This window comes from Pseudoalteromonas sp. S3431 (assembly GCF_000690035.1).
Lineage (GTDB): Bacteria > Pseudomonadota > Gammaproteobacteria > Enterobacterales > Alteromonadaceae > Pseudoalteromonas > Pseudoalteromonas fuliginea.
The window spans coordinates 1-47567 of record NZ_JJNY01000049.1; the positions used below are offsets into that span (position 1 = coordinate 1).

The 47567-nt window shown below is 39.5% G+C and carries 50 protein-coding genes; 5 read left to right on the forward strand and 45 right to left on the reverse strand.

All coding sequences use genetic code 11. The features are described 5' to 3' along the window. Positions 1-23: 23 nt before the first annotated feature. From DO88_RS06795 to ccmA, 10 genes are read right to left on the reverse strand one after another with little or no spacing between them, the layout of a single operon-like run. Complete coding sequence (locus tag DO88_RS06795) at positions 24-755, reverse strand: MlaA family lipoprotein (RefSeq protein WP_007377921.1); 732 nt, start codon at positions 753-755, stop codon at positions 24-26. A gap of 9 nt (positions 756-764) precedes the next feature. Next, positions 765-2018 (reverse strand): c-type cytochrome biogenesis protein CcmI, encoded by a 1254-nt coding sequence (gene ccmI / locus DO88_RS06790; RefSeq protein WP_033039926.1) that lies wholly within the window; start codon positions 2016-2018, stop codon positions 765-767. Then, positions 2019-2480 (reverse strand): cytochrome c-type biogenesis protein, encoded by a 462-nt coding sequence (locus tag DO88_RS06785; protein ID WP_007377923.1) that lies wholly within the window; start codon positions 2478-2480, stop codon positions 2019-2021. After that, positions 2480-3049, reverse strand: coding sequence for a redoxin family protein (locus DO88_RS06780; RefSeq protein WP_007377924.1), 570 nt, complete (start codon positions 3047-3049; stop codon positions 2480-2482). Before DO88_RS06780 ends, DO88_RS06785 begins: the two co-directional genes overlap by 1 nt. Further along, positions 3046-5016: a heme lyase CcmF/NrfE family subunit gene (locus tag DO88_RS06775; protein WP_033039929.1), complete on the reverse strand. Its 1971-nt coding sequence runs from the start codon at positions 5014-5016 to the stop codon at positions 3046-3048. The genes DO88_RS06780 and DO88_RS06775 overlap by 4 nt, the downstream gene beginning before the upstream one ends. A gap of 2 nt (positions 5017-5018) precedes the next feature. Continuing rightward, positions 5019-5498, reverse strand: coding sequence for a cytochrome c maturation protein CcmE (ccmE, locus tag DO88_RS06770; RefSeq protein WP_007585848.1), 480 nt, complete (start codon positions 5496-5498; stop codon positions 5019-5021). Continuing rightward, positions 5495-5698 (reverse strand): heme exporter protein CcmD, encoded by a 204-nt coding sequence (ccmD, locus tag DO88_RS06765; protein ID WP_007377927.1) that lies wholly within the window; start codon positions 5696-5698, stop codon positions 5495-5497. The genes ccmE and ccmD overlap by 4 nt, the downstream gene beginning before the upstream one ends. Positions 5699-5700: 2 nt before the next feature. Further along, positions 5701-6438, reverse strand: coding sequence for a heme ABC transporter permease (locus DO88_RS06760; RefSeq protein WP_033039932.1), 738 nt, complete (start codon positions 6436-6438; stop codon positions 5701-5703). Beyond that, positions 6438-7124, reverse strand: a complete 687-nt coding sequence (gene ccmB, locus DO88_RS06755; RefSeq protein WP_007377929.1) for a heme exporter protein CcmB — start codon at positions 7122-7124, stop codon at positions 6438-6440. Before ccmB ends, DO88_RS06760 begins: the two co-directional genes overlap by 1 nt. After that, positions 7124-7741, reverse strand: a complete 618-nt coding sequence (ccmA, locus tag DO88_RS06750; RefSeq protein ID WP_108912434.1) for a cytochrome c biogenesis heme-transporting ATPase CcmA — start codon at positions 7739-7741, stop codon at positions 7124-7126. The genes ccmB and ccmA overlap by 1 nt, the downstream gene beginning before the upstream one ends. Positions 7742-7854: 113 nt before the next feature. Here ccmA and fliK point away from each other — a divergent pair, with 113 nt between their 5' ends. Beyond that, a complete protein-coding gene (fliK, locus tag DO88_RS06745; RefSeq protein WP_033039935.1) occupies positions 7855-10215 on the forward strand; it encodes a flagellar hook-length control protein FliK in 2361 nt (786 codons plus the stop codon). Between the two features lie 2 nt (positions 10216-10217). Continuing rightward, positions 10218-10526 (forward strand): EscU/YscU/HrcU family type III secretion system export apparatus switch protein, encoded by a 309-nt coding sequence (locus DO88_RS06740; protein WP_007377933.1) that lies wholly within the window; start codon positions 10218-10220, stop codon positions 10524-10526. 31 nt (positions 10527-10557) lie between these two features. On the opposite strand, the gene DO88_RS06735 is transcribed toward DO88_RS06740, so the two are convergent. The 31 genes from DO88_RS06735 to DO88_RS06585 form a co-directional block, all read right to left on the reverse strand. Continuing rightward, a complete protein-coding gene (locus DO88_RS06735; protein ID WP_007377934.1) occupies positions 10558-10959 on the reverse strand; it encodes a DUF2802 domain-containing protein in 402 nt (133 codons plus the stop codon). A gap of 17 nt (positions 10960-10976) precedes the next feature. Further along, positions 10977-11471, reverse strand: a complete 495-nt coding sequence (locus DO88_RS06730; protein WP_007377935.1) for a chemotaxis protein CheW — start codon at positions 11469-11471, stop codon at positions 10977-10979. 24 nt (positions 11472-11495) lie between these two features. Beyond that, entirely contained in the window at positions 11496-12278 is a 783-nt protein-coding gene (locus tag DO88_RS06725; protein WP_007377936.1) for a chemotaxis protein CheW, read from the reverse strand. A gap of 3 nt (positions 12279-12281) precedes the next feature. Next, positions 12282-13052: a ParA family protein gene (locus DO88_RS06720; RefSeq protein ID WP_007377937.1), complete on the reverse strand. Its 771-nt coding sequence runs from the start codon at positions 13050-13052 to the stop codon at positions 12282-12284. 18 nt (positions 13053-13070) lie between these two features. Beyond that, complete coding sequence (locus DO88_RS06715) at positions 13071-14021, reverse strand: flagellar motor protein MotB (protein WP_033031464.1); 951 nt, start codon at positions 14019-14021, stop codon at positions 13071-13073. Positions 14022-14026: 5 nt separating this feature from the next. Continuing rightward, the gene (locus tag DO88_RS06710; RefSeq protein WP_033031466.1) at positions 14027-14791 is read right to left on the reverse strand and encodes a flagellar motor protein; all 765 of its coding nucleotides are present in this window, start codon (positions 14789-14791) and stop codon (positions 14027-14029) included. Then, positions 14784-15914, reverse strand: coding sequence for a protein-glutamate methylesterase/protein-glutamine glutaminase (locus DO88_RS06705; RefSeq protein ID WP_033039937.1), 1131 nt, complete (start codon positions 15912-15914; stop codon positions 14784-14786). The genes DO88_RS06710 and DO88_RS06705 overlap by 8 nt, the downstream gene beginning before the upstream one ends. A gap of 61 nt (positions 15915-15975) precedes the next feature. Then, positions 15976-18165: a chemotaxis protein CheA gene (locus DO88_RS06700; protein ID WP_033031470.1), complete on the reverse strand. Its 2190-nt coding sequence runs from the start codon at positions 18163-18165 to the stop codon at positions 15976-15978. A gap of 15 nt (positions 18166-18180) precedes the next feature. Then, on the reverse strand, positions 18181-18948 hold the full coding sequence (locus tag DO88_RS06695; RefSeq protein WP_033039941.1) for a protein phosphatase CheZ: 768 nt from the start codon (positions 18946-18948) through the stop codon (positions 18181-18183). Between the two features lie 17 nt (positions 18949-18965). Beyond that, positions 18966-19349, reverse strand: coding sequence for a chemotaxis response regulator CheY (gene cheY, locus DO88_RS06690; protein ID WP_007377943.1), 384 nt, complete (start codon positions 19347-19349; stop codon positions 18966-18968). A gap of 40 nt (positions 19350-19389) precedes the next feature. Continuing rightward, positions 19390-20100: an RNA polymerase sigma factor FliA gene (locus DO88_RS06685; protein ID WP_033015920.1), complete on the reverse strand. Its 711-nt coding sequence runs from the start codon at positions 20098-20100 to the stop codon at positions 19390-19392. A 26-nt stretch (positions 20101-20126) separates the two neighbouring features. After that, positions 20127-20987 carry a MinD/ParA family ATP-binding protein gene (locus DO88_RS06680; protein WP_033039944.1) on the reverse strand — a complete coding sequence of 287 codons (861 nt, stop codon included), beginning with the start codon at positions 20985-20987 and terminating at the stop codon, positions 20127-20129. Continuing rightward, positions 20980-22464: a flagellar biosynthesis protein FlhF gene (flhF, locus tag DO88_RS06675; protein WP_033039947.1), complete on the reverse strand. Its 1485-nt coding sequence runs from the start codon at positions 22462-22464 to the stop codon at positions 20980-20982. The genes DO88_RS06680 and flhF overlap by 8 nt, the downstream gene beginning before the upstream one ends. Before the next feature lie 20 nt (positions 22465-22484). Next, on the reverse strand, positions 22485-24596 hold the full coding sequence (flhA, locus tag DO88_RS06670; protein WP_007377947.1) for a flagellar biosynthesis protein FlhA: 2112 nt from the start codon (positions 24594-24596) through the stop codon (positions 22485-22487). Between the two features lie 73 nt (positions 24597-24669). After that, a complete protein-coding gene (flhB, locus tag DO88_RS06665) occupies positions 24670-25800 on the reverse strand; it encodes a flagellar biosynthesis protein FlhB (protein ID WP_007377948.1) in 1131 nt (376 codons plus the stop codon). Positions 25801-25809: 9 nt separating this feature from the next. Continuing rightward, entirely contained in the window at positions 25810-26589 is a 780-nt protein-coding gene (gene fliR / locus DO88_RS06660; RefSeq protein WP_033023775.1) for a flagellar biosynthetic protein FliR, read from the reverse strand. A 2-nt stretch (positions 26590-26591) separates the two neighbouring features. Then, positions 26592-26861: a flagellar biosynthetic protein FliQ gene (locus DO88_RS06655; protein WP_007377950.1), complete on the reverse strand. Its 270-nt coding sequence runs from the start codon at positions 26859-26861 to the stop codon at positions 26592-26594. A gap of 40 nt (positions 26862-26901) precedes the next feature. Beyond that, positions 26902-27642, reverse strand: a complete 741-nt coding sequence (fliP, locus tag DO88_RS06650) for a flagellar type III secretion system pore protein FliP (RefSeq protein WP_007377951.1) — start codon at positions 27640-27642, stop codon at positions 26902-26904. A 4-nt stretch (positions 27643-27646) separates the two neighbouring features. Beyond that, on the reverse strand, positions 27647-28030 hold the full coding sequence (gene fliO / locus DO88_RS06645; protein WP_007377952.1) for a flagellar biosynthetic protein FliO: 384 nt from the start codon (positions 28028-28030) through the stop codon (positions 27647-27649). Next, positions 28027-28425, reverse strand: coding sequence for a flagellar motor switch protein FliN (fliN, locus tag DO88_RS06640; RefSeq protein WP_007377953.1), 399 nt, complete (start codon positions 28423-28425; stop codon positions 28027-28029). The genes fliO and fliN overlap by 4 nt, the downstream gene beginning before the upstream one ends. 20 nt (positions 28426-28445) lie before the next feature. Beyond that, entirely contained in the window at positions 28446-29534 is a 1089-nt protein-coding gene (gene fliM, locus DO88_RS06635; protein WP_007377954.1) for a flagellar motor switch protein FliM, read from the reverse strand. 9 nt (positions 29535-29543) lie between these two features. Next, the gene (fliL, locus tag DO88_RS06630; RefSeq protein WP_007377955.1) at positions 29544-30074 is read right to left on the reverse strand and encodes a flagellar basal body-associated protein FliL; all 531 of its coding nucleotides are present in this window, start codon (positions 30072-30074) and stop codon (positions 29544-29546) included. A 57-nt stretch (positions 30075-30131) separates the two neighbouring features. Further along, positions 30132-32051 (reverse strand): flagellar hook-length control protein FliK, encoded by a 1920-nt coding sequence (locus tag DO88_RS06625; protein WP_050482454.1) that lies wholly within the window; start codon positions 32049-32051, stop codon positions 30132-30134. A 93-nt stretch (positions 32052-32144) separates the two neighbouring features. After that, positions 32145-32591, reverse strand: coding sequence for a flagellar export protein FliJ (fliJ, locus tag DO88_RS06620; protein WP_007377957.1), 447 nt, complete (start codon positions 32589-32591; stop codon positions 32145-32147). Beyond that, on the reverse strand, positions 32591-33925 hold the full coding sequence (gene fliI / locus DO88_RS06615; protein WP_007377958.1) for a flagellar protein export ATPase FliI: 1335 nt from the start codon (positions 33923-33925) through the stop codon (positions 32591-32593). Before fliI ends, fliJ begins: the two co-directional genes overlap by 1 nt. 18 nt (positions 33926-33943) lie before the next feature. After that, the gene (gene fliH / locus DO88_RS06610) at positions 33944-34750 is read right to left on the reverse strand and encodes a flagellar assembly protein FliH (RefSeq protein WP_007377959.1); all 807 of its coding nucleotides are present in this window, start codon (positions 34748-34750) and stop codon (positions 33944-33946) included. A gap of 3 nt (positions 34751-34753) precedes the next feature. Next, positions 34754-35794, reverse strand: a complete 1041-nt coding sequence (gene fliG, locus DO88_RS06605; RefSeq protein ID WP_007377960.1) for a flagellar motor switch protein FliG — start codon at positions 35792-35794, stop codon at positions 34754-34756. Beyond that, positions 35787-37502, reverse strand: coding sequence for a flagellar basal-body MS-ring/collar protein FliF (gene fliF / locus DO88_RS06600; protein ID WP_033039951.1), 1716 nt, complete (start codon positions 37500-37502; stop codon positions 35787-35789). The genes fliG and fliF overlap by 8 nt, the downstream gene beginning before the upstream one ends. Before the next feature lie 20 nt (positions 37503-37522). Beyond that, positions 37523-37855 (reverse strand): flagellar hook-basal body complex protein FliE, encoded by a 333-nt coding sequence (gene fliE / locus DO88_RS06595; RefSeq protein ID WP_007377962.1) that lies wholly within the window; start codon positions 37853-37855, stop codon positions 37523-37525. Between the two features lie 155 nt (positions 37856-38010). Then, positions 38011-39450 carry a sigma-54-dependent transcriptional regulator gene (locus DO88_RS06590; RefSeq protein WP_007377963.1) on the reverse strand — a complete coding sequence of 480 codons (1440 nt, stop codon included), beginning with the start codon at positions 39448-39450 and terminating at the stop codon, positions 38011-38013. Beyond that, entirely contained in the window at positions 39447-40559 is a 1113-nt protein-coding gene (locus DO88_RS06585) for a sensor histidine kinase (RefSeq protein ID WP_007377964.1), read from the reverse strand. Before DO88_RS06585 ends, DO88_RS06590 begins: the two co-directional genes overlap by 4 nt. Positions 40560-40689: 130 nt before the next feature. Between DO88_RS06585 and DO88_RS06580 the strand changes: the two genes are divergently transcribed. Then, complete coding sequence (locus DO88_RS06580) at positions 40690-41286, forward strand: DNA-3-methyladenine glycosylase I (RefSeq protein ID WP_007377965.1); 597 nt, start codon at positions 40690-40692, stop codon at positions 41284-41286. A gap of 242 nt (positions 41287-41528) precedes the next feature. Here the strand turns inward: DO88_RS06580 and DO88_RS06575 are convergent, their stop codons facing one another. After that, positions 41529-42965, reverse strand: coding sequence for a sigma-54 dependent transcriptional regulator (locus DO88_RS06575; protein WP_007377967.1), 1437 nt, complete (start codon positions 42963-42965; stop codon positions 41529-41531). A gap of 354 nt (positions 42966-43319) precedes the next feature. Here DO88_RS06575 and fliS point away from each other — a divergent pair, with 354 nt between their 5' ends. Next, on the forward strand, positions 43320-43721 hold the full coding sequence (fliS, locus tag DO88_RS06570; protein ID WP_007377968.1) for a flagellar export chaperone FliS: 402 nt from the start codon (positions 43320-43322) through the stop codon (positions 43719-43721). A gap of 8 nt (positions 43722-43729) precedes the next feature. Further along, positions 43730-44044: a hypothetical protein gene (locus tag DO88_RS06565; RefSeq protein ID WP_033031494.1), complete on the forward strand. Its 315-nt coding sequence runs from the start codon at positions 43730-43732 to the stop codon at positions 44042-44044. A gap of 390 nt (positions 44045-44434) precedes the next feature. Here DO88_RS06565 and fliD read toward each other — a convergent pair whose 3' ends face one another. The 3 genes from fliD to DO88_RS06550 form a co-directional block, all read right to left on the reverse strand. Then, positions 44435-45877, reverse strand: a complete 1443-nt coding sequence (gene fliD, locus DO88_RS06560) for a flagellar filament capping protein FliD (RefSeq protein WP_007379097.1) — start codon at positions 45875-45877, stop codon at positions 44435-44437. Between the two features lie 48 nt (positions 45878-45925). Further along, positions 45926-46348: a flagellar protein FlaG gene (locus tag DO88_RS06555; protein WP_007379096.1), complete on the reverse strand. Its 423-nt coding sequence runs from the start codon at positions 46346-46348 to the stop codon at positions 45926-45928. Positions 46349-46492: 144 nt separating this feature from the next. Beyond that, a partial coding sequence (locus tag DO88_RS06550) for a flagellin (RefSeq protein ID WP_033031496.1) occupies positions 46493-47567 on the reverse strand: 1075 nt, incomplete at its 5' end.

Here is a 47567-nt window from a genome sequence, read left to right on the forward strand (position 1 = left end):
CGTTTTTGTTTGCTGGTGTTGGGTTATAAGCTTTCTAAAAAGTCTTCATCAAAATCAGCGGGCTCTTCTTTGATTGGCGGATTACCATCGTATAGTTCATAAATTTGACGCTGGAAATAAATATCTTTCACAAACAAGTATGGATCAAGTGAATCATTTAATAGCCCCTCTTGAGGGATTAATGAGGCGCGCGCTTCCACTGCCTTTAAAACAAACACTAGAATAGTTTGTGGAGTCGTTAATGCTACCTCAGGTAGTACAAAGTTATCGACGACATCACCCGTTAAGTTACGCACTGTTTTTGGCCCCATAGCAGGCAGCATTAAATAAGCGCCATCGCCCACCCCCCACACACCCAAGGTCTGTCCAAAGTCTTCATCTACAACTTCAAGGCCTAATGAGCTGGCAACATCAAACAAACCAAATATGCCAACAGTAGAATTAACTAAAAAACGCGCAAGGCTAACACTTGCATTACCCGGCTTACCTTGCAGGCCGGCATTTATCATATCTACAGGAGCCGTTATATTGTCGGTAAAATGGACAACGCTCTGGCGTACAGGTACAGGTGTAACTGTCATGTAACCAACTGCTGCGGGGCGCAACAAGTATGCATCGAGTACATCCATATTAAAGTCATATAATGGACGATTAATACTTTGCAGAGGATCTCTCTCATCTACTTTACTTTGTGGTACTTGAGCACAACCGGCCAGTACCAATAAACATAAAAAAGTAAAACTATGCTTTAACATCTAACGTCCTTAAGGTATTAATGTATCAATTTGAAGTTGGTAGTCACTTACACTTTCACGCTTTAACGACTGTGAATGACCTTCTAGCTCACCAGAACTTGGCATAACCGAGTCATCTATAGAAATACGCGCCGAAATAATAATATTTTCGGCACTCGATAAGTTAAGCCCTGCAACCATTGCACTACTATCACTCAACTCGACTGTAATTGGAAATGAATATTTAGCGAGTTTAACAGCAGCTAATGGCATAGGTGAGCCAGTTGCAGCTTTTGCAAATATAAATAAAATACCGTTTTTTGGTTGTTTATCAATAAGCTCTTTTGCAATGTCGACAGTAACTGCAATAGCACCCGTTGTAGTAGTAACTGGCATAACTGAGCCTTCCGTTTGCATTTGCTGCTCAATATCAGCAATACGCTCAGAGATCATGCTATAACGAGAATCATTTTTTCCCATACTTGCCAATAAAACTTCAAATGCAGTTTTAGCTTGCGGCCAATCTTTACGCTCATACGCTATAAGCGCGAGTAACGAAATAGCATCTAAATTGGTAGGCTCAACTTTTAGTACTTTTGAGAGCATACCTGCCGCACGGGTCATATTAGCTTCGCTGCCTTCTAGTAATAAAACTTGGCTATAACTAATAAGTACCTGCATATTATCAGGATTCATACGTAGTGCTTTATCAAATGACTGCTGCGCCATGTCAAATTCATTAAGCGACATAGCAACTCGTCCAAGTAGCATCCAAGCGACTTCATCATCGCCCGAACGGCTAAGCTTAGTACGAAGCGCCAATGCAAAAGCCTGCAACTCATTTTGACTAAGCGGCTCACCTTTTTGCATTACAGCACGCTCACCGTAATCCGCTAAATTATCCATTGCATCATGCCAAGCCGAAATTTGCTGCTGACTACCTGTAAAGCTATAAAAAATCCCCGTTAGCGCAAGAACAAATGCACCGCCTGTTAAAGCAAAAATACGATTATTACCTTTGCTATTAAGTGACTTTTCTGGCGATAATTCGTTCAATAAACGGCGTTTTAATTCAACAATTGATTCTGCGTGATTGACGCTATCAATGCGTTGATTATCTAAATCGGTTTGTAAATCAACTAAACGCTGCTCATAAATACTAATTAGCTCCGCATTGGCATTATGAGTAATTATTTTAACGTGCTCTTTTTTTAAAAAAGGCAACATCACAAACGCAAGAGCAACCAGTGTGAGTAAAGCAAAACACGCCCACATTAAAATCATTTAACTTTGCTCCTGACGTTTATTTTGTTCAATTAGCTTAGCTAGCAGCATTTCGTCGTCACTGCTCCAGGTTTGTTTTACTGATGCTTTTCGCTGGCGAATAACAATAAAACCAAAGCCGACTATGACAATTAATACAGGTAATACCCAAAGTACTAAAGTCGCGGGTGTAACTGGTGGGTCGTAATGAACAAAATAGCCAAAGCGGTCAATCATGTAATCAATCACTTCGTCTTTGCTCTTACCTTCTTTAACCAATACGAGTACTTTATCGCGTAAGTCTTTAGCAACAACAGCGTCGGAGTCCGCAATATTTTGATTTTGACACTTAGGACAACGCAGCTCTTTAGTTAGCTCTTCAAACAATATTGCTTGTTTGTTGTTATCAAATTGATAGCGGTCTTGCTCAGCAAACGCACTGATGCTTACAAAAATGCTAAGCGTAAGTAGTAACCATTTCATTATTTAAGCTCCTGCATAATCGGCGCAAATTTAGCTCGCCATACTCGCGGGTTTATATCGCCCGTGTGATGCAACAAAATAGTGCCGTTTTTATCGACTAAAAATGTTTCAGGCGCACCCGACACGCCTAAATCCAACGACAAAGTACGATGTAAATCCAAGATATTAAATTGATATGGGTCACCCGCACGTTGCAGCATATCGCTCACTTCTGTGCGAAGTGATTGCATATCAAAAGGGCCATCAAAATCAGCATCGTAACCTTGTACGTAATAAAGCCCAATAATTTTAACACCTTGCTCACGTAACTTAGTTAAATAGCCAAGCTCAACTAAACATGTAGGACACCAAGTGCCCCATACATTTAGTAAGTAAACCTCGCCTTTTAAAGACTCGTTAGTCCATGGCTTATTGTCTTGCATTAAATCAGGTAGATTAAATGCTGGCATTTCTTGGCCTAATCGCCCCGTTTGAATTTCACGAGGGTTAGCAAAAAGACCTTGGTATAAAAATACACACACAAAAACAAACACTAAAAGCGGCGCAATAGCTAAAATTTTACGGTTCATAAAACACTCTCCGATGCAGCCCTACGCGCTGTTTTAGCTGATGTGCGGTAGCGTTTATCAAATAAAATCATAAATCCAGCGAGGGAAATAAGCACACCACCAATCCACATCCAACGAACAAACGGTTTGTGATAAATGCGAAGTGACCATGCGCCTTGGCTTAACTGCTCACCTAACGCTAAGTATAAATCACGTGTAAAGCCTGCATCTATTGCCGCCTCGGTCATAAACTGCATACCAATATCATACTTACGTTTTTCGGCGTGTAAGCGTGTTACTAGTTCATTATTTTTAAGCACAGATACAACACCAGCATGACCACTGTAGTTTGGTCCGCGAATAGCTTTAACACCATCAAAGCGGTATTCATATTGATTAAGCTGGACTGTATCGCCTTGTTTCATAGATACATCACGCTCAACTGAATATGCCGACGTAAGCGTTACACCCGCAATAACAAATGCAATACCAATATGCCCAAGCACCATAGCCCAGTAACTTACACCTAAGCGTTTTAAACCTTCTTTTAAGGTGCCATGCACTGCGGCTTTAGTGTAAATATCGATCCCGGTTGATATTGCAATCCAAACCGCAAGCGTAGTAGCTAATAGCGTAAGTGGTTTTACTAAGTCGTAACTTGAAAACAACCAAGCGCAGGTAATTACAACACTGGCTAATACGCCAATTAATATTTTGTTTTGTAAGAAAGCCCATTTATTTTGCTTCCAGCGTAAAAATGGTCCTATACCCATCAAAATAGCAAACGGCACTAAAATTATTGCAAACATTTTATTAAAAAACGGTTCGCCAATAGAAATACTGCCTAGGTCCATCTCTTTATGTACCATAGGTAATAGCGTACCAAGCAATACGATCAATGTAGCAACCACTAAAAATATATTATTGAGCCATAACGCCACTTCGCGCGATACCAGCTTGTATCGTCCTTCACTATGAACTTGTGACACACGCAGTGCATATAACGCCAAGCCACCACCTACAACGATGCCTAAGAAGGCAAGTATAAATAAGCCACGATCAGGGTCTGTTGCAAAAGCGTGTACCGATACAATAATACCCGAGCGTACAATAAAGGTTCCCAAAAGGCTTAATGAAAACGCTGCGATAGCTAGTAAAACAGTCCATGATTTAAATACACCGCGTTTTTCAGTTACGCTTAATGAGTGTAGTAATGCGGTTGCCACAAGCCATGGCATTAACGATGCGTTTTCTACTGGGTCCCAAAACCACCAGCCTCCCCAGCCAAGCTCTGAATATGCCCACCAGCTACCAATTGTGATTCCTAGAGTTAAAAAGCCCCATGCAGTCATTGTCCATGGACGTGACCACTTAGCCCATGTGTTATCAAGCTTACCGGTTAATAACGCAGCAATAGCAAAAGAAAAAGCAACCGATAGCCCTACATAACCCATGTACAGTAATGGCGGGTGAATAATCATACCCGGATCTTGAAGTAACGGATTTAAATCACGCCCCTCTACCGGAAAATAAGGAAGTAGGCGCTCAAACGGGCTTGAAAGTAGCAAGGTGTACATCATAAAACCGACACCTAAAAAGCCAAGCACACCCAATACGCGAGCACGTAACACCCAAGGGAGTGATTTAGAGCGTGCAGCAACTACTGCAGTCCAACCCGCTTGCATTACAAGCCACAGTAAAATAGCGCCTTCATGGCCGCCCCATGTAGAGGTGATTTTGTAATACCAAGGCAGCGTGCTACTTGAATGATATGCTACATACGATACGGTAAAATCATCCGTTACACTGGCGTAAATAAGTGCTGCAAAAGAGATTAAAACAAAAGCGAATTGCCCAATTGCTAAAGAGGGAGCTGCACGCATTAATCGAAGATTACCGGTATGCGCGCCCCAAAGAGGAAAAATACACAGTAAAACGCTCAATACCATGGCAAGCGTTAAAGAAAAATAACCAATTTCTGGGATCATAGCTAATTACCACTATCTAAGTTGTATTTTGGTTTTTCGTGCTTAATACCTTTAACTGCCTCTGCAACTTCTGCTGGCATATATTCTTCGTCATGCTTTGCTAGCACTTCAAATGCTTCAATAACGTTAGGTTCGATTAATACGCCCTGCGCTACAATGCCTTGCCCTTCACGAAACAAGTCTGGCAATATACCTTGATAACGCACGGTCACTAATGGACCTGTATCTATTAGCTTAAAGCTTACTTGTAAGCTCTGTTCATTACGCTCAACGGTGCCTGGTACAACCATGCCGCCAATACGTAACTTTTGGCCAATGAAAGGCTTTTCTTTATTAGGCCCTTTGCCATCAATAAGTTCGCTTGGCGTATAAAAAAGATTAATGTTTTCTTGAAGTGCATAAAGCACTAAACCAATTGATCCACCAATACCAAACAGCACGGCAATAATTACCAATAGGCGCTTTTTACGTCTTGGATTCATGAAACTTGTTCCTGTTTAGCTTTTTTAATTCGCGCTTCGCGTATTATTTGCTGTTCTACTGAAGCCATAATGCGTTTGGTATCTCTTAAAGAGCTCACTAAAATACCGAGTAAAATAAGTGCGCATGTACCAAAAGAAAGCCATATATAAAACCCATAGCCCCCCATTGCAATAAAATCAGAAAAAGAGTCAAACTGCATAATTACCCCTTATTTAACAACGAGCGTACCCACGGTCGGTGCTTTTCGCGTTGTAAAATTTCATTTTTAAGACGAATTAAAGTCACTGTTCCTACAAAAGCAGCAAAGGCTAAAATATTAACCATAAGTGGCCAAAACATACTTGGGTCTATTGCTTTTGTGTCTAATTTTGTAATGCTTGCGCCTTGGTGTAGCGTATTCCACCACTCAACTGAGTAATGAATAATAGGTAAGTTGATTACGCCCACAATCGCAAAAATAGAAGCCGCACGCCCTGCTGACTTCTTATCTTCAAATGCATGGTAAAGCGAAAGCACGCCAAGATATAAAAATAATAAAATAAGTTCAGACGTTAAACGCGCATCCCATACCCACCAAGCACCCCACATAGGCTTACCCCATGCAGCGCCAGTAATAAGCGCTATAGCTGTAATACAAGCACCAACAGGCGCTATAGCAATAACGGCAAGTTCGGCATTTCGTAGTTGCCATACAAGTGCAACAACAGCCGCAATAGCCATTGATGAGTAAGCGCCCATAGATAAAATGGCGGAAGGAACATGAATAAAAATGATACGGTAGCTGTCTTTTTGCTGGTAATCGGCAGGTGCAAAACCAAGCCCCCATACCCAACCAACAATCATACTAACTACAGTAACTACGGCAAAATAAGGCAGTAACGTATTGCATAATTGATATGCACGCTCCGCTTTAGCATAGGGATGTAACCACTTCCACATTAACTTACACTCACTTTTAAAGCTGACGATATGGCAATTGGTGCGCTAATAATAGCAATAAGTAACATTGCACCAAGGATAGCAAGCTGTCCACTATAATCCAGTGACATGGTACTGGTATCGATAGCCGACGTTGCAAAAATTAAAACTGGAATATACAAAGGCAGTACGAGTAAACTCATCAAAATCCCCCCTTTTTGTAATCCCACAGTAAGCCCAGCGCCAATTGCGCCGATAAAGCTCAATAGCGGTGTGCCTAATAATAATGTTAAAACGGTCGCTGTTAGCGCCGAACTTTCTAGATTCAATAACAATGCAAACAACGGTGTCATTAATACAAGCGGTAAACCTGTTACCACCCAGTGAGCAGCCACTTTAGCAAGCACCGTTAGCGATAACGGATAAGATGATGCAATTAATTGCTCCAATGAGCCATCGTTAAAATCATCTCTAAACAACTTATCCAAGCCCAACATAGTAGAAAGTAACGCGGCGACCCAAATAATTCCCGGTGCCATTCTCGCAAGTAGACCGGGCTCAGGCCCTATTGCTAACGGAAACAATGAGATTACAATTAAGAAAAATAAAATAGGATTTACAATTTCGGCGCGCTGGCGAAACGCAAGTTTTACATCTTTGGTAAATACCGCACTAAATAGCAACCAATAAGAGTGTTGACGAGTCATTAGTGGCGATACTCCAGTGTAACCGTTTGTAAGTTACTAAAGTGGGTCGTTAAGTCTTGGTGGGTTGTTAATAAGATAGCACCACCGCTTTGTAAGTGCTCAGTAAATCGTTGTTGTAAAAAGGCGACACCACTTTTATCAAGCGCAGTAAATGGCTCATCAAGCACCCATAGTTTAGCATCACTTAACCATAGTCTTACTAAAGCAACACGTCGCTGCTGCCCTGCAGATAACATCCTAACAGGCACATCTTCAAGTCCAACAAGGCCTAGTTTCGCTAAAATAGGGTATAGTTCAGGCTCGCTATAGCCATTAATTTGCAACCAATGGCTAACATTTTCCACTGCACTAAGCTGAGTGTTTACGCCCGTTTTATGACCTATAAACAATAGCTCTCTGGCATACTCTTCATAGTACTTAGATATCGGCAATTCTTGGTATAATATAGCCCCTTCATCAGGCGCAGAAAAGCCTGCGACAATACGCAATAACGATGTTTTTCCAGCCCCGTTAGGGCCTGCTAATTGCATGATTTGACCGTTATTAAGGCTAAAATTAAGATCCGCAAACAAACAACGATCTTGCTTGATGCAGGTGACGGACTTAATGTGTAACAAGATGACGATTCTCTCTGCCAAAAATTAGGCGTTAGTCTACCATAATGATAGGGTAATACGAATATTGCTTTAAAATCGATTCACTTAAAATAGAGAAAACTTGATTTAAAATAATGAATACGCCAACGCAAATCACATTATCTAATTCATTGGTTATCAATCAATCGAGCAATGCTCAAACGAATGAATTATCGCAATTACCTGATGAGGTGCTTGCCGCTAAAAATATACAATTTTCGAAAGATTCGATTACGCTTGATGTATTTATTGATAAGCATTGGCAAACATTAAGGCTTGGCACTACAAGCGCACCTCAAAACTTACAAAAAATAGCCAGTGCTAACATACAGCTCAGCCCTGATGGCAAAAAGCTCAACATTATACCAAACAGTACAACCCTCACCTTAAGTCAACCAACTCAGTTACAGCGTTTATTAAATTATGTAAGCACAGGCACTGAGGTAGAAAGTAAGCCAATGGATGTCCAGGTTGTTTTATCGCCTACTCCCAAATTAGTCATTGATAAACTCAACGCCAGTATTGCAATAAATAAAGACGTAGCGCAGCTACTTATAACCGAGCAACCTTTAAAAGTAATTGTAAGCACTAACAATAAAGGCGCACAGCTAAATATTATTAACAGCTTTGCTGATACAGTTCATTCGCAACCACTGAGTCAAACAAGACTGACTAAATTACTCGCAGCGCTGCTACCTAATGCACAACTGCAAGCAACACCAAAACTGGCCATTTTAACTCATCCACAAAAGTCGGGGTCGTTTACAACGCCTATAAATAATAAACAAGTTAGTGAACTACCCAGCACGACTATTAAGGTAAACTTAGTAAACCAGGCTGATAAATTGTTTATTAAAACCGATACTAGCAACATAAAAGTGATGCTTAATAACTCCTTCTCGAAACCATTTAACGAGTTGCTTTTAGCTCAAAAAAATAATGCACCTGAAGTAGCCGTTTCTGCGAGTAATATTAAAGTAAATCCATTACTTACTACTGATAGCCCAATAAAATCGTGGCTACAAAATAGCTTGAGTGACTTAAGAACACGAATTAATGATGCGGTAAAATATTTTGAAAGTAAGCCTTTTACGACACAAAATAAGTCAGAGTTTACAGCTGCCAATTCATCCGCCGCCTTACAAAAAAACACCAAAGTTGTACCACTAGACAGAGTCAACATTACCCAAAGTGCAAGTGTTCAGATATCAAAAAATACAAGTAACATTTTGACCGAGAACTTTTCTAGACTCCCGCCGCTTGTGCAACTAACTCAGCTTATGAAAGGAAGTGTTAGTGTTTGGCAATCACCTTCAAACATAACAACCAACACGCCAACAACAAATAACATTACTCAAAATACAGTAGCTTGCTCTACACCAAGTGATTTAAAAGCAAATCAATTAAACATCCTAAATGCGAGTACTAACAGTAAAACTGACACGTTAATTAAGACTACAAATGAAACAGTTACTAAAAATATTATCTCATTAGCAGAGCCGTTATCTAATACAGGCTCTCGTAGTCAAATGCTTCAACCAATTGAAGCAAAGCTATTAACTATATTATTAAAGCTTCCTGACACCACCGCCCCTACAGATAAAATGGCTAGCAATAAACAACTTTTAAGTAATCAGATCACTGATATTACAAATAAAGTAACAAAAGAAACACCCGATTTAACTCGGTTAATCAACCAAGCATTTAATCGTATGGTCTCAAGCAATAACACACACCCTGCGACCATACAGCGTGAAATACTTGCTACTTTACAACCGTCTCATCTAACGGGGGACATTTTGCAAAGTAGTTTCACTAAAGGGCTTGAACAAGTAGCTGTGAGTATTTTAGCCGCCCCTATAATTAGCCAGTCAGTAACACCTATCAGTTTTAATAATCAAACTGGCTTAGATGCACTTTTGCAAGTACTTATACCTACTTTTAAAACAGGTAACACTGGAGCAAAAATGCTTGAGCAACTCCAACAGGCTCAAGTTCAAGCTTTGGCTAGCGAAATTGTACAAGTTAAAAATACACTTACCCAAGTAAGTGTCTCAACACCAAATCAACAGCCAGACACAAACCCGCTTGCACAATTTTTATTACCCATGAGATTACCTCCAGAAGCAGCACAAACAGAAATAACACTGGGGCAATATAAAAAGCCAAACGCAGATAAATTAGGAGATAAAAATGTATGGTTTGTAAGGCTAAACTTTGATTATGCCCAACTTGGGCAGCTACAAATTACTGCTGAGTTAATGGATAAAGCACTTGATTGCCAGCTATTAGCCTCAAGCCAAGAAGTAAGCGCAATTGCTCACCCTCACCTAGATAATTTAAGATCAAAACTAGCTAAACATGGTTTGCAAGTTGGTGAACTTAATTTAAAACGAGGAGATGCTAACAATCAGGCATTTTATAAATCTCATGCAATTATTAATATTAAGGTTTAGCTATGAGTGATACACCTATTAATAAATCAGCCATTGGACTTTTATACGAAGCTGGCAACACCCCCACTGTAAGTGTGAAGGGGTTTGGTGAGTTAGCTGATGAAATAATAGCAGCGGCTAAACTAAAAGGAATTATGATCCACGAAGATGCTGCCCTTGCTAAAACGTTGTCGCATTTAGAGTTAGGAGAAGAGATCCCAAAAGAACTTTATTATGTAATTGCAGAACTCATTGCATTTTCGTATGTATTAAGGGGTCAATTCCCGCCAGGTTGGCAAGACTTTCAAGGTAAGTTGAATATTAAAGCATGAGATTATTTATACGCTGATAACTAAAAAGGCGCTAAGCGCCTTTTTGTTTATGCAATGAAAAGAGTAATTCAGCCTCAGCGCGAGGTAATTCACACTCGCGTATTACCTCCTCTAAATCAGCCCCTAACTCAACCATTTTAACAGCACGCGAATAAATTTTGGCATCTGGATCATCATACTTTTGAGCCGCTTGTTGTTGAACTAATTCTTGATGCTGCTGTTCAACATCAAGTACACGCTTACCTATACTCAACAAGCCTGTTCGTAATTCAGAAACCTCACTTCGCAAAATATGAGTTTGTTCGGAGGTATCTTTAAGCTGCTGCATGACAAAATTCAGCTCACTCGTTTGTTTATTTTTCAATGCAAAAACTAACGCTAACGATATTAGACCTATCGCCAGCGCAGCTATTGCAATACTAAGTAACAGCATATTTTTATTGGTAAAGCTTATAAATCGCTTAACTCATCCCATTCATCATCACTGAGTAACTTGTTTAAATCGACTAAAATAAGTAACTCATTATCACGATTACAAACACCTTGGATAAATTTAGCACTCTCTTCAGTACCGACATTAGGTGCACTGTCAATTTCTGAACTGCGTAAATATACAACTTCAGAAACACTATCGGCTAAAATACCAATAACTTGCTCTTCAGCTTCTATTATTAAAATACGAGAGTTATCGGTTGCATCAGCGGCGTCTAAACCAAAACGAGCACGCGTATCAATAACTGTTACTACGTTACCCCGTAAATTAATAATACCAATTACATAAGAAGGAGCACCTGGTACTGGAGCTATTTCAGTGTAACGTAATATCTCTTGGACTTGCATTACGTTTACGCCATAAGTTTCTTCTTCTAACTTAAAGGTAACCCACTGTAATATTTCGTCATTGTCTGCATTTTTATTTGCTGACAGTAATTTATCTTGATTCATGCTGTTACTCCGTAATGGTCATTATTACTGACGACTATCTAAGCCTTTCTCTAATAGCGCATTTAAATTATCTACATCAATTAAAGCACACATTTTCTTTTTAATAACTCCAGCAAGCCATGGGCGCTTACTTTGATCTGTACGCCATTTTACATCTTCTTTACTCAATGTAATGTTATTTATTAACTTTTCAGCTAATAACCCCCATTGGCTGTCACCTAACGTTATTAAATATTGATAGTTAAGTGACGCTTCTAGTTTTTCGTCATACTTCTCAGGCATCACCCAATGCGCTGTATCAACAACATTAAGTTTTTCATCTCTATTAAGCATAACGCCTTTGAACCATTTTGGCTTACCAAATAAGTGATTTACTTCACCTAACTGATGAATCCCACCTAACGCTTTTAATGGTACAGCCAAAGTCAAACCCGCAACTTCAAAAAATAATGCTTGAAACTCACCGTCAAAATAATCTTCTTGGCTTTTTGTTACTGCTCTTTGTTCCGGCTCTACTGATAAATGTGAGCTTGTCTCTACAACTAAATCAGCTTTAACTGGCTCTGGCTCATTAGTAATATCTAATGGTTTTAGCTCTTCTGTTTGCAGATCTTGAGCAAATATTTTTTCCGCTGCTTTTAATTGTTCATTAGGCTTTAAATGTACTTGCCCTTTTTGCTGTTCACTCGGTATTTGTTCAAGCAGTTTTGCCACAGGTTCAAGGTTATCTGTAGGCTCGTCATCACGTAATAACGCACCTAAATATTGAGTCATTACTTTTTCATTAGCAAATAATTGCTTACTCATTCATTAACCTTGCTCTATTAAATAGTCTAATAATGCTTTATATGCAAAAACACCACGGGAACGAGGACAAAACTCTATTGGCACTTTTTGTGCCAAACTCGCATCTCTAAATTTTGTATCAACAGGAATAACACCTGGCCACACTTTATCTTTATAGGTTTCTTGTAAAGTTTTATATGCTTCCAACGATGCTTTAGTGCGTTTATCATACATAGTAGGAATTATAGTATATTGATAACTTTTCGCTTGAGAGCTTTGCATTAATTCCATAGTCCGCATCATCCTATCAAGCCCTTTCAGGGCCAAAAATTCGGTTTGTACGGGAACTAAAATACGCTCACTCGCAGCTAATGCATTAACCATTAAAACCCCCAAAACCGGCGGGCAATCAAGTATTGCATAGTCATAATATTCACTAATTTTAGCAAGCGTTTTCTTTAGTATTAAACCCATGCCTGTTTTATTACCCATACTTCTATCAAGTGTAGCTATTGCCATAGTAGCGGGTAAAATATCAAGATTCTCAAGAGTTGACGGGCAAAGTGCTTGCAATATTTCTTCACTTTGCATACTTGTTCCGCGAGCAAAAATATCGTACACGCTGACTTCTAAATCTTCAGAGTCGATACCAAAATAATAAGTTAGTGATGCATGGGGATCTGTATCAATAAGCAATACACGTTTGCCCTGTAACGCTAAAATACCGGCTAGGCTAACTGCCGTTGTTGTTTTACCGACCCCGCCTTTTTGATTCGCAACAGTCCAAATCTTCACATTACATCCTAATTGCTATTAATTTCGCGTCGTTATTCGGATCCCACCATGAGGTAAACGAATTATTTTTATTGTATTATCGTCTGATGGTAGTTCCACTTCAGGCTCTGTCTGTACTGCTATATTTTTTTGCTCTAACGATGGACTATCTTTAGGTGGTAAACCATACTTAGAAAGAGCGATTACAACCTTACGGTTTTCAGCTCGACCTTTCTCTGTGTTATTATCAGCAAAAGGAGAATACTGGCCATAACCTTCTATTGCCATTCGTGCAGAATTAATACCCAACGCTTCAAGCTCGACTAAAATTGAGGTGGATCTTGCAACTGAAAGCTCCCAGTTTGAACGAAATATTTCGTTACTAATAACCTCATTATCTGTATAACCGCGCACTCTAATGTAGTTATCGACTGGATCAATAATATCTTTGACAATTTTTACGACTTGCTTAGCACGCGAATGAGCAACTGAACTACCACTAGAAAATAACATTCCTGAACTCAACTCTATAATGAGCCAATCTTGATTCAATTCAAGACTCGCTTCTCCATCACGAATTTCATCAATGAGTGCTGATTGAAGTTTAGTTAACAAGCTATCTAATGGTTTTCCTAAATATTTTTGTTTAATGTTACTTGTGTCACTTTGACCATCTAATAACTCAGGGCCTTGTTCCTTTTTTTGAATACTTTCGCCATACAACACCTCTTGTTCCGGCGTTACTCTGTCGGTTAAGATCCCACTCCCATTAACACCGTCACCAACTTGTGAATGTTGGCGCGCAGATTTATCAAAAACATGCTCGAGCGAATCCGATAATATTTGAAATTTTTCTTCCTTATCTATAGCAATAGCGTACATAACCACAAAAAAAGCAAACATTATCGTCATATAATCTGCATAAGAAACAAGCCAACGCTCAGTATGCTGACTTTTAGAGGAAGTGTGACGTAAACGTCGACGTAGCATAATCGTTATTTATCCACTAAATTAGGGCGTTCTACACGATAAGCTTCTAACTTTAGTTCAATATTAACAGGGCTTTCGCCTAAACTGATTGCAATAACACCTTCAGCTAACAGTTCGTGATACAACATTTTTTGTTCAACACGTTGTTTTAGTTTATTTGCCATCGGTAAAAATAGTAAATTAGCTAAACCGACACCATAAATAGTGGCTATAAATGCTGTCGCGACACCAGCACCCAGCTTTTGCGGATCGGTAATAAATGACATAGCCTGAATAAGACCAAGCACTGCGCCCAAAATCCCTATTGTTGGGCTATACCCGCCCATAGCTTCATAAACGCGTCCTGCCTCTAATAAACGGTCGCGTTCTAATAATAAATCAATTTCAAGTGTATCGCGCAGCTTTTGCTCAGAGCAACCATCAACAAGTAAGCTAAGACCTTTAGCTGCATATGGATCGGGATGAATTAAGGCCTCATTTTCAAGTGCTAAGTAGCCTTCTTGTCGTGCTTTGTGAGACCATTGTTTAACTTGTTCGATCGCTTCGTCTACATCATGCTTTGGCGAAATAAAAACCCAGTGGCTTATTTTTAGCATTTTTTTAAAAGTACTAGATGATGTTTGCAACATCACAGCGCCAAGCGTACCACCAACTACGATTATAAGTGCTGGTCCATTGAATAACGCAGAGACAACACCGCCTTCTAAAGAATAACCTATCGCTATAGCGCCTAACGCAATAAATAAACCTAATATAGAAAGCTTATCCACAACCAATCTCTTTTTTAATCCTTAGAGCTATATCATCTAGAGCAAGACTTTCACTTGCTAAGCCAGCACTTGCAACCGCCTGTGGCATACCGTAAACAACACAACTTTTTTCGTCTTGTGCCCAAATAGTGGCGCCAGTCTGCTTCAACATTCGAGCACCATCACGCCCATCAGCCCCCATACCAGTAAGAACAATAGCCAGTACGTCACCTTGACAAGCTTTTGCAACGCTTGCAAAAGTCACATCAACACTTGGTTTATATGTTATTCGCTCACTGTTATCTTCAAATACGCGCAATGTTTTTGAAGACCCACGCCCCTCAACCATCATTTGTTGGCCACCTGGAGCCAAGTATGCAGTCCCTGGTTGTAATCGATCCCCTTGTTGAGCTTCCTTTACTTTTATCTGGCATAAACCATTTAAACGCGAAGCAAATGCAGGTGTGAATGCGGCAGGCATATGCTGAATTAATAATATAGGATGCGGGAAATTTGCTGGTAATTGAGTTAATATTGTTTGTAATGCAACGGGTCCGCCAGTCGATGTACCAATAGCAACAAGTTGATATTTTTTACCACTAGCATGAACGGAGGCATTAGAATTCGTACGTTGAAAGCTTCTATCTGGCTGCTTTAACGTTGCCGTGTTCCTTAATGAACTTGGAGTCGCTAATGGCATACTTTGCGGTTTAGCTTGTGTTATGGGCTTGAATGTACGGGGAACTCTTCTTCGACCAATTTCTTTCACTTTAGCTTGTAAAAGCTTTATTGCATCTTCATTGTTACGTGCAATATCTTCGAATTTTTTCGGTAAAAAATCCATTGCTCCGGCATCTAATGCATCAAGCGTTGCCGTTGCACCATCTCGAGTTAGTGAAGAAAACATTAAAATTGGTGTCGGATTACTCGACATTATTTCTTTAACTGCGCTAATACCGTCAAGCACAGGCATTTCTACATCCATTGTAATCATGTCAGGGCGTAGTTCAGCTGTTTTTTCAACAGCTTCTCTGCCATTCACAGCAAAACCTATTACTTTTATATCGCTGTCTTGCTCAAGTATTTCGCTCACTCTGCGGCGAAAAAAGCTAGAATCATCAACAACTAAAACTTTAACGGCCATTTAGCTCTCTTATTAAATTGAAGTGTAGGGCACTTTTACAGTGCACCTACTTTATTTATTATCAGCCCGCGTAATGTTTTAACATATTTGGTACATCTAAAATAAGTGCAATACCACCATCGGAAGTAATTGTAGCACCAGCCATACCGGGTGTTCCTTGTAATAAAGCATCAAGAGGTTTTATTACAACTTCCTCTTGCCCTATTAACGAATCTACGACAAAGCCTACTTGTTGTGTACCAATTTGGACAATAACTACATGACCATGTGCTTTACGCTGAGAGCGGTCAGCGCCTTTAACTAGCCAATGCTCAAGATAAAACAATGGAATTGCTTTTTTGCGCACAATAATTGTCAATTGACTATCAACAACATTCGTTTTAGTTAAATCGAGGTGGAATATTTCGCTAACACCCGCAAGTGGTAATGCAAATGTTTGCTCTCCAACAACAACCATTAAGGTCGGCAAGATAGCGAGAGTTAATGGTACTTTTATCTCTAAAGTAGTCCCAACACCTAACTCTGACTGAATACTTACTGAGCCATTAAGTTGGGTAATTTTGGTTTTAACTACATCCATACCAACGCCACGACCTGAAATATCCGAAATCTCTTCTTTTGTTGAAAAACCAGGTGCAAAAATTAAATTATATGCTTCAGTATCAGAAAGCCGGCTTGCTTGGTCGTGATCAAGAACACCTTTACTAATCGCTATTTTTTTCAGCTTCTCAGCATCCATACCAGCACCATCATCTTTAATGGTAAGTAAAATATGATCGCCTTGCTGAGATGCTGATAACGTAACAGTACCTGTTCTTGGTTTTCCAGCAGCCTCACGAAAATCTGGCATTTCAATACCGTGATCAACAGAGTTACGCACTAAATGCACTAAAGGGTCGGCTAATGCCTCAACCAAATTTTTATCTAAATCAGTCTCTTCACCAACTAATAATAGATTAATGTCTTTATTTAAGCTGCGTGCTAAATCACGAACAACTCGAGGAAATCGGCCAAACACTTTTTTAATTGGTTGCATGCGGGTTTGCATAACCGCACCTTGAATATCAGCAGTAACAACATCTAAGTTAGATATAGCTTTACCCATTGCTTCGCTTTCAGAATTCGTAGCCAAGCTAACTAAGCGGTTACGAACAAGTACCAATTCACCGACCATATTCATAATTTGATCTAAGCGTTTAGTGTCAACACGCACTGTCGTTTCAGCAGTTGGTGCAGTAGCCTTTTTTGGAGCTGCAGCAGCTGTTTTTTCAGCAGGTTTTGCAGGTACTGGTTTTGATGCTTCAACTTTTGGTACTGGGGCTGCTTTGGGCTTAGGAACAGCTTGTTTTGCGGCTGGTTTTTCAGCAATCGCAGGAGTGCTTTCTAAAGATTTAGGTGCAGTTCCCTTACCATGAAGTTCATCTAACAGTGATTCAAATTCATCATCACTGATATCATCGTTCGATGAATCTGTATTGTTAGTCGAAGGCGATGGCTTTTGTACATCAGGTGTAACATTACTTTCTTGCGCTGCAACAGAGCCGAAACTGCCAACACCATGAAGCTCGTCTAGTAAATTATCAAACTCATCGTCTGTAATATCACCATTCAAATCATGACTATTTGTGGGGGCTTTTACTGCCGATTCTTGGCTTGTACCATGTAATTCATCAAGTAGGTTTTCAAACTCATCCTCTGTAATTTCATCAATTTGAGAGTCAGTTTCAGATGAAGTTGGGCCACTAAACAGCTCATCAAAAGCAAAAGGGTCCGCACCATCAGTACTGGGAGTTTGTGCTTCAGCGGCTTCTTGAGGCTGTTCTACAACAACTTCAGGAGAAGTACCTGATAACTCGTCTTCTGTGGGGGGGAGACCTAACTTATGTAAAACTTCAAGTAGTTGAGGATCCGCAGGTTCTGGTTTATCACGATTTTGAATCGTCGCAAACATTTCATTGATAGTATCAAGTGCTTGTAAGATAACATCCATTAGCTCAGAATTAACAGAACGAACGCCCTGCCTTAACAAGTCGAATACATTTTCTGCGCCGTGACATGCGTCAACAAGCTCAGTCATAGCTAAGAATCCAGCACCGCCTTTTACGGTATGAAAGCCTCTAAATATAGCATTTAGCAACTCGGTATCTTCTGGATTGTTTTCCAGTTCAACTAACTGTTCAGATAAAAGCTCAAGGATTTCTCCTGCTTCTACAAGAAAGTCTTGTAAAATATCTTCATCGACTTCAAACATGCAGTTACTCTCCTCTTAGAAGCCCAAACTTGATAAAAGATCATCGACTTCATCTTGATCAGACACAACATCATTACGTGATTCTTTATCAATAATAGGCCCTTCAGGACCTGCTAATGTTTCTGGGTCAACTGGGTCATCTATTTTTTGTGGTTTTAGGGTGACTGCTTTACTGATATCTTGTTCAGAAAAAGCAGTTAAAAGATGAAGTAAGCTTTCTTCAACTTCCCTAACAAGTTCTATAATTCGGCGAATTACTTGACCTGTCAAATCTTGATAATCTTGGGCCATTAATATGTTAGTCATGAAGCTTTGTAACTCATCAGTTTTATGATGAGAACTGCTCATGAATTTATCAATGCTGTGGCACAGTACTTTAAATTCACCGAGTTCAATTTCACGACTCATTAGACGGTCCCATGTCGGTTTGATACGGGATATTTCATCCGCTAACTGTTGTGCTATCGGTAAACTCGCCTCAACCGCATCCATGGTTTTATTTGCAGCATTTTCTGTCATCTCAATGACATAATTAAGCCGTTTTTTAGCATCAGGTATAGCGTCGTTAGTGAGATCTGTTAGGCGCGTGTCTAGCTCAAAGCCTTTTAAAGCTTCATGTAGTTGACGCGTCAACTTTCCCACTTCGTCAAATATTTCTGACTGCTCTTTAGATGCAGTATCTAAAATTAGTTGATCAGCTTTATCATGTTCGCCATTTTCTAAAAAAGTGACGAGCTGACGAGCTTGTTCTAACGTTATCCGAGGCGCAGCAGGTGCTGGCATAAGCCTTTCCCCTATTATTAACCTAAGCGTTCGAACACTTTTTCTAATTTAGTTTTTAATGTGCCAGCTGTAAATGGTTTTACAATATAGCCATTAACACCAGCTTGAGCCGCTGCTATTATTTGTTCTTTTTTAGCTTCAGCTGTCACCATTAAAACAGGAAGGTGTTTTAATTTATCGTCAGCCCTTATCGCTCTCAAAAGATCAATACCTTGCATTCCTGGCATGTTCCAATCTGTTACCACAAAATCAAAAACTTGATTTTGTAACATGGGTAAGGCTGTAGAGCCGTCATCCGCTTCTTGGACGTTGGTAAAGCCTAAGTCGCGCAATAGATTTTTAATAATACGTCTCATTGTCGAAAAATCATCAACAACAAGAATTTTCATGTTTTTATCCAAAACATCCTCCAGTGAGGTCTTAACCTGTATTTACTTACTACTAGTTTATCCAGTCATTGATTTTTGCTTTTAGCTTAATCATCGCCTGACCATGTATCTGACTTACACGCGATTCACTTACATCGAGTATATGTCCAATTTCTTTTAAATTCATTTCATCGTTATAGTACAAAGAAAGTACCATTGCGTCTCGCTCTGGTAATGACTTGATAGCATTTAATAATGATTCATTAAATCGTTCATTTTTAACGTTATTAAACGGTTTGTCTAGCGTTAAATCTTGGCCCGCCGTGGTAATAACATCTTCATCGACCCCGAGGTCTTCGATGCCTAACACTTTACTTGTGTTTACATCGTTTAAAATATGATGGTACTCATTTAACGAAATTTCAAGTTTTTCAGCAACTTCTATATCGGTTGGTTCACGATTCAAGCTACTTTCTAATCCAGCAATCGTCTCGGCTACAAGACGGCTTTTTCTATGAACCGACCGAGGAGCCCAGTCACCACGGCGCATTTCATCAAGCATGGCACCGCGAATTCGTATTCCCGCGAACGTTTCAAAACTTGCGCCTTTGGTTGCATCAAAGTTTTTTGATGCTTCAATTAGGCCTATCATACCCGACTGAATTAGGTCATCGAGTTGGACACTTGGAGGCAAACGAGCAATTAAATGACATGCCACTTTTTTGACTAGCGATGCATGTTTTTCAACAATCACATTTAAATTTTGTGTTGATTGATATCCCATAGCTCTATTTACCAATGTTGTCATAATTAGCCGTTAACTAGCTTCTCAATAAAAAACTCTAAATGTCCTGAAGGTTGGTTAGGTATAGGCCATTTCACTGCTCTTGTCGCCAGTGCTTTAAAGGCAACTGAAGCAGGAGAACTAGGAAAAAGTTCTACAATCACTTTTTGACGGCGAGTTGCCTTACGCATATTTTCGTCATAAGGGATTGTTGCAACCAACTCCATTGACACATCTAAAAATCGGTCCGTTACTTTTGAAAGTTTTGCAAATAACTCATGACCTTCACGCATACTACGAACCATATTAGCTACAATTTTGAATTTATACACCCCATGCTCACGACTTAACACTTTAATAAGTGCATAAGCATCTGTGATTGAAGTCGGTTCGTCGCACACTACAACCATTACATCTTGAGCAGCACGAGAAAAGCTCAGTACCATATCTGAAATACCCGCAGCGGTATCTACAATTAAGATATCAAATTCGGTATTTAATTCGCTAAAAGCGCGTATAAGGCCTGCATGTTCAGACTGTGATAATTCCACCATACTCTGAGAACCAGAGGTCGCTGGTACAATTTTAATTCCTGCAGGACCTTCAACTAAAATCTCATCGAGTTCACACTCACCAGAAAGTACATGTGATAAATTACGTTCAACCCGTAATCCGAGCATCACATCACAGTTCGCTAGACCTAAGTCGGCATCAAGTACTAAAACTCGATTACCTTGCTGGCCTAATGCTATTGCCGTGTTAAGTGAAACATTTGTTTTACCTACACCACCCTTGCCACCAGTAACAGCGATAACTTTTACGCCGTTGTTATTGTTTTGACTCATTTTGCGCAGGCCGCTTGCTTGATCTAATACTGTGTTAATCATACATCCCTACTGTGCTCGACGCCACTGCTTGGTGTCGTGAATGTTGTGCTTTTATTCTTTTCAAATACAATTGCTCAGCTTTTTTTACTAGTTTTTCTGCATTTGCAACACGAATGTCTTCTGGAACTCGTTGACCATTAGTAAGATACCCTATTGGAAGGCGATTTTGAATCGCAATACTAATAATCTCACCTAAACTTAAAGATTCATCCAACTTGGTGAAAATACAACCACTTAACTGCACTTTTTTGAAATGTCGTACTGTTTCTTGCAAGACATTTATTTGCGCTGTTGCACTTAATACTAAATAACTACGAATATCAACACGTTGATTGCGCATAAGCGTATTCAATTGCTCTGTTAAACGTAAGTCTCGTTGACTCATACCTGCTGTATCAATTAATACTAGACGTTTATTTCGTAAATGGTATAAAACTTCAGCTAATTCATTAGCATCTTTAACCTGCTTTACTCCACAACCGATAATTCGACCGTATGTTGCAAGTTGCTCATAAGCACCAATTCTGTATGTATCGGTGGTTATTAGCGCCACTTTATCTGCACCGTATTTCTGTGCGCCTAAAGCAGCCAACTTTGCAACTGTTGTCGTTTTCCCCACACCAGTAGGGCCTACCAATGCGTAAACACCACCTTGACGTAGTATTTCATTATTCGTAGTTTGCATCTGGTCTTCGACCATTGTTAACAAAGCCTTCCAACCTTGTTGGCGAGATACGTCATCAGGTACAAAACACGCCATTTGTTCTGCAACTTCTTTATCGATTCCCATACCAACTAAACGGTCAATCATACAAGCACGTGTGGGGTCACGGCGTGCCATATCTTGCTGCATTAAACCTGACACTTGGTGCTCTAGCAATTGACGAATAGCGTTCATTTCTTCACGCATTGACGTCATTTCTTCACTTTCATTATTTTTAACGTGCGCTTGAGGTGTTACGGGGCTATCTAGATCATCAAAATCACGATCTAGGTCATCAAAACCTAAACTATCGGCTTGGGTCTGTGGACGTGTTGGTGCAATATCTTCGCGAGCAAACATATTCGCTGAGCGAGGTTTGACAACTGGCTCTTGATAATTATCGGTCGTTTCAATACCCGATTGAGAAAACATTGATGCTAATTCAGGTGAACGTGGGCGAGGAGATTGACGCTCTAGTAAAGCTTCTAAACTATCTGCAACCCTAGCTTGGGGGGCAGCTTTAGCGCGTTGAAGCTCTGGCTTTACAAAATTATGTATACTGTGTGATTGTGCTGAGTCATCCGCACGCACTAAAGTATTTTGCGGCTGTGCAGCTGATTTAGGGGCCGCTTTTTCATAATCAACTGCGGCTACAATCTCAACGCCATTAGCCAGCTTTTTGTTAGACATAATAACCGCATCAACACCAAGTTCATCTTTCACTTCTTTAAGTGCTGTACGCATATCTTTAGCAAAAAAACGTTTAATTTTCATTATTCAACCCCTTTAAAATCTTATTGTTGGCCTACAGAGCTGACAATTTTTATCTGTCTTTCGTCTGGCACCTCTTGATAAGACATCACCCTTAATCCTGGTATGGTGTACTTAACAAAACGAGATAACACAGTACGTAACATTCCTGACGTTAACAGTATTGAAGGTTCACCGGCCATTTCTTGATTTTGATGCGCTTCATTCAATGACACTTGAAGTCGCTCTGCAAGTCCTGGCTCTATACCGGCACCTTCATCGCCTGCATTTTGCAATGACTGATGCAACATCTGTTCCAACTCAGGCGCCAAGGTTATGACAGGTATTTCAGATGACATTCCAACCGCATCTTGAACAATTAATCTACGCAGAGAAATACGCACTGCAGCCGTTAATACATCAGGGTCTTGGCTACGAGGACCATACTCAACAAGGGTTTGTACAATTGATCGCATATCGCGAATAGCCACCCCTTCGTTCAATAAGTTCTGTAGTACTTTTACAATAGCGGTTAACGGCAATACATCAGGGACAAGTCCTTCAACCAAACGAGGATGACTCTTTCCAAGCATATCAAGTAAGTTTTGAACTTCTTCATGCCCTAGTAACAACGCTGCGCTGTTAGTTAACAACTGACTAATATGAGTTGCAACCACTGTGGCAGAATCAACAACGGTATAGCCTAAAGATTGAGCTTCGTCTTTTTGATCAGGTTTAATCCAAACCGCGTCTAATCCAAATGCAGGATCTTTAGTTTCAATTCCTTTTATTGGACCAAATACTTGCCCTGGGTTAATAGCCAGCTCATCACCATGCTTAAGCTCCCCCTCACCAGTAGATACTCCCATTAGCGTTATTCTGTAAGCATTAGGGTCTAGTTCTAAATTATCGCGAATATGAACAGGAGGAACTAAAAATCCAAGCTCTTGAGAAAGCTTTTTACGCACTCCTTTAATCCGGTTGAGTAGTTCACCACCTTGTGATTGATCAACCAGCGGAATTAATCTATACCCTACTTCTAATCCTATTACATCAACTTGCTGAACATCATCCCAACCAAGCTCTTTTTGCTCTTGTTTATTCGCAACACCTGTCGCGGTGCTTCCGCCATTTGCAGCCTCTTCAGCTTCGGCTGCAGCAGCTTTGATTTTACTTTGCTGCGTGTAATAGGCTAAGTAACCAAGTAGTGCGCCTAAACTCAAAAAAGCAAAATGCGGCATACCAGGGACTAACCCCATGATGATCAAAATACCTGAAGCAATAAAGAGTGACTTTTCGTTACCAAGTTGTTTCTTGAATTGGTCACCCATATTAAGCGACTCATTTTGACGTGTTACTACAATTGCCGTGCCAATTGAGAGCAATAATGATGGAAGCTGAGCAACCAAACCGTCACCAATGGTTAGAAGTGTATATACTTCCATTGCATGGCTAAAACTTAAGTTATGCTGGATCATCCCAACAAATAAGCCACCTACAATATTAATAATTAAAATAACGATACCGGCTATTGCATCGCCTTTTACAAACTTACTCGCACCATCCATTGAACCGTAAAAATCGGCTTCGCGAGTTACTTCCTCGCGACGGTCACGCGCTTGCTCAGCACTAATAAAGCCGGCATTTAAATCGGCATCTATTGCCATTTGTTTACCTGGCATTGCATCAAGGGTGAAACGTGCAGATACCTCAGAAATACGTCCAGCACCCTTTGTTATTACTACAAAGTTGATAATGATAAGAATTAAAAATACAACTAAACCAACTGCATAGTTACCACCAATTACAACTGAGCCAAATGCTTCAATGACCTTACCTGCAGCATCACCACCGTTGTGACCCTCAAGTAACACAACTCGAGTACTAGCAACGTTGAGCGCTAAGCGCATAATCGTAGCGATAAGTAATACAGCGGGGAACATACCAAATTCAACTGGTTTCATCGTGTAAACAGTCACGAGTAATACAACTAATGCGAGCGCAATATTAAACGAAAAAAGGATGTCGAGTAAAAATGGCGGTAATGGTAAAATCACCATTCCCAGTGCAGCAAGCACAAGCAAAGGAGTCCCTACTCCTTTGGCATATTCTTTTTTGTCTCTATTAAGTTGTTGTAATACCGCTTTAAAACTCATAATTCTACAATTTCAAAAAATTGACACTATATAGAATTAGCAATAACTATTCCAAGTTAGTAAATTTGCGATATTAATACTTGTAGGCGTCGGGGATGGGGAGTTTATTACTAAGCTTTGTAGGGCGTTTTCCTCGTCCCTTGTTAAAACGTTTTAGCTGAAATACATACGCTAGCACTTGTGCAACAGCCGTAAATAGCTGATCAGGTATTTGATCGCCAACTTCAGCCGTATGATAAAGTGCTCTAGTTAGCATGGGGGACTCTACAATGGGGACTTCATTACCAATTGCTACTTTACGAATTTGCATTGCCATCTCGTCAATACCTTTGGCTAGTACAATAGGCGCTCCTGCACGCTCCGTATCGTACTTTAAAGCGACTGAGTAATGAGTTGGGTTAGTAACAATAACATCTGCATCAGGCACATCTTGCATCATGCGTTTTTGCGACATTTGCCTTTGTGTTTGCCTAATACGTGCTTTTATTTGTGGGTCACCTTCCGAGTTTTTATACTCATCTTTAACCTCTTGCATTGTCATTTTAAGTTGCTTGTTATGGTTATAACTTTGAAATGGCGCATCAATTGCTGCAATAATAATTAAAGTGCATGAAAGCCCTAAAAACATCCACGCTAAAATCTCTAAGGCATGAATAATATTACCCGGTGCACTTTCTAAGCTTAAGTGCAGTATTTCATCAAAAAAAGTATCAATTAAAAACACTGCAAAACTTGCAACTAAACCAAATTTTAAAAGTGACTTTATAAGCTCAACAGCCGCTTGCGGGCCAAACATTCGCTTAAAGCCCTTCATTGGTGACATTTTGCTTGCTTTAGGCGCGGCAGCTTCCCAGCTAAAATTAAAACCACCTAACAATGTATTACCAATAAATGCAGCTAAAACAATAATTAATACAAACATGGCCATCGGGAACATTAAAGCGTCAGCAACTTCTCCCCAAACGGCAAACATTTTAGTTGTATCAAATGCTTCGTTACGGTTTAAGCTAAGTGTACGGCCCATCACATTATATAAACCTTTGCCAATTTCTGGTCCATACATCAAAAGAGATATAGCCGAAAAAATAAGCACAAACATGGTACCTAACTCTTTTGAGCGCGCTATTTGACCTTTCTTTTTAGATTCGTCAAGTTTTTTGGATGTGGGTTCTTCTGTTTTTTCCTGCCCTGAGTCTTCAGACATGACTTTCTCCTAAGGTGAACAACCAACTAAAGTACACATTAGCTCAATCATTTTTAACCATTGAAACTCAAACTGAGTAACAAAGTTGCCTAGTGTCGCCCAAATAATAATAAGTCCCGCTACCAAGGTAAACGGAAAACCAATAGAGAAAATATTTAATTGCGGCGCTGCACGCGTCATAATACCAAACGACATATTAATAACGAGCATAGCTGTGAGCGGTGCAAGTGAGAGTACAAGTGCTGTAGTAAACATCCAGCCGCCCCAGGTCACTATGTCCCAGTAATGATCTACAGACCACCACGTGCCATCAATCGGTAACACTTGAAAACTATGGACCACCATCTGAATCATCATTAAGTGCCCATTAAAAACAAAAAATAGAAGTGTCGCTAAAATCAGAAAAAACTGTCCAACAGCAGGTACACTTGCACCATTAGAGGGATCAATAACTGAAGCAAAACCTAAACCTGTTTGCATTGCTAATATTTGCCCAGCTAACACAAAGGTGTTTAATAAGAGTATAGATGCAAAACCAATCGCAATACCAATCAACATTTGCTGGATAACAACTAAAATCATTTCAAACGAAAACAAATTAGTGAAGGTGGCCGGAGGTAATACAGGTATAACAACGAGAGTTACTACAACCGATAACCCCATCTTTATCCGAGTAGGGACGTTTTTAGCACCCAAACCAGCCATAATCATTATCATTGAGCTGATGCGAACTAAGGGCAGCAAAAAATCACTCAACCATTGAATTACGACTGAAAACGGATACTCCACTTTTAACCTGCTATTTCAGGAATGAGCAATACTAAACGAGTGAAAAAATCCATTAACTCTTGAGTAAGCCAATGGCCACCCACAATTAGCGCACTTATAGTGATTAATAAACGAGGTAAAAAACTGAGTGTTTGTTCATTGATTGATGTTGCAGCCTGAAATACAGCAACAATTAAACCAATAATTAGGCCTGGTACTACAATTGCAGACACCAACTTAATAACCAAAAACAAGGCATCACTTAGAATATCAACAAAAATTTCCGGTTCCATGTTGTACTCCTATTGTTGAATTACATTAATACTTTGCATACTAAGTCCCTAAGCCAAAGCTTTTGGCTAAGGTACCCATCACTAAGCTCCAACCGTCAACAAGTACAAATAACATAATTTTAAACGGCAAAGACACTATCATAGGAGAGAGCATCATCATACCCATCGCCATTAATACCGAGGCAACAACTAAATCAACAATTAAAAATGGAATAAAAAACATAAACCCGATTATAAATGCGGTTTGCAGTTCACTGGTAACAAATGCAGGGATCAATACAATTAATGGTGTATCTTTTGGCGAGTTAAGCTGGTCGTACCCGGCAATTTTAGCAAACGTTTCTAGATCTTTAAGACGAACTTGAGATAGCATAAAGGCTTTCATAGGCTCTTTTGCAAGCTCTAAAGCTTGCACTGAAGTAACCTGCTCATTTAAATAAGGTTCTATGGCCTGCTCGTTCACCTGCTGGTAAATAGGAGACATTATAAAAATACTTAAAAAAAGCGACATGCCTAGTAACACTTGATTCGACGGTGTTTGCTGCAAACCAATTGCTTGGCGTAAAATAGCAAGCACAACAATAATACGTGTAAATGAGGTCATCATGATTATAGCGGCTGGTATAAAACTCAGCGCCGTCATAATCGCTAAAACTTGTAACGTTACTGAGTAATCTTGTGTGCCATCGGCGTTTGTTGTAATGGTTAGCGCATCAATACCCTCAGCACTGACACTTGGTACAAATACCATGGCGAAAATAATAAGCAGCCACTTTGTCATAGGTCTAATTCTTTTTATTTTGGTTTGATTGCGGGTTTAAAAGTTTACCAAATCGTTTAGCTAATTCAGGAAGTTCTTTTTCGCTTAATGGGGTTTCTAACTTGTGTAAGTAATTAATACTGTGAGGCGTTACACCAAGCAAATGCTGCGCATTGTCTATTTCAACAACCATTAAACGCTCACGAGAACCCAAAGGTAGGCTTCTAACTACTTTAAACTCATCGCTGTTTGCTAGATTTGGATTAAGCTTCTTTACAAAAAATGCCAGCACGATGATAAGTACTAGCACCATTACGAGTGACAGCACCATAGAGAGTATATCTCCAGTTGGTGTTGCCACATCTGCTTTTGAAAAAACGGAACTCGTTAAAGCAACTAATAAGCTCATCGTAATTTTTTGATCCGCTCTATTTGGCTTATTACATCAGTTAAGCGAATACCAAACTTGTCATTTACTACAACAACCTCTCCATGAGCAATCAAAGTACCATTAACCAAAACATCCAATGGCTCACCCGCAACACGATCAAGCTCAACAACTGATCCTTGGTTAAGCTGCAGTAAATTACGAATATTTATTTTAGAACGGCCAACTTCCATAGAAATGGTAACGGGGATATCTAAAATCGTATCGAGTTTACGTTTTTCATCGCCGCTGATTTCGTGCTTTGAATCACTTAACTCGTCTAATTCTGCAACATGCGCCTCAGCACCTTCATCTGGGGTATCGGCTTCTGCAAGCGCAGCAGCCCACTCGTCCATAGTATCTTGATCATCACTCATACTTTTAACCTTTTAATCAATTACCAGTCTAAATCTACACCATCAGAAAGGTGTAAATCATCCTCTAATTCTGCTAATTCTGCATCTGAGTCAATTTTCTTGCCGCCTTTGGTAAATACATGCAGCTCAGATTTAACTGAATCAGGTCGTTTAATTTTTTCGCTAATCTGTAGGGCAACACTATCACGAGAGCGGCCCATTTTGGCTCTGAATGTAGGTAACTCTTCGACAAATACTGTAATGTGCTCAGGCATTTCAACAGGGATTATATCGCCTGCTTTGAGTTCCATTATTTGCTTTAAAGACAAATCAACTTCAAGTAATTGAGTTGATAATCCAACTTCTACATCCATAATCTCATCGCGAAGCGCTTTACTCCATCGTAAATCGGTATCTTCAGTATCCGACTGCACACCTGCATCTAACAGCTCTCTGATTGGCTCAAGCATGGAGTAAGGTAATGCTATGTGAAAATCACCACCACCACCATCAAGCTCAATATGAAAAGAGCTAATAACTACAACCTCTGTGGGGCTCACAATATTAGCCATGGCAGGGTTGACCTCTGAGTCGAGGTATTCAAAAGATACATCCATGACAGGCGCCCATGCTTCTTTATAATCTTCAAAGATTATTTTAAGTAGCATTTGTACAATACGACGTTCTGTTGGTGTGAACTCGCGGCCTTCTATTTTTGCATGATAACGTCCATCGCCACCAAAAAAGTTATCAACCAAAATAAACACAAGTCGTGCTTCCATAGTGATTAGCCCGGTGCCTTTTAATGGTCGAAAGCGGACCATATTTAAGCTGGTAGGTACAAAAAGGGTGTGAATATATTCACCAAATTTAATCATTTGCACACCATTTATCGATACTTCAGCAGTACGGCGCATCATGTTAAATAGGCTAATTCGCATATGCCTAGCAAAACGTTCGTTAACAATTTCAAGTGTCGGCATGCGACCACGCACGATTCGATCCTGCGAAGAGAAGTCGTACTGAAGTGTACTACCTCCGCCGTCTTCACTATCGTGCTCTTCCTCTTCGACATCATCAACACCGTGTAATAACGCATCAATTTCGTCTTGGGATAATAAATCGCTCACGCTAACCCCTTATTGCATCACAAAGCCGGTAAACAAAACCCGCTCAATTACTTTACTACCTTCAACGCCAGCCAAAGCTGTTTGTACTTTTTCAAGCGCAGAAAAACGCAATGTTTCTTTGCCTGCACTTGTACTTAATTCATCAGCTGTAGTTGTAGAAAATACACTTAATAACGTGCCTTCTATAAGTGGGATATGTTTTTTTGCAGTCTCTTCATTGACTTCACCACGAACCAATAACTGCACTTTAATTTGTACAATCCTATCACGACTTGAACCTGGTACATTAAATACAAAAGGTCTGGGCATAGCAACATACAGTGCACTGCCAATCGAAGCAGATGAGCCAGAAGCAACAGGAGCCTCAGCCGCTATGGCCGTTTCTTCATCTAACGTTTCTGCTGGGACCTCATCAGAACCTGACATTAAAAAATAACCTGCGGCGGCACCAACAACAAGTACAACGGCAACAATAATAATTATCAGCTTCTTTTTACTTTTACCTGTTTCTTCAATTTCTAAATTAGTGTCTTCAGCCATTGTATTTCCTTTATTTGCAAAGGTACTTACTTGTTTTAGTTATTATAATAGCAGTACTTAGGCATAGTAATCTATTGCTGATGAAGTTTGTTGTCGAGAACTTTGTAGTTGAGCCTCTCCTGAATCGGCATTTTCTTCGTTAATGGTATTTTTATTAACCAAACCGTTTTTTGAATCATCGTCATTTTGTTCTGTGGTTTCGTTCTTAGAATCGCCATATGAAATACTGCTATCGCCTAATTCAATACCTTGTTGTGCGAGCATTTCACGCAAACGAGGTAATGATTGTTCTAACGCCTCTTTTGCTTGCTGATTTTGTACTACAAAATTAATTTGGGCTTGCTCAGCATCACTTCTAATACGTATTTGCATACTGCCCATTTCAGGTGGATCTAAGCGTATTTCAGCTTCTTTATTGTTAATACTTAGCATTGAACTGACGCGCTCTTGCAAGAGCTTAGCGGCATCACTTTTAATAATATTAACCGCCTGCATAACACCCGGATCAATACTCATTTGCTTACCTTGCGCAGTGCTTTGTAATTGTTGAGATTGCAACACTTGCGTATCTAGTATTGCTTGTTCATAGCCTAAAGTATCGTAATTACTTAATCCGCCCCTTTGCAAGGTATCAAGTACGCCTGTGATTTGTGTAAATAGCTGCATAGAACGCGGGGTTAGCTGTTCTGCATTATTGATTTTAGAACCATCTTTTTGAATCGTGTCTAGTTGTTTTATCAAATCATCGTCCGCCTCAGCTAATTGGTCTGGCGGAATACTATTTTCATTTATTGTCGATTTCACACTCTGCTTCTGCGAATTGTAAACAGTATTTGGAGTTTCACCTGCAACAAAAGTAGTTATTTTATTCTTTGGTTGTTCTAAATTGATTGATGTTTCAAGCACACTTACCGCTTCTTTGAGATAAGTTAACTGAGCACCTTGTGGCTGTTCGGTTTTAATATAAGTTGTTAACTGAGACAATAACGCTTGTTTTTCAGTCGTCGTTAACGCGCTAATTTCTGCATTAAAAGATTGTTTAGGTACTAAAGCTTGTGGTTTATTATTTTCAGTCACAAACGCATTAAGCATTTGTTTTAAAGCCGCAATATTATCATTGTTAGTTGATTTATTTACGGTTTGAGATTGAGTAATTAATTGTTCACGCTGCTCAGGAGTCAAACTTGACAATATTTTATCTAACTTTATTGCACTATCATCTTTACTTAACAACGTTTCAACTGCAGCACTGTTACTGCTTTGAGAATCCACATTACTTACACGTTGAGTATTCGTGATCTCACTTTTTGGCGTTTGCTTGTTGTCTACCAAGGCAGGTTTAATTTGTGATTCATCAGCAGCAACACGTTTGGCGACGCCTGGTTTATCTATAATAGGCCCCTCTTTATCGTGTTCATTTTTATCAACGACTGGATTTAATTGCTCATCAAGCTTCTCTGCGGCAAAACCTTTATTTATATTACTTTTATTTAATGCTGCAGCATCGCTAGTACCTTTGTCAGTAGCTTGCGATTCAGTACTTTTTTGTTCAGCGGCCTTTTGCCCGATGTTTTGTGATGCACTTGAAATTATATTATCAGCGGATTTAGTTTTATCTAAATCAGTATCAATAGTATCAGAACTCTGTTCAGAGTGTTTTTTAACTGATATATCAATAGCTTGTGCAGAGTTAATTTGAGCCAGCATACTATCTCCAGATAAATTAGTATTATCTTGGTTTTCTTGCTCATTTTCTACAATATCAGTTTTTGCCTGTTTAGGCTCAGCGGCACGAATCGAATCTTTCGCATCACCTGAAGAGCTACGTTTACTTGCCGCTTCAATTGAATTATGCGCACTGTGTAACTGATTTAGAAACTCGGTGTCATTGCTTTCTTTATCTTTAGCTAAACGATTGTCTTTAGAGGCTAAATAAGAATCTTGCTCAGACGCAACCAAACTAGAAATATCATTCATCACCATAAACCACCTAACATTATTGCGGCAACACGCCACCGCATATTGCCAAAAATTAAAGACTGCCTAAATAAAGCAATTTACGTGCCTAATTTATAAAACTTTACGACGCTGAAAAAATTGGTTGGATGAAAACTCATCTAACATTTTTTGCTCACTTTTCGCAATAAGCACATCTGCTTTTAATTTTTGGTTTTCAATTAACTTAGCAACAGCTTTAGCTTTAATTTGTTGCTTTAACCAAATTGCTTTTCGTTGACTGACTACTTGCTTAGCCGTATTAACTGTACTCGCCTGTTGGCGAATTGCTTCTTCTATTTTTGCTATAAAAGCATGATATTGACTAAATCCTGCACTTGATAAACCTGACTGGCCTTTTACATGTAACTGTTGCATGTATTCCATTCGAAAATCATTCAGACCTTGTAATTTTTGTTGATTGGCCTGCAAATTCTGATTTGCTTGTAGGTAACTCATGCGTAAGTTTTCTTCTTTGTCATTTTCAAGTTTGAGCAACAAATGCAGCTTATTCTTAGCCATTATGCTTGTCCTAATAGTTGTGCTAAGCCTTGTAAGCCATCATCGTAACTAATCACATCACGCATACCTTGTTGTAAAAAAGTATTAACTCTGGGCATCATATTAATAGCTTGATCAAGCATTTGGTCAGTGCCTTTTTGATAAGCGCCTAAAGTGATCATATCTTTATTTTGCTGATACATAGAATATACCTGCTTAAGCACACGAGCTTGTTGCATATGCTTTTGTGAGACAACTTGAGGCATCACTCGTGAAATCGACTTTTCAATATCAATTGCCGGATAATGACCACTGTCAGCTAAATCACGGGAAAGTACAATATGACCATCTAAAATAGCCCGTGCAGCATCAGCAATGGGATCCTGCATATCATCACCTTCACTTAATACTGTGAAAAAAGCAGTAATTGATCCCTGCCCTTCCCCGCCGTTACCGGCGCGTTCCACCAGCGCCGGTAATTTAGCAAACACTGATGGCGGATAACCTTTTGTAGCTGGAGGCTCGCCAACAGCAAGTGCAATTTCACGTTGTGCCATTGCATATCGAGTAACTGAATCTAGTAGCAACAATACATTTAAACCTTGATCACGAAAATACTCAGCAATTGTTACAGCACTTTCACAGCCTTTTAAACGCATAAGAGGAGATGAATCAGCCGGTGCAGCAACAACAACTGAACGTTTTCTCCCTTCTACACCAAGAATCTCTTCAATAAATTCTTTTACTTCTCGGCCACGTTCACCTACTAGTCCAACAACAATAACATCGGCCTCACTGCCGCGTGTCATCATACCTAAAAGCACCGACTTACCGACACCAGAACCTGCAAACAAGCCCATGCGCTGGCCTTGACCTACAGTAATGACCGAATTTATAGCACGCACTCCCACATCCATAGGCTGGCTTATCGGACGTCGAGAAAGTGGGTTTATAGTATTTTGTGCAAATTTTAAATAATGTTCCGCATTTATTTTACCAAGACCATCAAGTGGGCGACCTAATCCATCAACAACGCGGCCTAACAAACTCATTCCAACGGGTAAACCTAAGTTATTGACCTGAGGGATCACTCGAGCACCAGGTAATACTCCTGAAATATGATCATTAGGCATTAGGTAAAGAGTTTGCTCATTAAAACCTACTATTTCAGCATCAACAAAACCATTCATAGTTTCTATTTTGCATTGGCTTCCAACAGGCGCACGTAAACCTTTTGCTTCAAGTGTGAGGCCTACGACACGTGTTAAAATACCCGCTACCGCGAGGGCTGGTGTATTAATATGCTGTTTATATTGAGATAAGCGTTCGCTTAAAGATGCACATTGTTCAGACATGACATGCCAATAAAGTAGTTAGATACCACTATTATGCAAAAAACTATCCAATGTTTCTTTGACGCGAGTTTTCAAGGTCATATCGAGTGAGGATTGGGCTGTTTTAACCTCGCAACCGCCACGTTCAAGTGTAGGTTCAGCGATTAGTTGCCAATTATTATCTGCGATGGTTTGTTCTCCATAGCTGTTTTTTATGAGTTCTAAATCTTCTGGGTGTAAATGTATACGTACCTTTTCTTGCTCAGCATTAAGCGAATCGATACTTAGTTTAAGTGTATGTAAAATAACATCAGGAGAGGTTTTTACTTCTTGATAAATTATTGCTTCAGCAAGCATTACTGTCAATTGGACTAATTGTTTTTCAACTTGTTCATCCACTTTATTCAAAGGAGTAGTTAAATTATCTAATATGCTACGCAAACCCGTGAGTTGTTCTTCAATTAATGGTTTTACGTCCTCATGACCTTGAGTTTTACCTAGTTCAAGCCCCTCTTTATAACCGGCCTCTTTTCCCTCTGTAACGCCTTTATCAAAACCATCAATATAACCTTGCTCATGCCCTTGTTTAAGACCTTCTTCATAAGCATCTTGTCGAATTCGCTCAAGTTCAGCCATAGTAATAGAAGGTAATTCAGGTTCCTGAGGTTCCTCTACAGGTACCTCTTCGGCCATTTCTTTTTTGTATAAATCCGAAAGTGGTGTGCCAAAAGCAGTTGAACGATCTCCAAAACTTCTTTCGTCCGGAGCCATATTGGGCACTGACCAGTTTCTTAATAATTCATCTGCTTCTTCTGCATTGAGTGGACGACCTTTTAACTTACTCATGCTTTACAGGAACTCCTCACCACCACCGCCACCTAGCTGAATCTCGCCAGAATCAGATAAACGACGTGCAGTTGATAAAATTTCTTTTTGCGCAGCTTCAACTTCACTAATTCTTACAGGTGCCATTGCTTCTAAATCATCAGCAAGCATTTCTGCTGCACGTTTAGACATGTTACCTAATATTTTCTCTTTAAGAGCATCGTCTGTGCCTTTAATCGCTTTCATAAGTACATCTTGTTGTACTTCACGCAAAATTGCTTGAATGCCACGGTCTTCAACATCCATTAAGTTTTCAAATACGAACATTAAGTCTTGAATTTGCTGTGACATCTCTTCATCGTGCTCACGAATAGAGTCCATTAACTGCCCTTCTACATTTGTATCAAGGTAGTTCATAATATCAGCTGCAGCTTTTAAACCGCCCATTTTAGCTGCTTGCGCACCCGCTTGACCTGCAAATTGTTTTTCCATAATCTCATTGAGCTCTTGCAATGCCGCAGGTTGCACTTCTTCAAGATTAGCAATACGCATAGTTAAATCTAAACGTACTTTTTCAGGAAACTGTGCCAATATTTCAGCAGACTGCTCTGGCTCTAAATAAGATAAAACAATAGTTTGAATTTGCGGATGCTCATTACGAATAATATTCGCTACCTGCTTAGAGTCCATCCACTTAAGAGAATCAAGTCCCTTAGCGCCTGATCCCATAACAATTTGGTCAATAAGGCTGGCTGCTTTATCTTCACCCAATGCAGCTGTAAGTGCTTTTTTGATAAAATCTTCAGATTGGAAGCCTATCGTACTAAAACTCTGAATTTGTTCAATAAACAAATTATGCACGGCACTTATTTTAGCTTGAGACAAGTCATCTAAGCCCGCCATTGCCATACCCACTTTTTGTACCTGTTTAGGTTCTAAATGCTTGAGTATTTGCGCCGCATCTTCTTCTGATAAACTCAAAAGTAATATAGCCGCTTTATCTACACCATCGAGCTTATCAACATCAAATGCTGTTGGCAGTTGTTTTTGTTCTTGATCAGTCATCTTCTGTTAACCACGCTTTCACTACTTGTGATGATAGTTCTGGTTCGTTAGCTACAAGGGCACGAATTGCTTTTAATAAGTCCTCGTCACCATGTAGGTCTGGTAACTGTAGTGTACCATCGCTAGAGAAGCCAATTGAAGCAGAATCAAAGTCTTTATTTAGCATATCAAGTGTACTGTCACCAATATCAACCCCTGAACTCAATGCATCTTCATCATACTCTTCCAAGGTATTATCTGGGTAAATTAGACGTTTAAGCATTGGTTTAACAACGGCCATAATAAGAACAATAATTACTAAGGCACCTAGACCCAGACGCACATACTTCACAAACCAATCTTGCTCCCACATTGGGACTTCAAGGTCTAAACCTGTCGTTTCACGCACAAATGGCACTGTTACCACTTCAAGTGCATCGCCACGCTGCATATCAAACCCGACACCGCCTTGTAATAAACGACGAATATTTGACAATGCCTCCACTGATCGTGGTGTCATGGTCGTTTCGCCGTTTTCATCCACTTTTGGAATATAATCAACAGCAACCGATACACTTATTCTGCGTATTACCCCCGTTTGCTGGCGTTTATGCGAAATAGTAGTATCAAGCTCATAGTTTCGCGTAGATTCTTTGTGATTACGAGTTGGCGAAGTGCCTGTTCCTGCACCACCTTGTCCTGCTACTTCTGGAATATTCGAGTTTAGTGGAGGCTGATTCGTAAGCGCACCTGGAATACCAACGGCTAAACCGCCTATGTTATTTTCTTCAAATGTGGTTTCACTTCTCACTGCAGGTAAATCTGGATTGTAGCGTTTTTGTGTTTCTTCTATCGCACTAAAGTCCATACTTAAATCAACTTGGGCTGTATAATTTGCAAGCCCTACGACAGGTATTAAAATGCTGTCTATTTTTTCTAAATATTCTTGTTCTCGTTTACGTTCTAAGTCGTACTCTTTACGAGAACGTGCTGCTAATGAGCTTTGCGAACCTGAATTTAATAAGCGACCATTTTGATCTGTAACAGTCACCCTACCTGGCTCTAAGCCTTGTACTGCTGAAGCAATCATATCAACAACAGAGTCTATCTCTTCACCATTAAGAGAGCGTCCACGTTTAAGTGTTAGCACAACGGTGGCAGATGGCTTTTTCTCTCTGCGCGCAAATACGTTCTCTTTTGGTATAGCAAGCAATACTTTCGCACGAGTAATATTATTAAGCTCTTCTATAGTACGTGCTAATTGCTGCTCTCTACCATGTTTGAGGCGCTCACGTTCAAGACGCTGACTAACCCCAAACCCCATATCTTGCATGATAATATCTGATCCCGAAGTAGGTCCTTGGTCTAACCCTTCGCGAGTCATTAATAATTTTATATTTTGATATTCACTTTCATCAACCGATACGACATTACCATCAAGTTGATATTCTATCTTTTGTGCATCTAAAAAATCGAGGGTTTGAATTAACTCTTCTGTTTGCATTTTACCCAATGGGCGCATATCTGGCTGACGTGCCCAAATAATGATAAAAATGGCAATAGCCAAACAAATAGCCAGAGCTATAACCAGTGTCACTTGGCGTAATACATCAGTACCATTTAAAGCACTTAAATAGCCTGATTTCTGTTCTTGTTGATCATCACTATCACTTTGGTCGATATCACCACTAGCAAGTGCAAGGTCTGTAGATTGGTTAGATTGCGCCACGATAATTCTCCACTACCTAGTTAAACAGGCATGTTCATGATTTCTTTGTAAGCTTCTACAAGTTTATTACGAACCTGTACTGTAGCTTCAAATGCAACCGAAGATTTCTGAGAAGCAATCATCGCCTCAGCAAGCGATACACTTCGGTCACCCATTTCAACTGCTTTTACTTTTTGGCCTGTATCTTGTTGTAACTCATGCACTGTATTTAGCGCATTACTTAGCATATCGCCAAATTGTGCAGTAGAAGTAGACTGCACTTGAGTTGGCAATTTATTAATTTGATTATTACGGCCAGCTTCAAGGGCCATTGATTGCATTTCTTGAAAGACAGCGCTATTTTGAATTTTCATAATTTTTCTCTGACAATGCAGTTAAGCTTATAAAGATAATAAAGCACAAACCATGCCAACTAAAAACACAATTAAAACAATTGGTTACAGTCAGCTTGTGAGTCAGAGTTTTGACAACCCCAAATTAAATTAATTAAATTTGGGGCTTAGAGGGATTATGCAGGAAGTGAAATACCTAAATCGCGCATTTGCGCTAGCTTATAACGTAATGTTCGAGGGCTAATACCTAATGTTTCTGCTACATCTTTGCGCTTACCTTGACAGCGAGCTAATGTTTCTAAAATAATACTATGCTCTTTGTCTTTAAGTTCATCTTTATAGCTCCCGGTGTCAACCGCAAGTAAATCTTGCTTTGGCTCACCAACCATAGGCATTTTTTCATCGTAATATGCCGTGCTTAAGCTATTTATAGCTTCGTTTGACGTTGCTGTTTCCAATACTTCTGTTGGTGTAATTACAAAATCGCTTGCTACTAAGTTTTCGATAAAAATAGCATGTTCATTTATTGTATTACCACTTCGTAGTATCAGTGCTCGCTGAATTACGTTATCCAGTTCACGAACATTACCAGGCCATGCATGAGCAAGTAGTTTTTGCTCTGCTGCTTTATCTAAGTAGGCCATAGGCTCTTTACTTTTATTTATATGGCGTTCTATTAAATGCTTTGCGAGTATAATTATATCACCAGGGCGCTGGCAAAGAGGTCGCCACATTAATGGAAAAACATTAAGTCGGTAATATAAGTCCTCTCTAAATTGGTTCTTAGCGACCGCTTCTTTTAAGTCACGATTACTCGTTGCTAATACACGAACATCTAGTTGGATTGTCTTACGAGCACCTAAACGCTCTACTTCCCGCTCTTGTAGCACTCGTAGTAGCTTTGCCTGTAATCCTAAATCCATTTCAGTGATTTCATCTAGTAAAATTGTTCCGCCTTGCGCTTGTTCAAATTTACCAGGGCATGCTTGAATAGCACCTGTAAACGCCCCTTTTTCGTAACCAAATAAAGTGGCCTCAAGCATATTTTCAGGGATCGCAGCACAATTTATAGCAACAAAGGGTTCATTGCATCGACTCGATTTATCGTGAATATAACGCGCGAGCACTTCTTTACCTGAACCACTAGGCCCGAGCACCATTACACTCGCATCAGAGCGTGCAACTTTACTTGCAAGTTCGAGTAATTGAATGCTACTTGGGTCGGCAACAATAGGGCCATCTGTCTCTCTCGCTTTTTCAGGCAAATAGCGACTCACCATATTTAGCAGCACTTCAGGTGCAAATGGTTTAGCCATATAATCAATAGCACCTAAACGCATAGCTTCAACAGCATCATCAATCGTGGCATAGGCCGTCATCATCAATACAGGTAAATCGGGATAATTTAATTTAATACTTCGCAGTAAGTCCAAACCGCTCATGGTTCCCATTTGCACATCACTTACGACTAATGAAAATTGCTCTTTTTTAAGCAATAACATCGCTTGCTCTGCGCTATTAGCTGAAACGCATTCAATACCTGACATCTCCAGCGTATCAATTAAAGCTTCACGGAGCCCCGCATCATCTTCTACGACTAAAATAATATTACTCATAATGATTCCTCTAATTTAGATGTCGCGCGTATTGGCAACAGTAAACTAAAACAAGCTCCACCATGAGCATTGTTACTAACGTCAACACGTCCTTGATGCGCATTAACCACCGAACTTACAACAGCAAGCCCTAGACCAGTGCCTTGGCTTTTTGTAGTAAAAAAGGGTTCAAACATTTTATCAGCCTGACTTAAATCAATACCGGGACCATTATCGCTTACACTAATACGCACAAAGTCGTGATCTTGTAAATCAGTCGCGGCACTCAAATGCACTTTAGCCCCAGAACCAATCACTTGAATGCTATTGTGAATAAGGTTTTGAACAGCACTGGCTAGCGCTGTCTTATTCCCCACTATTACAATATCTGGTTCAGGAAGACTTACATCCAGCTCGCTTTCATTAAGTGCGACCATGGCATCAGCACCGGTTTTCACTTCTGTTAATAATTGCTGCATAGAGACTTGTTCAACGACTTGCTGCTCACCGCTTTTAGCAAATAACAGCATGTCATTAACCTGCGTTTCTAAATCTTTTAATCGTGACATCAATTTAGTTTGGAAATTATCGCGAGATGCTTCTGGCAAGCGCTTTGAGCCTAAGTTAGCAGCATAAAGCATTGCTGCAGATAGAGGCGTGCGTACTTGATGCGCAAGAGACGCCACCATTTTACCCAGCGCACTTAATCGCTGCATATGTGCAACACGTTTTTGTAAACGTCGCGTCTCAGTTAAGTCCGTCATTAAAATAAGTTGTCCCGGCTCTGGAGCCAAAGCGGTGATATCGAGCTTAATTAAACGCCCGTCTTTTAATGATACTTCGTGTCCATCATCTTGATGTGGTTTGAAAGACCGCTGAATAACATAAAACCACTTTTCACCTTCAAGTGGTTCACCAAGCATATCAATCGCAATTTGGTTCGCTTTAGCAACCATGCCTTTACCATCAAGTACAACAACACCAGTGGGCATTGTATCAACCAAGTGCGAAAGCCAACTTGCCTGCTTACGAAGATCACTTAGCTCACCAATGTACTCCTCTTGAAGTAAACATGGGTTATACTTATTTGCAGAAATAAACTGTGGTTTTAGCACGCTTGCAAGGGCCATAATCAAATCTCAAACTAATGTAGATACAGAGTTAAATGCACAATTTGTACCAAAGTTTATTTATATATTTATCATTAAGTTACATAAGAAAAACAAGCGACATAAAAATGACGCACGCTAAGGAATAATAATGAGTGAGCAAATAGAATGCCGTTGTCCATGGCTAGACACGACTAAACCTGACTACGTTACTTACCATGATGAAGAATGGGGGGTGCCACTTTATGATGACCAAAAACTATTCGAATTTATAACTCTTGAATCAGCACAGGCGGGTTTGAGTTGGTACACCATATTAAAAAAACGCCAAGGTTATAAAAAGGCATTTGCTAATTTTGATGTAAAAAAAGTAGCTGAATTTACATCAGATGACATTGAGCGTCTAATGTTAAATAAAGAGATTGTTCGTAACCGTTTAAAAATTGCAGCAACTGTTAATAACGCAAAATGTTTTATCGATATTCAAAAAGAGTTTGGTAGCTTTAGCAACTATCAATGGCAATTTGTGAGTAATAAGCCGCTTGTTAGTCACGTGAATAATATTGAGGACTACCCTGCTATAACTGAACAATCAACTGCATTTGCTAAAGACTTAAAAAAGCGAGGATTTAAGTTTTTAGGCCCAACAACAGTCTATGCACACATGCAAGCCTGCGGTATGGTTAACGATCACAGTAATGACTGTTTTAGAAAAGAAGAAATTATTAAGGCTTTTAGTGGTGAGTAAGCAGGTAAATAGGTAGGTAATTAAAAGCTTCGCTTTTCACGCGAGCAAGCTCAGCGTCTACGCCAAAGTTTTGATTTGAGGTTGCTTTGTAGACGCGCTGCTTACAGGCGTTCAAAAACGTAGTTTTTTGGATGGGTGTTTAAATAATTAAAAGCTTCGCTTTTCACGTGAGCAAGCTAGACGTCTACCACCAAAGTTTTTGAGGTTGTTTTGTAGACGCGCTGCTTGCAGGCGTTCAAAAACTAATCTCTTGAAAGGTTATACTTTTTCATTTTTTCAACTAGCGTGGTTCTGCGTACACCTAATATTTCTGCTGCGCGAGCCACAACGTAATCAAAGCGCTCTAACGCTTGCGTTATTAAGCTAATTTCAAGCTCGGCTAAGTAATCTTTAAGTTCAATACCATCATCGGGCAACAACCCACTTCCAACTTGGTTAAACTCTGCTTCAGGTTCGTTTTCGTAATCACTGAATCCTGTGCTAAATATATCGTTAAACGCGTCTTTTTCCATTAACTCTTCTGGGTACTCAGGCTCATATGCTTCTACCTCAATATAGCGGTATTTATTGGGTAAATCGGGAATATCGACTACCTTTTCAGGAAACATAATAACCATTCGTTCCACTAAATTAGCTAGCTCACGAATGTTACCAGGCCAAGCATGCTCTTTTAAGCTCTCCACTGCGCGCTCAGTAAACTTAGCGGTAGAACCTGTTTGATCGTTAACACGGCGCATCAGTTCTTTTAAAAGCAGTGGAATATCATCTGCGCGCTCACTTAATGACGGGTTTTCAATAGGAAATACATTTAATCGATAGTACAAATCTTCACGAAAACTACCTTCCTCAATCATATTTTCTAAATTTCGGTGCGTTGCAGCAATAACACGTACATCAGCTTGAATCGCCTTTGTACCGCCAACTCGCTCGTAACTGCGTTCTTGTAATACGCGCAGCAACTTAACCTGCATTTGCAACGGCATATCACCTATTTCATCTAAAAACAGCGTACCACCTTGTGCAAGTTCAAAGCGTCCTTTACGAGCGGATATTGCTCCTGTAAATGCCCCTTTTTCATGGCCAAATAACTCACTTTCTAATAACTCCGCCGGAATAGCACCACAGTTAACAGGCACAAATGGCCCATTGTTACGCTTAGAAAGCAGGTGTACATTACGAGCAACGACTTCTTTACCGGTTCCTGACTCACCTAAAATTAAAACATTAGCGTCCGTTTTTGCCACTTGCTCAATTAAAAAGCGTACATCTTTTACTGCATCTGTTTCACCCACTAGCCCGTCAAAGGTTTTAAGGGGTTTGGTATGTTTATGTCCATTTGGTAACATTCGCTGATATTGCTGACAATCGTGAAGCAACTGTGTTGTTACTTCATGACTAAACGGTTCGCAAATGAGGCCAACCACATTAGCAATGCTTAGTAATGGTTTAAGGGTTTCGCCTATTAATAAAAAAGGTAAGGTTGGGTAGCGCTTAATTAAACCTTCGTGATCAAGAAACTGCAATGCACCTAAAATGATCATGCATTCTTTTTGTTGGTACTTTTCACACTCTTGTTCAAAATTTGTTTCATTTAACAATTGTACTGCTTCACCAATAAAAGTAAGCGATGCATTTAAACCTATTGCGCGATTGTTATTATTATCTAAAATCAAGATCATATTTAGCGAGCCGTACTTTCACTCATTTATTTAATTACCTAAATTGTAAGCCAGTTCGCCATGGATGCAAGCGATAGCGGCATTTTTTTGACATAAACGCCAAAAAACAGACAGCTAGTTAAAATAACAATACTTAAGAGTTAATCATTAAGTACCAATTATTAAAGTTGTGTCAAAATCATTTTTTTAAAATTATTTAATTCCTTAGCAAAGCTGACTTTCTTAGTAAATATAATCTAATATTAGCTTAAGTTGAAAGCGAACATGCCGATAAATAGATAAGTAAAAAATGCTTGGCATTATTATTGCTTTTATTTTTACATAATTTTTATCGTTTAAATCTAGGATTTCCCCATGGCTCATGTTTCAGTAAAAAAATACAGTCAAGTTCGTGTAAGTAATATTGCCGAAATGACCCCGTACGAACAAATAAATCTTATTTTCAGTAATATTATTGGTCGTTTAGCAGCTACAAAAGGATTTATTGAGCGAAAAGAGATTGAAAAAAAGGGCGAGAATATATCAGCCTGCGTTTTGTTATTCGGCGCGCTGCAAGATGCACTTAATTTAGAAGTAGAACAAGACCCTAGTATTTCTAACAACTTATTGGCACTTTACGATTATTGCCAACGCACATTAACCAAAGCCAATTTAAATAATGATGTTGACGCGGTATTAGAGGTGTCTAACATTGTAAAAGAAATAAAAGAAGGCTGGGATAATATTCCTGTTGATCAACGTGTTTCTGCGGTTTAGCTTATATTATGAATGCGAGTAATGCTTCAGAGCAGCTAACAACAAATCAAGCAGAACATATAAAAATACTGCTTAAGGAAATTGAATCGTTAGTGAACGATAATAATGCCGATGAAGCTCAACCCATTTTAAAAACCTTAAATACAGATTTAAAAAAATGGTGTGAAAGTAATAACAGCCCTAATGCAGAGCAATTACAGTCAATTCAAATTACAATTAATTCCATTTTAGCTAAAGCTAACATAGCTAAAAGTGAATCATCTAAAGCAATTATTAAGTATAAAAAGTCAGGAAGGGCTATTAAGGCTTATAAAGCGACTTAGTAAGTAAATTAAATAACTTTATTCAATACTCTATATATTACACGTAATTTATACCAATCAGCTTAATTAAGTGAGCTATTTTGAGGAAAGAAAACCTTGTCGATAACTGGGCAAAAATTTCGTTATTTAGTTGTTCTATATCAGAAATTTTTAACACAGTTAGCGCCAAGTTTAAGCCCTCAAATTTATCGAGTTTTATTGCAGATTGGTATTAGCGCTGAAAATAGCTGCCCGAGATAGATTTATTGTCCAGAGTTTAGGTTAAATAGACCCCATATAAGCAGATTAGTATAAGTATTATCTCAGATAAATATTACACAATAAAAAACCGCTAAGTTTAAACTTAGCGGTTTTTTATTGATCACGTTTAGTAAAGCTTTTACTAAAGGATTAATTTGATTGTCTAACTACACCTGGCATATTTTCTAATTGAGCTTGAACATAACTACTGGTGTTATTAAGGCTTGCAACTAATAAATCCATTGCGTTATATTGAGCATATAGTCGAGACGATAACGATTCCATTTTACTTGTTAAACTCTCTCGCTGATCATCTAAATCATCTAGTTGATTTGTTTTACTATCGATTCTGTTTTGAATAATTCCGTCAGAATCTGTATAGAAACTCATTAACTCATCAAACGACTGTGCAAAACCACCATCATCATCGTTACTGCCAACAAAAAACTGCTGCACAGAACCTACATCTGCATTAATTTGGTCACTTAAGGTATCACTATCTAAACTAAGCACACCATATCGGTCTGTTGTTACACCTAGTTGTGAAAGTGACAGCGAATTACCTTCTACATTAACTGAATTTGTTATTGTATCTCTTAGTTTAGACATGACTCCACGTAATAAGGAATCTCCCGCCATTACACCTACGCCATCTTCGCCAGATGCACCTAAAGTGTTACTAAGTTCTAGCAACTCATTGTAGCTTGCAATAAAACCGCTTAAACCACTTTTAATATTATTATTATTTTCAGTGACCGATATGTCACTTATGTCACCACTATCCGCGGCATCATGCAGTTTTTTAGCGGTAATATCGACACCATCAATCACATTACTAAACTCGTTAGTACTGCTAGATACAACCAACGTGCCATCAATGGTGATTTGTGCATTCTGCGCAGCGTTTACTTCAGTTAAGTTAGTTGTATGATTTAGGGGGTCTGCATCTGTTACATCATAGGCTAATCGAGATAATCCACCTGTATCTGTATTATTACCATCACTGTCTTGTACAGTGATTTTAATCGCGTTTTCTTCACCGGTCTCTTTACTTGTGAGCACTAGGTGCTGACCTAAATCACTTGTTACTATCGTTGCAACAACTGAGTCATTACTATCATTGCCAGTAAAAGGCCCGTTATTAATTTGGTCTCGTAAGTCTTCTAAAGTATTGGTAGCCGATAAAACAGTGGAGAAACTATTATCACCAGAGCCTATCGTAATTACACCTGCCCCTATTGCCTCATCTGAAGTAAATGCGCTTGATGATAACTTATGAGCCTGCGCTAATGCATCCACTTTTACGTTATAACTGCCTGGTTGTGCGTCTTCATCTGCACTTATTGATATAAAATCATCAGTGCCTGATGTACTACGTTGCTGATATTTGTCACTATCACCAAGGGCTTCCATTGAGGTTTGCACTTTTTCAAGCGCTGACTTTAACGCCCCAACGGCTGAAATATCAGTTGTTAAACTAGCTTCTTTAGTATTTAAACGGGCTTCAGCTGGTGCTTGTTCTGAATTTACTAATGCATCAACAATATCTGATACAGCTAAACCAGAGCCTAAGCCATTAAACGAAATAGACATACTTCACCTCTTTAAATACTTAAAAAACAAACTAATTTAATATTGATACTAAACCGTTTGATCAATCAAAATACCTGCCGATTCAGACAGCTTAGACACTAAGCTTAATACTTCCTCCGAAGGATATTGCTTAATTACTTCTCCACTGTTTTTGTCGAGCACTTTAATTACATCACGTCCTGAATCTTCATCTACTTTAAATTGCAGACTGCGATTCATTTCTCCCATAAAGTCCTGCAATTGTTGCGCCATTTCTTCTAGTTGCTCACGTTCTAAAGGCTGTTGTTTATCTTCAGCCTCTTTTTCATACATTTTCTGCTGCAATTGCTGCTGGGTCTGTGTATCTACTTGCTTTACATCATCAATAGCACGTTCAGTTAAATTACTAGCAGTGTTACCTGCTTGCTTTACATCACTCGCTGTAGTTGAAACTGGCAACATCGTTTCCGAGCTTGAAGTTATGGTGTTCATATCACCTCCTGCATTACGCATATGATTGGTACTAATTGTAGCTTTAAACTACAAAAGGAGATAGCTAAAGCCATCTCCTTTTTAATTACTAATACTGACTTTTTGTATTAGTTAGCCAACAACCTAGCCGCTACTATTAGCTTATTAACCTAGTAGGCTAAGCGCTGTTTGCGGTAACTGATTCGCTTGCGACAAGATTGATGTACCTGCTTGTTGCAATATTTGGTTTTTCGTCATCTCTGCTGTTTCTGTTGCGAAGTCAGTATCTTGAATTCGGCTACGTGATGCAGACACGTTCTCTGATATATTCGCTAAGTTACTTATTGTGTGGTCAAAACGATTTTGCACCGCACCTAAGCTCGCTCGTTGTGAGTCGATGTTTGCAATCGCGTTATCAATAATTGCTAACGCATCTTGCGAGCCTTTCTGGCTTGTAATATCAACATCAGCAACATCATTTAGCTTACTTGTTACATCAGTTGTACCGGCGGCTAAAGACGCATCACTTGCTTGAGCACTAAATGTCTCTGAAGAATTCAACTGAACAGCACCTGATACTCTCGTTGCACCAGCGGCTGTATTTAATGTTACCGCTGTACCAGCAGCCCCATCATAACCTTCTGGAGTAACATCAAGTTCAACTGTAGGTGTACCGGCACTGTCTGTTAAATCTGCAAATGTAATATCTGCACCATTATTGTTCGATACAGAAAGAGCACCATTTTCGATCGTTGCAGTTACACCATGCTCGTCTGTTGCACTGTTGATAGCTTCTGCTAATGCTTGCTCATCACCTGATTTAGAACCTGTAGCAACAAATGATAACTTCTCACCATTAAGTTCAAAACTTACAGATTCATCTGCAGCAGCTAGCGCAGAAAGAGATAAGCCAGCTTCAGTTCTTGCTTGAGCTGTAACACCTGTAGAGCTCGTTACACTGTTAATTGCAGCAGCTGCATCTTCTGCGCTAGCGCCTGCAGCAATAGTAACTTGAGCGTCATTACGTCCAGAGATATCATATGTACCGCCTGCAACAGCACTTGTTGCTAGTGTTGCTGTAGCAGCTGCAGCTTGACCAAAACCATCTGCTGCTGCTGATTGTAGATTAACTTGGTTAGAACCAATTTTTTCTGCCGCTACACTAGACAGTGATACGTTAATTGTTTCGTTTGCATTTGAACCAATTTGGAATGATTTTGAACCGAAGCTGCCGTTCAAT

Coding starts and splice junctions, on each gene's coding strand:
- DO88_RS06795 (WP_007377921.1), bottom strand. CDS start 755: ATGTTAAAGCATAGTTTTACTTTTTTATGTTTATTGGTACTGGCCGGT.
- ccmI (WP_033039926.1), bottom strand. CDS start 2,018: ATGATTTTAATGTGGGCGTGTTTTGCTTTACTCACACTGGTTGCTCTT.
- DO88_RS06785 (WP_007377923.1), bottom strand. CDS start 2,480: ATGAAATGGTTACTACTTACGCTTAGCATTTTTGTAAGCATCAGTGCG.
- DO88_RS06780 (WP_007377924.1), bottom strand. CDS start 3,049: ATGAACCGTAAAATTTTAGCTATTGCGCCGCTTTTAGTGTTTGTTTTT.
- DO88_RS06775 (WP_033039929.1), bottom strand. CDS start 5,016: ATGATCCCAGAAATTGGTTATTTTTCTTTAACGCTTGCCATGGTATTG.
- ccmE (WP_007585848.1), bottom strand. CDS start 5,498: ATGAATCCAAGACGTAAAAAGCGCCTATTGGTAATTATTGCCGTGCTG.
- ccmD (WP_007377927.1), bottom strand. CDS start 5,698: ATGCAGTTTGACTCTTTTTCTGATTTTATTGCAATGGGGGGCTATGGG.
- DO88_RS06760 (WP_033039932.1), bottom strand. CDS start 6,438: ATGTGGAAGTGGTTACATCCCTATGCTAAAGCGGAGCGTGCATATCAA.
- ccmB (WP_007377929.1), bottom strand. CDS start 7,124: ATGACTCGTCAACACTCTTATTGGTTGCTATTTAGTGCGGTATTTACC.
- fliK (WP_033039935.1), top strand. CDS start 7,855: ATGAATACGCCAACGCAAATCACATTATCTAATTCATTGGTTATCAAT.
- DO88_RS06740 (WP_007377933.1), top strand. CDS start 10,218: ATGAGTGATACACCTATTAATAAATCAGCCATTGGACTTTTATACGAA.
- DO88_RS06735 (WP_007377934.1), bottom strand. CDS start 10,959: ATGCTGTTACTTAGTATTGCAATAGCTGCGCTGGCGATAGGTCTAATA.
- DO88_RS06730 (WP_007377935.1), bottom strand. CDS start 11,471: ATGAATCAAGATAAATTACTGTCAGCAAATAAAAATGCAGACAATGAC.
- DO88_RS06725 (WP_007377936.1), bottom strand. CDS start 12,278: ATGAGTAAGCAATTATTTGCTAATGAAAAAGTAATGACTCAATATTTA.
- DO88_RS06715 (WP_033031464.1), bottom strand. CDS start 14,021: ATGCTACGTCGACGTTTACGTCACACTTCCTCTAAAAGTCAGCATACT.
- DO88_RS06705 (WP_033039937.1), bottom strand. CDS start 15,914: ATGGCCGTTAAAGTTTTAGTTGTTGATGATTCTAGCTTTTTTCGCCGC.
- DO88_RS06700 (WP_033031470.1), bottom strand. CDS start 18,165: ATGTTTGAAGTCGATGAAGATATTTTACAAGACTTTCTTGTAGAAGCA.
- DO88_RS06695 (WP_033039941.1), bottom strand. CDS start 18,948: ATGCCAGCACCTGCTGCGCCTCGGATAACGTTAGAACAAGCTCGTCAG.
- DO88_RS06685 (WP_033015920.1), bottom strand. CDS start 20,100: ATGGGATATCAATCAACACAAAATTTAAATGTGATTGTTGAAAAACAT.
- DO88_RS06680 (WP_033039944.1), bottom strand. CDS start 20,987: ATGATTAACACAGTATTAGATCAAGCAAGCGGCCTGCGCAAAATGAGT.
- flhF (WP_033039947.1), bottom strand. CDS start 22,464: ATGAAAATTAAACGTTTTTTTGCTAAAGATATGCGTACAGCACTTAAA.
- flhA (WP_007377947.1), bottom strand. CDS start 24,596: ATGAGTTTTAAAGCGGTATTACAACAACTTAATAGAGACAAAAAAGAA.
- flhB (WP_007377948.1), bottom strand. CDS start 25,800: ATGTCTGAAGACTCAGGGCAGGAAAAAACAGAAGAACCCACATCCAAA.
- DO88_RS06655 (WP_007377950.1), bottom strand. CDS start 26,861: ATGGAACCGGAAATTTTTGTTGATATTCTAAGTGATGCCTTGTTTTTG.
- fliP (WP_007377951.1), bottom strand. CDS start 27,642: ATGACAAAGTGGCTGCTTATTATTTTCGCCATGGTATTTGTACCAAGT.
- fliO (WP_007377952.1), bottom strand. CDS start 28,030: ATGAGCTTATTAGTTGCTTTAACGAGTTCCGTTTTTTCAAAAGCAGAT.
- fliN (WP_007377953.1), bottom strand. CDS start 28,425: ATGAGTGATGATCAAGATACTATGGACGAGTGGGCTGCTGCGCTTGCA.
- fliL (WP_007377955.1), bottom strand. CDS start 30,074: ATGGCTGAAGACACTAATTTAGAAATTGAAGAAACAGGTAAAAGTAAA.
- DO88_RS06625 (WP_050482454.1), bottom strand. CDS start 32,051: ATGAATGATATTTCTAGTTTGGTTGCGTCTGAGCAAGATTCTTATTTA.
- fliJ (WP_007377957.1), bottom strand. CDS start 32,591: ATGGCTAAGAATAAGCTGCATTTGTTGCTCAAACTTGAAAATGACAAA.
- fliI (WP_007377958.1), bottom strand. CDS start 33,925: ATGTCTGAACAATGTGCATCTTTAAGCGAACGCTTATCTCAATATAAA.
- fliH (WP_007377959.1), bottom strand. CDS start 34,750: ATGAGTAAGTTAAAAGGTCGTCCACTCAATGCAGAAGAAGCAGATGAA.
- fliG (WP_007377960.1), bottom strand. CDS start 35,794: ATGACTGATCAAGAACAAAAACAACTGCCAACAGCATTTGATGTTGAT.
- fliE (WP_007377962.1), bottom strand. CDS start 37,855: ATGAAAATTCAAAATAGCGCTGTCTTTCAAGAAATGCAATCAATGGCC.
- DO88_RS06590 (WP_007377963.1), bottom strand. CDS start 39,450: ATGAGTAATATTATTTTAGTCGTAGAAGATGATGCGGGGCTCCGTGAA.
- DO88_RS06585 (WP_007377964.1), bottom strand. CDS start 40,559: ATGGCCCTTGCAAGCGTGCTAAAACCACAGTTTATTTCTGCAAATAAG.
- DO88_RS06580 (WP_007377965.1), top strand. CDS start 40,690: ATGAGTGAGCAAATAGAATGCCGTTGTCCATGGCTAGACACGACTAAA.
- DO88_RS06575 (WP_007377967.1), bottom strand. CDS start 42,965: ATGATCTTGATTTTAGATAATAATAACAATCGCGCAATAGGTTTAAAT.
- fliS (WP_007377968.1), top strand. CDS start 43,320: ATGGCTCATGTTTCAGTAAAAAAATACAGTCAAGTTCGTGTAAGTAAT.
- DO88_RS06565 (WP_033031494.1), top strand. CDS start 43,730: ATGAATGCGAGTAATGCTTCAGAGCAGCTAACAACAAATCAAGCAGAA.
- fliD (WP_007379097.1), bottom strand. CDS start 45,877: ATGTCTATTTCGTTTAATGGCTTAGGCTCTGGTTTAGCTGTATCAGAT.
- DO88_RS06555 (WP_007379096.1), bottom strand. CDS start 46,348: ATGAACACCATAACTTCAAGCTCGGAAACGATGTTGCCAGTTTCAACT.